43 protein-coding genes, 1 tRNA gene and 2 pseudogenes (2 of these 46 only partly in view) are annotated in these 57,671 nt (G+C 73.2%); 23 read left to right on the forward strand and 23 right to left on the reverse strand.

Annotation, left to right across the window (positions count from 1 at the left end; all coding sequences use genetic code 11):
• The 5 genes and pseudogenes from IFY26_RS18115 to IFY26_RS06480 form a co-directional block, all read left to right on the forward strand.
• A pseudogene (locus IFY26_RS18115) lies at positions 1–7,079 on the forward strand (DUF7507 domain-containing protein) (its annotated part extends 1,654 nt beyond the left edge of the window); the annotation flags it as partial.
• 115 nt (positions 7,080–7,194) lie between these two features.
• Positions 7,195–8,109: pseudogene (locus IFY26_RS18370) on the forward strand (hypothetical protein); the annotation flags it as partial.
• Entirely contained in the window at positions 8,066–15,775 is a 7,710-nt protein-coding gene (locus IFY26_RS06470) for a DUF7507 domain-containing protein (protein ID WP_232548178.1), read from the forward strand. The pseudogene IFY26_RS18370 and the gene IFY26_RS06470, both read left to right, overlap by 44 nt.
• A gap of 4 nt (positions 15,776–15,779) precedes the next feature.
• Positions 15,780–16,331 (forward strand): copper chaperone PCu(A)C domain-containing protein, encoded by a 552-nt coding sequence (locus IFY26_RS06475; protein ID WP_232548179.1) that lies wholly within the window; start codon positions 15,780–15,782, stop codon positions 16,329–16,331.
• A gap of 54 nt (positions 16,332–16,385) precedes the next feature.
• Complete coding sequence (locus IFY26_RS06480; RefSeq protein WP_232548180.1) at positions 16,386–16,613, forward strand: hypothetical protein; 228 nt, start codon at positions 16,386–16,388, stop codon at positions 16,611–16,613.
• A gap of 167 nt (positions 16,614–16,780) precedes the next feature.
• On the opposite strand, the gene IFY26_RS06485 is transcribed toward IFY26_RS06480, so the two are convergent.
• Positions 16,781–17,095, reverse strand: coding sequence for a hypothetical protein (locus IFY26_RS06485; protein WP_232548181.1), 315 nt, complete (start codon positions 17,093–17,095; stop codon positions 16,781–16,783).
• Between the two features lie 192 nt (positions 17,096–17,287).
• Here IFY26_RS06485 and IFY26_RS06490 point away from each other — a divergent pair, with 192 nt between their 5' ends.
• The 3 genes from IFY26_RS06490 (at position 17,288) to IFY26_RS06500 (ending at position 20,325) form a co-directional block, all read left to right on the forward strand.
• Positions 17,288–18,694 carry a DUF222 domain-containing protein gene (locus IFY26_RS06490; RefSeq protein ID WP_232548182.1) on the forward strand — a complete coding sequence of 469 codons (1,407 nt, stop codon included), beginning with the start codon at positions 17,288–17,290 and terminating at the stop codon, positions 18,692–18,694.
• The gene (locus IFY26_RS06495; RefSeq protein ID WP_232548183.1) at positions 18,675–19,265 is read left to right on the forward strand and encodes a TetR/AcrR family transcriptional regulator; all 591 of its coding nucleotides are present in this window, start codon (positions 18,675–18,677) and stop codon (positions 19,263–19,265) included. The genes IFY26_RS06490 and IFY26_RS06495 overlap by 20 nt, the downstream gene beginning before the upstream one ends.
• A gap of 88 nt (positions 19,266–19,353) precedes the next feature.
• Positions 19,354–20,325 (forward strand): SDR family NAD(P)-dependent oxidoreductase, encoded by a 972-nt coding sequence (locus IFY26_RS06500; protein ID WP_232548184.1) that lies wholly within the window; start codon positions 19,354–19,356, stop codon positions 20,323–20,325.
• A 93-nt stretch (positions 20,326–20,418) separates the two neighbouring features.
• Here the strand turns inward: IFY26_RS06500 and IFY26_RS06505 are convergent.
• The 4 genes from IFY26_RS06505 to dnaG form a co-directional block, all read right to left on the reverse strand.
• A tRNA-Asn gene (locus IFY26_RS06505) sits at positions 20,419–20,494 on the reverse strand.
• Positions 20,495–20,530: 36 nt separating this feature from the next.
• Positions 20,531–21,037: a hypothetical protein gene (locus tag IFY26_RS06510; protein WP_232548185.1), complete on the reverse strand. Its 507-nt coding sequence runs from the start codon at positions 21,035–21,037 to the stop codon at positions 20,531–20,533.
• Between the two features lie 44 nt (positions 21,038–21,081).
• Positions 21,082–21,873: a sigma-70 family RNA polymerase sigma factor gene (locus IFY26_RS06515; protein WP_232548186.1), complete on the reverse strand. Its 792-nt coding sequence runs from the start codon at positions 21,871–21,873 to the stop codon at positions 21,082–21,084.
• Positions 21,874–21,991: 118 nt separating this feature from the next.
• On the reverse strand, positions 21,992–23,887 hold the full coding sequence (gene dnaG / locus IFY26_RS06520; RefSeq protein WP_232548187.1) for a DNA primase: 1,896 nt from the start codon (positions 23,885–23,887) through the stop codon (positions 21,992–21,994).
• A 41-nt stretch (positions 23,888–23,928) separates the two neighbouring features.
• Here dnaG and IFY26_RS06525 point away from each other — a divergent pair, with 41 nt between their 5' ends.
• The 3 genes from IFY26_RS06525 to IFY26_RS06535 are packed head-to-tail and all read left to right on the forward strand — an operon-like array spanning position 23,929 to position 26,013.
• A complete protein-coding gene (locus IFY26_RS06525) occupies positions 23,929–24,687 on the forward strand; it encodes an ABC transporter permease (protein WP_232548188.1) in 759 nt (252 codons plus the stop codon).
• Positions 24,688–24,721: 34 nt separating this feature from the next.
• Positions 24,722–25,435, forward strand: coding sequence for a hypothetical protein (locus IFY26_RS06530; protein ID WP_232548189.1), 714 nt, complete (start codon positions 24,722–24,724; stop codon positions 25,433–25,435).
• Entirely contained in the window at positions 25,432–26,013 is a 582-nt protein-coding gene (locus IFY26_RS06535) for a hypothetical protein (RefSeq protein ID WP_232548190.1), read from the forward strand. Before IFY26_RS06530 ends, IFY26_RS06535 begins: the two co-directional genes overlap by 4 nt.
• Here IFY26_RS06535 and IFY26_RS06540 read toward each other — a convergent pair.
• On the reverse strand, positions 25,997–27,073 hold the full coding sequence (locus IFY26_RS06540) for an HD domain-containing protein (RefSeq protein ID WP_416046559.1): 1,077 nt from the start codon (positions 27,071–27,073) through the stop codon (positions 25,997–25,999). The two genes, IFY26_RS06535 and IFY26_RS06540, sit on opposite strands and share 17 nt — an antisense overlap.
• A 135-nt stretch (positions 27,074–27,208) precedes the next feature.
• Between IFY26_RS06540 and IFY26_RS06545 the strand changes: the two genes are divergently transcribed.
• Positions 27,209–27,904 (forward strand): transporter permease, encoded by a 696-nt coding sequence (locus IFY26_RS06545; protein WP_232548192.1) that lies wholly within the window; start codon positions 27,209–27,211, stop codon positions 27,902–27,904.
• A gap of 2 nt (positions 27,905–27,906) precedes the next feature.
• On the opposite strand, the gene dusB is transcribed toward IFY26_RS06545, so the two are convergent.
• Entirely contained in the window at positions 27,907–29,010 is a 1,104-nt protein-coding gene (dusB, locus tag IFY26_RS06550) for a tRNA dihydrouridine synthase DusB (protein ID WP_332836161.1), read from the reverse strand.
• A gap of 86 nt (positions 29,011–29,096) precedes the next feature.
• Here dusB and IFY26_RS06555 point away from each other — a divergent pair, with 86 nt between their 5' ends.
• The gene (locus tag IFY26_RS06555) at positions 29,097–29,954 is read left to right on the forward strand and encodes an SDR family oxidoreductase (protein WP_232548194.1); all 858 of its coding nucleotides are present in this window, start codon (positions 29,097–29,099) and stop codon (positions 29,952–29,954) included.
• Here IFY26_RS06555 and IFY26_RS06560 read toward each other — a convergent pair.
• The 6 genes from IFY26_RS06560 to IFY26_RS06585 all read right to left on the reverse strand — a co-directional run bounded on the left by IFY26_RS06560 (position 29,944) and on the right by IFY26_RS06585 (position 37,194).
• Entirely contained in the window at positions 29,944–32,094 is a 2,151-nt protein-coding gene (locus tag IFY26_RS06560; protein WP_232548195.1) for an alpha-galactosidase, read from the reverse strand. The two genes, IFY26_RS06555 and IFY26_RS06560, sit on opposite strands and share 11 nt — an antisense overlap.
• A 24-nt stretch (positions 32,095–32,118) precedes the next feature.
• Positions 32,119–33,525 (reverse strand): glycine--tRNA ligase, encoded by a 1,407-nt coding sequence (locus IFY26_RS06565; protein WP_232548292.1) that lies wholly within the window; start codon positions 33,523–33,525, stop codon positions 32,119–32,121.
• 321 nt (positions 33,526–33,846) lie between these two features.
• Positions 33,847–34,845 (reverse strand): cation diffusion facilitator family transporter, encoded by a 999-nt coding sequence (locus IFY26_RS06570; RefSeq protein ID WP_232548196.1) that lies wholly within the window; start codon positions 34,843–34,845, stop codon positions 33,847–33,849.
• Entirely contained in the window at positions 34,842–35,312 is a 471-nt protein-coding gene (locus IFY26_RS06575; RefSeq protein WP_232548197.1) for a transporter substrate-binding domain-containing protein, read from the reverse strand. Before IFY26_RS06575 ends, IFY26_RS06570 begins: the two co-directional genes overlap by 4 nt.
• A 54-nt stretch (positions 35,313–35,366) precedes the next feature.
• A complete protein-coding gene (locus IFY26_RS06580) occupies positions 35,367–36,380 on the reverse strand; it encodes a LacI family DNA-binding transcriptional regulator (RefSeq protein ID WP_232548198.1) in 1,014 nt (337 codons plus the stop codon).
• 10 nt (positions 36,381–36,390) lie between these two features.
• The gene (locus IFY26_RS06585) at positions 36,391–37,194 is read right to left on the reverse strand and encodes a Gfo/Idh/MocA family oxidoreductase (protein ID WP_232548199.1); all 804 of its coding nucleotides are present in this window, start codon (positions 37,192–37,194) and stop codon (positions 36,391–36,393) included.
• Between the two features lie 146 nt (positions 37,195–37,340).
• Between IFY26_RS06585 and IFY26_RS06590 the strand changes: the two genes are divergently transcribed.
• The 5 genes from IFY26_RS06590 to IFY26_RS06610 all read left to right on the forward strand — a co-directional run bounded on the left by IFY26_RS06590 (position 37,341) and on the right by IFY26_RS06610 (position 42,549).
• Positions 37,341–38,600: a sugar ABC transporter substrate-binding protein gene (locus tag IFY26_RS06590; protein WP_232548200.1), complete on the forward strand. Its 1,260-nt coding sequence runs from the start codon at positions 37,341–37,343 to the stop codon at positions 38,598–38,600.
• A gap of 97 nt (positions 38,601–38,697) precedes the next feature.
• On the forward strand, positions 38,698–39,645 hold the full coding sequence (locus tag IFY26_RS06595) for a carbohydrate ABC transporter permease (RefSeq protein ID WP_232548201.1): 948 nt from the start codon (positions 38,698–38,700) through the stop codon (positions 39,643–39,645).
• Positions 39,642–40,451, forward strand: a complete 810-nt coding sequence (locus tag IFY26_RS06600; RefSeq protein ID WP_232548202.1) for a carbohydrate ABC transporter permease — start codon at positions 39,642–39,644, stop codon at positions 40,449–40,451. The genes IFY26_RS06595 and IFY26_RS06600 overlap by 4 nt, the downstream gene beginning before the upstream one ends.
• A gap of 20 nt (positions 40,452–40,471) precedes the next feature.
• Entirely contained in the window at positions 40,472–41,491 is a 1,020-nt protein-coding gene (locus IFY26_RS06605; RefSeq protein WP_232548293.1) for an NAD-dependent epimerase/dehydratase family protein, read from the forward strand.
• Positions 41,491–42,549, forward strand: coding sequence for a dihydrodipicolinate synthase family protein (locus tag IFY26_RS06610; protein ID WP_232548203.1), 1,059 nt, complete (start codon positions 41,491–41,493; stop codon positions 42,547–42,549). The genes IFY26_RS06605 and IFY26_RS06610 overlap by 1 nt, the downstream gene beginning before the upstream one ends.
• A gap of 26 nt (positions 42,550–42,575) precedes the next feature.
• Here IFY26_RS06610 and IFY26_RS06615 read toward each other — a convergent pair whose 3' ends face one another.
• The 3 genes from IFY26_RS06615 to IFY26_RS06625 are packed head-to-tail and all read right to left on the reverse strand — an operon-like array spanning position 42,576 to position 45,204.
• On the reverse strand, positions 42,576–43,301 hold the full coding sequence (locus IFY26_RS06615; RefSeq protein ID WP_232548204.1) for an amidohydrolase family protein: 726 nt from the start codon (positions 43,299–43,301) through the stop codon (positions 42,576–42,578).
• Positions 43,298–44,035, reverse strand: a complete 738-nt coding sequence (locus tag IFY26_RS06620; protein ID WP_232548205.1) for an amidohydrolase — start codon at positions 44,033–44,035, stop codon at positions 43,298–43,300. Before IFY26_RS06620 ends, IFY26_RS06615 begins: the two co-directional genes overlap by 4 nt.
• Positions 44,032–45,204: a DegT/DnrJ/EryC1/StrS family aminotransferase gene (locus IFY26_RS06625; protein WP_232548206.1), complete on the reverse strand. Its 1,173-nt coding sequence runs from the start codon at positions 45,202–45,204 to the stop codon at positions 44,032–44,034. The genes IFY26_RS06620 and IFY26_RS06625 overlap by 4 nt, the downstream gene beginning before the upstream one ends.
• Before the next feature lie 196 nt (positions 45,205–45,400).
• Here IFY26_RS06625 and IFY26_RS06630 point away from each other — a divergent pair, with 196 nt between their 5' ends.
• The gene (locus tag IFY26_RS06630) at positions 45,401–47,725 is read left to right on the forward strand and encodes an NHL repeat-containing protein (RefSeq protein ID WP_232548207.1); all 2,325 of its coding nucleotides are present in this window, start codon (positions 45,401–45,403) and stop codon (positions 47,723–47,725) included.
• A 7-nt stretch (positions 47,726–47,732) separates the two neighbouring features.
• Here the strand turns inward: IFY26_RS06630 and IFY26_RS06635 are convergent, their stop codons facing one another.
• The gene (locus tag IFY26_RS06635; protein ID WP_232548208.1) at positions 47,733–48,041 is read right to left on the reverse strand and encodes an antibiotic biosynthesis monooxygenase family protein; all 309 of its coding nucleotides are present in this window, start codon (positions 48,039–48,041) and stop codon (positions 47,733–47,735) included.
• A gap of 68 nt (positions 48,042–48,109) precedes the next feature.
• On the opposite strand from IFY26_RS06635, the gene IFY26_RS06640 reads away from it, so the two are divergent.
• Positions 48,110–48,511 carry a Fur family transcriptional regulator gene (locus tag IFY26_RS06640; RefSeq protein WP_232548209.1) on the forward strand — a complete coding sequence of 134 codons (402 nt, stop codon included), beginning with the start codon at positions 48,110–48,112 and terminating at the stop codon, positions 48,509–48,511.
• 24 nt (positions 48,512–48,535) lie between these two features.
• Here IFY26_RS06640 and araA read toward each other — a convergent pair whose 3' ends face one another.
• From araA to IFY26_RS18120, 3 genes are read right to left on the reverse strand one after another with little or no spacing between them, the layout of a single operon-like run.
• Positions 48,536–50,035 (reverse strand): L-arabinose isomerase, encoded by a 1,500-nt coding sequence (gene araA / locus IFY26_RS06645; protein ID WP_232548210.1) that lies wholly within the window; start codon positions 50,033–50,035, stop codon positions 48,536–48,538.
• 28 nt (positions 50,036–50,063) lie between these two features.
• Complete coding sequence (locus IFY26_RS06650; RefSeq protein ID WP_232548211.1) at positions 50,064–50,744, reverse strand: L-ribulose-5-phosphate 4-epimerase; 681 nt, start codon at positions 50,742–50,744, stop codon at positions 50,064–50,066.
• A 41-nt stretch (positions 50,745–50,785) separates the two neighbouring features.
• Positions 50,786–52,411 (reverse strand): xylulokinase, encoded by a 1,626-nt coding sequence (locus IFY26_RS18120; RefSeq protein ID WP_232548212.1) that lies wholly within the window; start codon positions 52,409–52,411, stop codon positions 50,786–50,788.
• Between the two features lie 112 nt (positions 52,412–52,523).
• On the opposite strand from IFY26_RS18120, the gene IFY26_RS06660 reads away from it, so the two are divergent.
• From IFY26_RS06660 to recO, 3 genes are read left to right on the forward strand one after another with little or no spacing between them, the layout of a single operon-like run.
• Positions 52,524–53,531, forward strand: a complete 1,008-nt coding sequence (locus IFY26_RS06660) for a LacI family DNA-binding transcriptional regulator (RefSeq protein ID WP_232548213.1) — start codon at positions 52,524–52,526, stop codon at positions 53,529–53,531.
• Positions 53,532–53,556: 25 nt separating this feature from the next.
• Positions 53,557–54,537, forward strand: coding sequence for an aldose epimerase family protein (locus IFY26_RS06665; RefSeq protein ID WP_232548214.1), 981 nt, complete (start codon positions 53,557–53,559; stop codon positions 54,535–54,537).
• A 30-nt stretch (positions 54,538–54,567) separates the two neighbouring features.
• Complete coding sequence (recO, locus tag IFY26_RS06670) at positions 54,568–55,308, forward strand: DNA repair protein RecO (protein ID WP_232548215.1); 741 nt, start codon at positions 54,568–54,570, stop codon at positions 55,306–55,308.
• A 24-nt stretch (positions 55,309–55,332) separates the two neighbouring features.
• On the opposite strand, the gene larB is transcribed toward recO, so the two are convergent.
• The 3 genes in view from larB to IFY26_RS06685 are tightly spaced (at most 11 nt apart) and all read right to left on the reverse strand, a layout consistent with a single transcriptional unit that may run on beyond the window.
• Positions 55,333–55,995 (reverse strand): nickel pincer cofactor biosynthesis protein LarB, encoded by a 663-nt coding sequence (larB, locus tag IFY26_RS06675; RefSeq protein ID WP_232548216.1) that lies wholly within the window; start codon positions 55,993–55,995, stop codon positions 55,333–55,335.
• Positions 55,988–56,857 (reverse strand): ATP-dependent sacrificial sulfur transferase LarE, encoded by an 870-nt coding sequence (gene larE, locus IFY26_RS06680; protein WP_232548217.1) that lies wholly within the window; start codon positions 56,855–56,857, stop codon positions 55,988–55,990. The genes larB and larE overlap by 8 nt, the downstream gene beginning before the upstream one ends.
• An 11-nt stretch (positions 56,858–56,868) precedes the next feature.
• Positions 56,869–57,671, reverse strand: the 3' portion of a protein-coding gene (locus tag IFY26_RS06685) for a squalene cyclase (protein ID WP_232548218.1). It continues 178 nt past the right edge of the window; 803 of the gene's 981 nt are visible here — the last part of the coding sequence; its start codon lies off the right edge, out of view; the stop codon is at positions 56,869–56,871.

The raw sequence follows: 57,671 nt of genomic DNA on the forward strand, positions 1-57,671 counted from the left end.
TCACGGACGCCGTGCCCGCGGCCGTCACCGGCATCACCGCCACGGCCCCGAGCGGGTGGACCTGCACGGTCTCGGGCCAGAACGTCAACTGCTCGGCCGCCAGTCTGGCGCCGGGGGCGTCCGCCACCGTGCAACTGTCCGGCACCCTGGCCGCCACGGCCAGCGGAACGCTCACAAACAGCACCAGCGTCGCCTCCGCGACCACCGACCCCACCTCGGCCAACAACACGGCCAGCGCCTCGGTCACCCTCACGCCGAGCGCCGACGTGGCGGTGACGAAGGCCGCCACCAGCACCTCGGTCACGGCCGGCGGCACGGTCACCTGGAACCTGGACGTCGTCAACAACGGCCCGTCGGTGGCGCGGGACATCGTGCTGACCGATGTGGTGCCGGACGCGGTGAGCGGCATCACGATCACGACCGGCCTGCCCCAGGGATTCTGTTCGCTGAGCGGGCAGACGGTGACGTGCACACCCAACACCGACTGGCCCGTCGGGGCGTCCGCCCGCATCACGATCAGCGGCCGCGTGTCGCCCACCGCCACCGGATCCCTGGCCAACACGGCAACCCTGACCACGTCGACGGCCGACCCGGCGCCGGTCAACAATTCCGCCACCACGACGACGCCGATCACCGTGTCGTCGGACCTGCTGGCGGTCAAGTCCCAGGCCGCCCCGAACCCCGCGGTGCCGGGCCAGCCGGTCAGCTGGTCGGTGACGCTCACCAACAACGGCCCCTCGGTGGCCACGGCCCCGGTGTTCTCCGACACGGTGCCGGCCTCGGTCACCGGCGTGGCCGTCACGACGCCCGCGACGGGTTGGGCCTGCACGGTCGGCGCCGGCAACGCCGTGGCGTGCGGCGCCCCCACGCTGGCCGCCGGCACCTCGGTGACGTTCACGGTCACCGGCACGCTCAGCCCGAGCCACACCGGCACGCTCACCAACACCGCCACCGTCAGCTCAGCAACCACCGACCCGCTGACGACGAACAACAGCTCGACCACGTCGACGCCCACGTCCCCCAGCGCCGACCTGGCCGTCACGAAGTCGGCGGCCTCCCCCACCCCGCTCGTGCCCGGGCAGCCGGCCAGCTGGACGATCACCCTCACCAACGCCGGCCCGTCGACGGCCCTGGCCCCGCGCATCACCGACACCCTGCCCTCCGCGCTGACGGGCGCGACCGCCGCGCTGTCCGACGACGCGTCGGCCGCGGGCTGGACGTGCACCGTGAGCGGCACGTCGCTGGGCTGCGGCGACGACGCCCTCGCCCCCGGCACCAGCGTCACCGTGACGGTCACTGGCACGATCGCCGCCGCCACGACCGGCCAGGTCACCAACAGCGTGAGCGCCTCGAGCTCGACCACCGACCCGGTCACCGGCAACAACAGCGCCGCGGTCACCACCGCCACGGCCCCCAGCGCGGATCTCGGCGTCGGCAAGCAACTGCTCACCGCGTCGCCCGCCGTGCCGGGCCAGACCGTGAGCTGGCGCGTCACCGTCACCAACGGCGGGCCCTCGACGGCCACCGGCGTCACGACCACCGACGCCGTCCCCGCCGACGTGACCGGCGTCGCCGTCAGCGGAGTCCCGGCCGGCACCACCTGCTCGGTCCAGGGCAGCACGGTCACCTGCACCACGGCCACGCTGGCGCCCGCCGCGAACACGTCGTTCGTGGTCACGGGCACGCTGGCGGCCTCCCACACCGGCGACCTCACCAACGCTGCCGCAGTCACGGCCAGCACCGCCGACCCGGTGTCGACCAACAACAGCGTCGCCCTCATCACCCCCACCGCCCCGAGCGCCGACCTGGGCATCACCAAGTCGGGCGCGACGCCCAACCCGGGCGTCGCCGGCCAGCCCGTCTCCTGGACGCTGACCGTGACCAACACCGGCCCGTCGGTGGCCACGGCCCCGGTGTTCTCCGACACGGTGCCGGCCTCGGTCACCGGCGTGGCCGTCACGACGCCCGCGCCGGGCTGGTCGTGCACGGTGACCGGGCAGGATGTCGGCTGCGCCGCCGCCTCGCTCGCGCCCGGCACCACGGTCACGGTCACCGTGCGCGGCACCCTGGCCGCCACCCACACCGGCGACCTCGCCAACACGGCCACGGTCGCCAGCACCACCCCCGACCCGACTGCGGCCAACAACACTGCGACGGCCACCACGCCGACCACGGCGCGCGCCGACCTGCTGGCCGTGAAGTCGGCCGCCACGCCCAACCCCGCCGTGCCCGGGCAGGCGGTGAGCTGGACGGTCGCGGTCACCAACAACGGGCCCTCGGTGGCGCTGGATCCGACGTTGACCGACACGCTGCCCGCCACCGTGACCGGCATCGGGGCCACCACCGCCGCGGCGGGCTGGACGTGCTCGGTGACCGGCCAGACCGTCGGCTGTGAGGCCGCGTCATTGGACGCCGGGGCGTCCGTCACCGTGACCATCACCGGAACCCTGGCCGCGTCCCACACCGGCAACCTCGTCAACACCGCCAGCCTCGCCTCGGCCACCACCGACCCGCTCACCACCAACAACTCCTCGACGGCCTCGACGCCCACCGCCCCGAGCGCCGACCTGGGGCTCGCCAAGGAACTCATCGGCGAGGCGGTGCCGGGGAGTTCGGTGACGTGGAGGCTGACCCTCACCAACGCGGGCCCGTCGACGGCCGTTGCGCCCCGGCTGAGCGACACCCTGACGGGCACCGTCACCGGCGTCACGGCCCCTCCCGACGACGCCAGCGCAACCGCGGGCTGGACCTGTTCGGTCGGCACCGGCAACGCGGTCTCCTGTGCTGACGACGCGCTGGCGCCGGGGGCCTCGGCCACCGTCACGGTCACCGGGACGCTGGCGGGGACGGCCACCGGAACGCTGACGAACACGGCGACCGCCACCTCGAGCACGACCGACCCGGTGACCGCCGACAACGCCGCCACCGTCGCGGTGCCCCTCACCCCCCGGGCCGACCTGACGATGGCCAAGACGGTCTCCCCCACGAACCCGGTGCCGGGTCAGCGGGTCGCCTACACCCTCACCGTGGAGAACCTGGGCCCGTCGGTGGCCACGAACATCGTGGGCAGCGACACGCTGCCCGATGCGCTGACCGCCATCACCGTGACGGCATCGTCGTCCGCGATCACCTGCACCACCACCGGCCAGACCATCACCTGCGCGGCGGCCGCCCTCCCGGTCGGCACCGTCGGCACCATCACCGTCAGCGGCACCCTCGACCCCTCGTTCACCGGCACCTTGGCGAACACCGCCCAGGTGGCGGCCGACACCGCCGACCCCGTGCCCGCCAACAACACCGCGGGCGTCACCGCCACCACCGCGCCCAGCGCCGACCTCGCGGTCGCGAAGAGCCCGGCCTCGCCCAACCCGGCGGTGCCCGGCCAGCCGGTCAGCTGGACGGTCACCCTGACCAACGTCGGCCCCTCGACCGCGGTGTCCCCCGCGATCACCGACCAGCTGCCCGCGTCCGTCACCGGCGGCACCGTCACGGGCCCCGCGGGCTGGACCTGTGCCGAGGATGCCGCCACCGCCGGCCTGTGGGGCTGCGGGGCGGCTACGCTCGCCGCGGGCCAGAGCGCCACCTTCACGATCGCAGGGACGCTGGCCTCCGACACCACGGGCACCCTGACCAATGGCGTCACCGCCACCAGCGCGACCTCCGACCCGGTCACCAGCAACAACGCCGCCACGGCCAGCACCCCGACGGCCCCGAGCGCCGACCTGTCGGTCGTCAAGACGCTCGACACACCCGCGGTGCCCGGCGAACGCGTCACGTGGACCCTGAACCTCGGCAACGCCGGCCCCTCGGCGGCGCGGGACAAGGTCGTCACCGACGTCATCCCGGCCACCATCTCCGACATCGAGGTCGTCGCGACGTCCGACCACGCCTTCGGCTGCTCGTTGGCCTCCCAGTCCCTCACCTGCACCGCGGCCTATGTGCCTGCCGGCGGAACGTCGACCGTCACCCTCTCGGGCCTGCTCGACCCGACGGCGACCGGCACCCTGACCAACACGGCGCGCATCAACACCAACACGGCCGACCCCGATCTCACCAACAACGTCGCCACGACCAGCGACCCGATCACCCCGGACGCCGACATGGCGGTCACCAAGACCTTGGTCGGGGACGCGGTGCCCGGCGAACAGGTGACCTGGCAGATCCAGATCATGAACAACGGCCCTTCCGCGGCGCTCGACAAGCGGGTGGTGGACGTGGTGCCCGCCGGCGTCACGATCGTGAGCGCCACGAAGGACTCTGGGGAGGGCCCCTGCGCGGTCGATGGGCAGACGATCACCTGTGCCACCGACCGGCACGAGGTGGGCCACCTTGTCACGGCCACGGTCGTCGGCGAGCTCGACCCGTCGTTCCGCGGTGCCCTGACCAACGCGGCCACCGTCAGTGCTTCGACGCCCGACAGCGTGCCCGGCAACAACACCAGCAGCACCACCGCGGACGTGACCCCGAGCGTCGATCTCGCGCTCAGCAAGAGCCAGGCCAGCCCCAACCCGGCCGTGCCGGGTCAGCCAGCCACGTGGACGCTCGTGGCCACCAACAACGGCTCCTCGACCGCCACCGGCGTGACCCTCACCGACGTGATCCCCGCCGGGGTCACGGGTGCGGCCCTCACCACCACCGCCGCCGGCTGGTCGTGCACCGCCACGACGTGCGCCGACGGCACGATGGCTCCCGAGGCGTCCGTCACATTCACGGTCACCGGAACCCTGGCGCCCGACCGCACCGGCGATCTCATCAACACGGCCACGCTCACCGCCACCGAGACCGACGCCGACCCGTCCGACAACACGGCCACCGCCACGACGCCGAGCACTCCTCGCGCCGACCTGACGGTCAGCAAGAGCCCGGCCTCGCCGAACCCCGCCGTGCCCGGCCAGGCGGTGAGCTGGACGGTGACCGTCACCAACCTCGGTCCGTCCACCGCGACGGGTCTCGCGCTGGCCGACGCCCTGCCAGCCCAGGTGTCCGGCGCCACCGTTTCGGCCCCGGCCGGCTGGACGTGCACCGGCACCGACACCCGCCGCTGCACGGCGGCCGCGCTCGCCCCCGGCGCCTCGGCCACGTTCACCGTGACCGGCACGCTGGCCCCCACGGCCACCGGCTCGCTCACGAACGCGGCCACGATCAGCGCGGCCACCGCCGACCCCGTGACCACCAACAACGCCGCCACGAGCACGACGCCGACGGCGCCGAGCGCCGACCTGCGCCTGAGCAAGGCCCTGGCCTCGCCCGCCCCGGTCACCCCGGGCGCCACCGTGAGCTGGACGCTGACCCTCACCAACGCCGGGCCGTCGACGGCGGCGTCCCCCTCGATCACCGACACGCTGCCCGCCGGCCTGACCGGCGTCGCCACCACCACCCCGACGGCCGGGTGGAGCTGCACCGCGGCCACCGGCAACCTGACGTGCGGCGCAGCCTCCCTGGCCCCGGGCGCCACCGCGAGCATCACCGTCTCCGGCACCCTCGACGCATCCGCCACCGGCACGCTGACCAACACCGCGACGGCCACCGCGGCCACCGCGGACCCGGACACGAGCCAGAACACCGCGTCCGCGACCCACGAGCTCGCCCCCGCGGCCGACCTCGCGGTGGCCAAGCGGCTGACCGGCGACACACCGGTCGCCGGCGGGCCCATCGAGTGGACGGCGCGCGTGACCACTGCTGGCCCGTCCACCGCCGTCGCCCCCACCTTCACCGACGCGGTCCCGGACGACGTCACCGACGTCACGGTCACCCCCTCGGACCCGGCGTGGACGTGCTCGCTCGACGGCCAGCTGGTCACCTGCACCGACCCCGACCTGCTGCCGGGAGCCACGCCCATCGACCTCGTCATCGCCGGCACCCTGTCCCCCACCCACGTCGGTGAGATCACCAACACCGGCGAGATCTCCGCCGCCACCGCCGACCCGGTCACCGCGAACAACACCAACGCCGTCACGACGAACGTCGGGGTCGAGTCCGACGTCTCCCTGGTCAAGAGCCTCGCGACTGGCGGCACCCCCGGTGAGGCCATCGCCTGGACGCTGGTCGTCGCCAACGCCGGGCCGTCGGCGGCCACCAACCCGGAGATGCTGGACCGGGTGCCCCCGGCCGTCACCCGTGTCACCGCCACCCCGGACGAGGACGCCATCGCCGCCGGCTGGACGTGCACGGTGACCGGTCAGACCGTGGACTGCACCGCCCAATCGCTGGCCACCGGGGCCACCGCCACGATCACCGTGGCCGGCGTCCTGGACCCGGCCACGACCGGCACCGTCTCGAACACCGCGTCGGTGGTGTCGGAGTCGACCGACCCGGCACCCGGCAACAACGCCGACACCGACGTGGTCACCACCGTGGCCAGCGCGGACACCGGCATCACCAAGACCAACGGCTCCGCCGACCCCGTCACCCCCGGCGAGCGCGCCAGCTACCGCCTGCAGGTGCACAACGACGGCCCCTCGGTGGCCCGGACGGTGACGGTGACCGACGAGGTCCCCGCCGGTCTGGGGGACATCACGGCCGACGTCAACGTGTCGGGCTGGGAATGCGACGTCACCGACAACACGGTGACCTGTTCCGGCACGGAGCTGCCCGTCGGCGCCGACGTCTTCCTCACCATTTCGGGGCTCCTGGACCCGTCGGTCACCGAGGACTTCAGCAACACCGCCACCGTCACCTCGACCACGCCGCACCCCCACACGGAGAACAACGTCTCGACGGTGGAGACCCAGGTGGCGCCCAGCGCCGACCTCCACCTCACCAAGTCCGTCGGTGCTCCCAACCCGGCGGTGCCGGGTGAGGCGGTGACCTGGACGATCGACGTCGCCAACCTCGGCCCCTCCACCGCGACGGATCTGCAACTCACCGACGCCCTGCCCGCCGGGGTGACCCCGACCGAGGTGACCGGCGACGGCTGGGCCTGCGACACCGGCACCGCCGGTTGCACCCTGCCCAGCCTCGCGCCGGACGCGACCTCGACCGTCACGGTCACCGGCCGCGTGGACGCCGCGCGCACCGGCGTCCTCACCAACACCGCCACCGTGACGGCGGCCACCGACGACCCGGAGGCCGAGGACAACACCGACGCCAGCGACACCCCCGTCGCCGCCGAGGCCGACTTCACGCTCACCAAGGCGCGGACGACGCCCGCACCCGCCGCCGCCCCCGTCGCCGGGGAGACGAATCGCCTGGACCCTGACCGCGACCAACGAGGGTCCGTCGGTGGGCGTCCGCCCGGTCGTGACCGACGTGCTGCCCGCCGCGGTCACCGGTGCGAGCGTCACCGCGCCCGACGGCTGGGCCTGCACGGTCGCCTCCGGTCGTGTGACCTGCACCGGGCCGGACGCCGTGGCCGTCGGCGCGTCCGCCGACATCACCGTGTCGGGAACCGTCGCCGGCTCGGCCACGGGCACGCTCACCAACAACGCGACGCTCGCGGCGTCCACGACCGACCCGGACCTGTCCGACAACGCCGCGTCGGTGAGCGACACCATCACCACCGACGCCCAGGTCAGCCTGACCAAGACCCTGGAGCCCGCCACGGCGACGGTCGTCGCCGGGCAGCGCGTCTCCTTCCGGCTCACCGCGAGCAACGCCGGGCCCTCCGATGCCACCGGACTGGTCCTCACGGACGCGCTGACGCCGGGCCTCTCCGGGGTGCAGCTCGTGTCGTCGGCCACTTGGCTCTGCTCCACGACCAGCACCGATCTCTCCTGCACCCGCCCGACGCTGGCCGCGGAGACGTCCAGCTCCGTGGTCTTCTCCGCCGTCGTGGACGCCGACTGGATCGCCGCGCAGGGGCCCGAGCTGACCAACACCGCGACGCTCACCACCGCGACGCCGGACAGCGGGGGCACGGCGGACGACACGGCCACCCTGACCGCGCCGGTGACCCGCAGCGTGGATCTGCAGGTCGTCAAGAGCGTCGGCTCGCCCAACCCCGCCGTGCCGGGTGAGACCGTGACCTGGACGGTGACGCTCACCAACCGCGGCCCGTCCACCGCCTACGGCGTCTCGCTGGCCGACGCGTTGCCGGCCGGGACGAGCGCCGGCACCATCAGGACCGATGCGGCCGGTTGGACGTGCGACGACACCGCCCTCACCTGCGCCGCGGACGCCCTGGCCCCCGGCGTTCCGGTCACCGCGACGGTCACTGCCACCGTGGACGCCGACCGCCTGGCCCCCCTGGTCAAACTCCGCCACGGCGGCGTCCGACCTTCCCGACGCCCTGCCGGCCGACAACACCGCCTCCAGCTCCACGCCGGTCGCCCCCGCGGCCGACCTGGTCGTGACGAAGGACCTCGAGAACGATCCGCCCGTCCCCGGTACCCGGCAGCGTTGGACGGTCGTCGTCGCCAACGCCGGCCCCTCCACGGCCGTCAACCCCCGCCTGGCGGACACGCTGATCGGCACCCTGAGCGGGGTCACGGCGACGGTCGACCCGACCAGCACGGCCCCCGGTTTCGCGTGCACGGTGGCCGAGCTCGAGGTCGCGTGCACCGCACCGTCGATCGCTCCGGGGACGAGCGCGACGATCACGATCGAGGCCGACCTGGCGCCCAACGTCACGGGCACGCTCAGCAACGTGGCCCGGCTGGGCTCGGACACGGCGGACTCCGACCCGTCGGACAACACGGCCCGCACCGACGACGTGAAGGTTCCCGAGGCCGACCTGCGCGTCGCCAAGGAACTCCTCAGCGACGCTCCGCTGCAGGCCGGCACCGAGGTGACCTGGCTCGTCACGGCCACCAACGACGGCCCTTCGACCGCCGTCGATCCGGTGGTCTCCGACGCCGTGCCCTCCCCCGCCACCGTCACCACCGTGCTGCCCGACACGGCGGGATGGACCTGCACGGTGACCGGCCAGGACGTCGCGTGCTCGGCCCCCACCCTGGCCCCCGGCGCGACGGTGACCTTCGCCGTCTCGGCGCTCCTGCCCCCCGCCACCGCCCCCGGCTCGTCACTGACGAACACCGCGACGGTCTCCACCGCCACCGACGACCCGTCGGACGAGGATGACACCGCCTCGGTCACGACCGAGGTGGCGGCCACCGCCGAGCTGGCCATCGCCAAGACACAGGCAACCCCGAACCCTGCCTCCCCCGGTGAGGCCGTGGCCTGGACGGTGAGCGTCAGCAACCTCGGGCCCGCCGTCGCCACCGGCGTCACGGCCACCGACGAGGTCCCCGATGGGGTCTCGGACGTGACCGTCGACGCGGCGTCGCCGGCGTGGGCGTCCTGCACCGTGGTCGACCAGCGCGTGACGTGCGCCGACGCCACGCTGGCTCCCGGCGAGTCGCTGAGCCTCACGTTGGGCGGCACGCTCGACCCGTCCTTCTCCGGTCCGCTCGCGAACACCGCAACGGTGGCGGCCGACACCCCCGACCCCGGCGTCCAGGCCAACACCGCGACGTCGGTGACGCCCGTGGACGCCGACGTGGCCCTCCGCGTCACCAAGACGCCCGACCGCGCGGCCGTCGTGGCCGGGCAGGCCATGAGCTGGACCGTCGTGCTGACCAACGACGGGCCCGCCACCGCGTTCGCCCCGAGCCTCGTCGACACCCCGGACCCGACGATCACGGTGAGCGGCGTCGTCGTGACCGATGCCCCTGATCCGGCCGCCTGGGCCTGCACCCCCGGCACCACGATCACGTGCACCGGCGACCAACTGCTGCCCGGGGCGTCCGTGACCGTCGTCGTCACCGGCACCGTGGCCCCCGACGCCGTCGGCGCCGTCGGCAACCGCGTCGTGGGCGGCGCCTCGGACGCCGAGGGCGACCCGGTGTCCGTCCGCGCCGAGGCGTCGACGCCCGTCGGCCAGGAGGCCGACCTGCGGGTCGCCAAGACCCCGTCCGCCACGACGTTCACCCCGGGTAACCAGGCGTCCTGGGACGTGGTGGTGACCAACGACGGGCCGTCGGAGGCCACCGACGTGGTCGTGAGTGATGCGCTGCCCAACGCGCTGCTGGACGCCACGGCGACCAGCAGCGACCCCGCGGTGAGCTGCTCGGTCTCCACCACGCAGGTGAGCTGTGCCCGCGGCGCGCTGGCCGCGTCCGCCACGTTCACCGTCACGGTGGCCGGCCGGGTGGACCCCTCGGCCGTCGGAGAGCTGGCCAACACCGCGACGGTGGCGTCCCTCACCACCGAACGGGATCCGGATGACAACTCCGCCACCGCGACCACCCCGCTGACCCCACTGGCCGACCTCGCGATCGGCAAGGCGGAGATCTCCGGCACGGTCGTCCCGGGTGAGTCCGTGACCTGGCAGCTGACCGTCACGAACGCCGGCCCGTCGACCGCGACCGACCTCGTGGTCACCGACACCCCGCCGGCCGTCGTCGGCGACCTCGTCGCCGTGGCGGACGCCGCCGGCTGGGCCTGCGCGATCGCGGACGGCACGATCACGTGCACCGGGGAATCGCTCGTGCCGCGTGCCACCAGCACCATCACCGTCACGGGCACCCTGCTCGACCCCTTCCACGTCGGGGTGCTGACGAACACCGCCGCGGTCACCAGCGCGACGGCCGAGGACGCCCTCGGCGACAACGAGGCGAGCAGCACGTCGGAGACGTTCCCGGCCGCCGAGGTCACGATCGACAAGATCGCCCCCGCCACCGCCGTGCCCGGCGAGCCGGTCACGTGGACCGTCGTCGCGATCAACAACGGCCCGTCGGCCGCGCGCGCCATCGTGGTGACCGACGCGGTGCCGGCCGCCGTGAGCCTGACCGAGGTCAGCGGCGCCGGCTGGGACTGCGCGGCGAGCACCGCGACCGTGGTGGAGTGCGCGGGGCAGGACCTGGCGCCGAACGCGAGCGCGTCCTTCACCCTCACGGGCACCCTGGACGCCGCCGCGACCGGCCAACTCGACAACGCCGCCACGATCAGCACCTCGACCCCGGGTGACGACACGGGCAACAACACCGACGCCACCCGCTCGACGATCACGCCGCTGGCGGACCTGTCGGTGGCCAAGACGAGCCCCCAGGCCTCGGCGGTGCCCGGTGAGCGCGTGAGCTGGACGATCACGGCGACGAACGCCGGGCCGTCGGTCGCCCGGGATGTGTTCGTCCGCGACACCCTGCCACCCGTGCAGTCGGGTTTCACCCTCGACGCGGTGCCCGACGGCTGGACGTGTGACCTCTCCGGCCAGGAGCTGACCTGCGCGGCCGACAGCTTCGCCGTCGGCTCGGCCAGCATCACCGTGAGCGGAGCGCTGGACCCGTCGTTCGCGGAGGAGTCGCTGACCAACTCGGCGACGCTCAGCGCCACCACGACCGACCCCGATGACACCGACCTGTCGGCGGACGCGAGCCTGCCGGTGAGCCCCCAGGTGGACGTGGCGCTCACCAAGAGCGTGGCCTCCCCGTCGCCGGCGGTGCCGGGCCTGCCGGTGCAGTGGACGCTGAGCGTGACCAACATCGGGCCGTCCTTCGCCCGAGACCTGGTCGTGACCGACAGCCTCCCCGCCAGCGTGCTCTCACCGGCCGCCTCCGCCAACGCGGCCGGGTGGGAATGCGCCGTGGCCGGCCAGGGCGTGACCTGCACGGCGGCCGAGTTGGCCGTCGGCGCGGCCGCGACGATCACGGTCTCGGGGGTGCTGGCGGAGTCGACGCTCGGCGCCGTGACCAACACGGCCAGCGTGACCGTCGCCGACGATGTCGATGCCGACAACAACGAGGCCTCGAGCACCACCGCCACGGTGCCGACGGCCGACCTCGCCGTCACCAAGGAGGCGGTGGACGTCGTGTTCGTGCCCGGCCGCGCGGCACAGTGGCGCATCACGGTCACCAACAACGGCCCCTCCACGGCGCTCGGGGCGCGGTTCACCGATGAGCTCGGTGCCGGGCTGACGAACGCCACCGTGGCCCCGGAGGACCCGGACGCCCCGGGTGCGGCGGACTGGGACTGCTCGGCGTCCACCGCCGCCGTCGCCAGCTGCACCGCCGGCGCCCTGGCTGCGGGGGCGGCCATGACTTTCCTCTTGGGCGCCGACCTCGACCCGGCGACGACCGGGGCCGTGGCCAACGCGGTGGTGCTCACCAGTGCGACGTTCGACCCGACGCTCGGCAACAACGCCAGCGCCACGTCGACGGCCACCACCGGGCTGGCCGACCTGGCGCTGGTGAAGTCCGACCCCACCCCCAATCCGCCGGTCGCCGGCGAGGAGGTCTCCTGGACGCTCACCGTGGGCAACGAAGGGCCGTCGGACGCCCGGGAGGCCCACGTGGTCGACACGTTGCCGGCCGGGTTGTCCGACGTGACGGCATCGTCGGACGACGCCGGCTGGTCGTGCTCCGTGGCGGGCGGGCGGGCCGTCTGCGACGGTGAGCGCCTCGCCGCGGGCGCGACGGCCACGGTGACCGTGAGCGGTGTGCTGGCCTCCGACCTCACCGGTGAGATCAGCAACACCGCGAGCGTGTCCTCGCCGGTGGAGGACCCTGATTCGGCCGACGACTCCGACACGGTGACCTCACCGGTGCGCGCCCTGGCCGACCTGGCGGTGGCCAAGGAGCTCACCAGCCCGTCCCCCGCGGTGCCGGGCTCCCCGGTGACGTGGACGCTCACGGTGACCAACAACGGGGCCTCGCTGGCGCGCGCGGTGACGCTGACCGACGTGGTGCCCGACGTCGTCGGCGGCGTCCAGGTCACGACCACGGCCCCGGCCTGGACGTGCGGCGTGGCCGGCCAGAGGGTGGACTGCGCGGCGGACACCCTGGCCGCGGGCGCGTCGGTGACCATCACGGTCGCGGGCGTGCTGGACCCCGCCACGACCGCTGACCTGGTCAACACGGCCTCCGTGGCCGCCTCGACCACCGATGAGGTGCCGGGCAACGACACCGCAACCGCGAGGACGCCCGTGCAGCCCACGACGGCCCTCTCGCTCACGAAGAGCCAGACCATCCCCAACCCCGCCATCGCCGGTGAGGCCGTGGAGTGGGCGCTGACGGTCGTGAATGCGGGTCCGTCGACCGCGACCGGCCTGACTCTCGACGACGCGGTGGTCTCCGACGTCGAGCTGGTCGGCGTCCGCACCGCGGCGCCGGGCTGGGTGTGCGCGGCGTCCGGTCAGGACGTGCACTGCGACGCCGCGACCATGCCGGTCGGCAGCGCCATCACGGTGTTCGTGACGGGCGTCGTGCGGTCCGACCTGGTCGGGACGCTGCCCAACACGGCCCTGCTCGGCCAGGCGACGCTCGACCCGGACGACACCGACAACAGCGCCACCTCGGAGTCCCCGGTGGCCCAGCGCGCCGACCTGTCGGTGACGAAGTCGGCGCCGACCCCGGCCGTGCCGGTGCCCGGCGAGGCGGTGAGCTGGGACGTGACGGTGCGCAATGCCGGGCCGTCCCTGGCGCTCAACGCCTTGCTGGCCGACCGCGTGCCGGACGGCGTGGGCGACCTGACGGTGACACCGGGGGCGGACGCGGCCGGCTGGTCCTGTGCCGTGGACGGCCAGGAGGTGTCCTGCACGGCAGCGACGGTGCCGCTCGGCGCGGAGGCGACGATCACGATCGCCGGCGTCCTCAGCCCGGACTTCTCGGGTGACCTGGTGAACGCCGCCAACGTGACCAGCGACACGGTCGACCTCGACCCGACGGACAACACCGGCGTCGCCCGCGCGGCCACGCAGCCGCGGGCCGACCTCGTCTTGGTGAAGGCAGGGCCGGCCACCGCGCGGGCCGGCGACCCGATCACGTGGACGCTCACCCTCACCAACGCGGGGCCGTCCACGGCGCTCAACCCGCGCGTGGTCGACCTCCCGCCGTTGGAGCAGCTCAACGACGTGGTGGCGAGCGTGGACGACCCCTCCTGGTCGTGTGAAGCCACGAACACGGGGCCGGACTGCTCGGGCGAGCGGCTGGCACCGGGGTCCAGCGTCGTCATGACGGTCAGCGCCGTCATCGACCCGGCCTTCGTGGGGACGTTCCGGCAGAACGCAACCGTGGATGCGGCCACCCCCGACCTCGACGATGCCTCGAACGTGGCGTCCGTGGACACCACGGTGAGCGCGGTGGCCGACCAGGGGGTGACCAAGACGTTGGTCTCCGAGGAGCCGGTGGTGCCGGGCGAGAGCGTGGCGTGGCTGATCCGCGTGGTGAACGTCGGGCCGTCGTTCGCCCGCGACAGCGTGGTGACGGACGCCCTGCCCGCCGGTCTCACCGAGGTGACGGTGACCACCTCGGCGGCCTTCGGGTCGTGCGCGGTGGCGGACGCGACGCTGACCTGCTCGATCCCCGAACAGGGCGTCGGCGAGGCCAACGCCGTGGAGATCGTGGTGGGCGGCACGCTCGCCTCCGACGTGACCGGTGACGTGACGAACACCGCCGAGCTCACGTCGACCACCCCGGACCCGTCGACGGGGAACGACAGCTCAACGGTGGTCGTCCCGGTGACGCCGATGCCGGATCTCGCCGTGACCGTGTCCCAGGGCCAGCCCGACCCGGCGGTGGCCGGCGGCGTGGTGGCGTGGGACCTGGCGGTCACCAACGTCGGACCCTCCGATGCGAGCGATGTGGTGCTCACCGCCGTCCTGCCCGCCGGTGTCGCGGACGTGACCGCGCTCGACCTGCCGGACGGCTGGAGCGTGACGGCCACCCCGGACGCCTCGGGCACGACGACGCTGCGCTTCAGGGCGGCCCGTGTGGCCGCCGGCGCGACCCTGGCGTTCCGGGTGAGCGGCGTGGTGGACGCGGATGCGACCGGCCAGCTGGCCGTCACCGCGTCGGTGGCCACCGGGTTGGATGAACCCGTGCTGGCGAACAACTCCGATGCCACCAGCACCCCCATCGTGAGCAGCGGCGGCCTGGAGGTGGTCAAGACGGCCTCGACCGACGTCGCCGCGGGCGTGGGCGCCGTCGTGGACTACACCGTTCACGTGACCAACCCCGGCCCGAGCACGGTGAATGCCATCACCGTGACGGACGCCCTGGCCACCGGGGTGGAGCTGGCCGTCACGTGCCCGGCCAGGAGCCTGGCGGGGGCGGCGTCCATGACGTGCGCGGTGGCCCCCTACACGCTGACCCAGGCCGACGTGGACGCCGGGGGCGTCCTGAACGGCGCCACGGCGACCGGCACACTGCCCGACGGCGTGGCGGTCACGGGAGCCGGGGCGGCCACGGTCGGCGTCGAACTGGCGCCCGGGTTGGCCCTCACCAAGAGCGGCGTGTACGCCGATCGCGGTGTGGCCGGCGGCACGACCGATGACGTGGTGACCTGGACGTTCACGCTCACCAACACCGGCAACACGACGGTGCGCGATCTGGGCGTCGACGACCCGCTCGTGCCCGGCGTCGTGGTGCCGGTGTCCACGCTGGCGCCGGGGGCGTCGGTGACCGTGACGGCCACGACCGGGGTTGCCGAGGGGTGGATCACGGCGGGGCAGGTGCGCAACATCGCGACGGCCACGGGCCTGGCCCCGGCGCCCTGCCCGACCTCGACGGCGGACCTCGTCGCCCTGGCCGCCGTGCTGGCGTGCCACGCGAGCCTCGAGGCCGTGGCGGCCACGGTGGTGGACGTGCCGGCCGCCCCCATCGTTGCCCCGATCCCGACGCCGACCCCGACCTTGTCGCCTTCGCCAACGGCCACGCCGACGCCGACCGCCGGGCCCACCCCGGCACCCAGCCCGACCCCCACACCGGCACCGGTTCCGCCCCGGTTGCCGCAGACCGGAACCGACACGACCCTCGGCGCCCTCGCGGCGGGCCTGGCCCTGCTGCTGGCCGGCGGGTTGCTGCTCGGGTACCGGCGCCGATCCACCGATGACAAGGAGTGACCCTGTGAAGAAGCCGTTCCCCACCCTCACCGGAACCCGGTGGTGGCGCCTCGCGCTCGCGCCGGCCGTGGCCGCCCTGGTGCTGCTGAGCGGGTGCACCGCCTCCCCCACGGCACCGGACACAACCGACGCGACAACCCCCGCCGCGACGGAGGGCGAGGCCGCGGGTGCCGGCGAGGCTGCTGCCGAGGAGACCGCCGAGCCGGCGCCGGCCGGCGTCGCGGCGAGCGAGGCCACGCTCGTGCGCTCCGGCGACGACGCGACGCTCATCGCGACCTTCACCAACGAGGGGGTCCAAGCGGTGACCCTGCGGGCCGTCGCCTGCCCGTGCGCGGGCATGGTGCAGCTCGGGACGCCCGCCGGTGACGAGCTGACGCCGCTCTCGACGGGCCTCGAAGTGCCGGCCGGCGGCAGCGCCGAGATCGGCAACGACCAGGTCGTGGTACGCCTGACCGGGGTCACCGAAGCGGTCACCGCCGGCCAGGAGGTGGCCCTGCAGGCCTACTTCGGCACCGAGGGCGTCGTGGAGTTCACCGCGGGCGTCGAGGTCGAGTAGCCGGCATTCGAACTTCTGTTCGACAAAGCCGCCCTGTCGTGCCACGCTGGGGCCATGAGCTCCCGGACCGATGCCGCGTTCGGGGCGCTGGCCGACCGCGTGGACGCGACCACCCCCTCCGCCCAGCCCCGGACGCCGTGGTGCTTCGTGGACGGCGTCCTGCCCGGGGTCATCGCGCAATGGACCAACCTGGGCGGCGAGTGGGAGGCCCTGGTGGCCTACGTCAAGGACGGCGAACTCCGTACCGCCACCCTCCCGGCCCGCCGACTGACGCCGCGCTGACTGAACCGCGCTGACCGACTCCGCACCGACTCCCCCGCCACCTCCCGGGCCAGTGGCTGGCCCTGATCGGTGCCGTACCGGTCGCTGTCATCGCATGGGCGTGGAGTGACGTGCACGGCCTGGTGGGCCCGAACGCCACAGCCCTCCGGCGGGCGGCAGTTGAAGTCTCAGCCTGCGCGTTCGTGGGCCGCCTGCGCTGCTTGCGTGACCTGCTCAATCGGCAGCGGTTCAGGCAACTTCTGTTGCGGCGACATCAACTGCAACGACGTGTACCAACCCGCCTCACATATCTGCACGTTCACGGCCAGCGGGTTCTCGTTCGAGGGGACAACCCGGCGCGTCACCTGGCTTCCGGCCGGCTCACCCCCCATCTCCGCAAGGGTCGAGAAGATGGAGCATGCATCAGTGCTGGACAGCGTCTCACCCGACGCGATGAGTTCCCTCACGCGCTCCAGCCGAAGCTCGTCGCTGGTGAGGAGCAAGCCATCATCATCAGAAGACCGGCAGCAGTGACGACCGCCAAGAGCTTGTGACGCATAGTTCCTCCTCGGTTCGGGAGCCTACCGAAGACGTCGCTTCCGGTCGAGCCTTCGGCAAGCATGCGGCATGAGCGGTCATTCCATCTCCTGCTCTGACCTATTGGTACACCTGTTCTAATAGTGTAGTATAGGGGCATGACGTGGGAGGCGCAGACGGAGGGCGGTCCGGACCCGGTGGATGCGGGTCTGGATCGCCTGGCTGCCGCCGCGGCCGCGCAGCGTGCCGCCGAGGTCGACCAGCTTCGGGCCCTGCTCTGGTTGGCCGACCACTGGGAGATCGACGAGCCGGCGGCCCTGGGTGCCCGCGCCCGGGTGGAGGGCATCGAGCGCGCCCTGCCAGCCGGTGCCGACGGAACCGCCGTGGTCGGTGAGTTCCTCGCCCTCGAGGTCGGCCCACTGCTCGGAATTCGGCCGGCGGACGCTGCCGCCCGGATCGCGGACGCGGTCAACCTCCGAGATCGCCACCCCGCCCTGTGGGAGGCCGTCCAGTCCGGCGCGATGCGGGTGCACCAGGCGCGTCGGATCACCACCGAGTGCGCCAACCTCGACCGCGCGGGAGCGCAGTGGGTGGATGAGCAGATGGCCGGCGCGGCCGCTGCGGGGTTGCCGTGGCCCCGAGCCACCCGGTTGCTGAAGGGGCTGGTGGTCAAGGCCGATCCCGCGCAGGCAGCCCGCCGCGCCCAGCAGGAACGCCGCCACACGCACGTGTGGGTGGGCAAGCTGTCCGATGGTCACGTCAGCTTCGGTGGCCGCCTCCGCGCAGCCGACGGCCTGGCCCTCGACGAGGCTCTCGACATCATCGGCCGCGACATGCTCGAATCCACCACCCCGAGCGCCACGATGCCCACCACCGTGGAGCAGGCGCGTGCGGCCGCGGTCGGGGTCCTCGCGCGGATGTTCTTCGGCGAACCCGGAACCACACCCGACGCGCAACCGGCGTCGGCCCCGCAACGGAGGGCGACGCTGGTGGTGCACGTGGCCGCCGAGGCCCTCTCCGAGCCCGACGGCGTCGCCCGTATCGAGGGCTGGGGTCCGTCCCTGGTCACCCACCTGCCCGAGCTGTTCTCGGGAAGTCACCTGACCATCCGGCCCGTGCTCGACCCGGCTGCCCTCGCGCCGGTCGACTCCTACGAGATCCCCGAGCGACTCCGCTTCGCCGCCCGACTGCGCAGCCCGTACGACACGTTCCCCCACGCGAGTGCCCCCGCCCGGGCCTGCGACCTGGACCACACGGTTCCCCACCGTGCGGGCGGGCCGCCCGGTCAGACCAGGCTGGCCAACCTCGCCCCGCTCGGCCGCACCCCCCATCGCGGCAAGACCCATGGCGGCTGGCACGTGGACGCCCTCGTCCCCGGCACGTATCTGTGGACCAGCCCCCACCACCGCCAGTACCTCGTCACGCGGTCCGGCACCCACCGGCTCCCGAACGCGGCCCCCGTCGCACCGCCGGCGCGGTCGCGCGCTCGCCTCGACCTCCGTTATCCGCCGCAGGCCGTGCGCCTGCACCTGCCAGGGCTCGGCCATGCCCCGCCCCCGCGCTGACCAGCAGGGCCCCAGCGCCCAGGAGCGGCTCGAGGCCGCGTTCTGGGGCCTGCTGGCGGAGCGCCCGTGCGCGGATCTCACGGTCGCCGCGTTGTCGGCGCACGCCCGCGTCAATCACAACACCTTCTACTACTACTTCGCCAACATCGACGACATGGCCGAGCAGCTGTTCGAGCGCAACCTGCTCCCCGACCTCCCGCGGCGCGTGCTGGGGACGTTCAGCACACGCTCACCGGGGCAGGAGGACACGACGGACTGGCCGGTCGAGGTGTCCGCGGACGTGCGTGCCCACTTCGCGCGCGCCGTCCTGTTCGCACGCAGCGGTTCGGTCACCCTGACCGACATCCTGAAGCGGTCGCTCACGTCCCTGTGGCTCGAGGCCGCCGGCGTCGATGCGGCGCGGCTCTCCCCGGGGCAGCGCGACCAGCTGGAGTTCGTGTTCGGCGGTCTCGTCGCGGTGCTGGCGGTTCCCGGCGACGAGGTGACCCCGGACCGGCTGGCGGAGCTCATGGGCAGCCCCCTGGGGCACGGCCTGCTCACCTCCCTGAGGGCCATCGCCCAGGGCGCGTAACTGGAACAACTCGGCGGCGTCATCGGTTTTTCGCGTGCCTGGCAAGGCCTAGGTTCGAGAGCACCTCGACTTGTGAAGGAGTCCCACCATGAGCGCCCTGCCGTTCACCATGCCCCAGCCCCTGCCCTTCGACCAGCTCCTCTCCCTGGAAGGCCGCACGGCCATCGTCACGGGCGGCAGCCGCGGGATCGGTGAGGCGATGGTCCGGCGTCTCGCCGAGGCCGGCGCCACCGTGGTCTTCACGGCCCGTCACGCGGACGCGCTGCGTGCCGTGGAGGAGACGACCGCGGACCTGCCCGGCACCTGCGTCGGCGTGGTCGCCGACATCGGCAACCTTGACGACTCCCGCCAGCTGGTGGCCACCACTCGGGAGCGCTTCGGCGGGGTCGACATCCTGATCAACAACGCCGCGACGTTCCCTCCCGGCACCGCCCTGGAGGCCGATGAGGAACTGTGGGACCGGCTGCTCGACACCGACACCAAGGGCGCCTTCTTCCTGGCCCAGTACGTTGCGGCGGACATGGTGGAGCGCGGCCGGGGTGGCCGCATCATCAACCTGCTCTCCACGGCGTTCGTCAACGCGACGCCCATGTTCGCCGTGTACAGCATCGCGAAGGCCGGCCTGTGGGCTGCCACCCGCGTGCTCGCGCAAGAGCTCGCACCCCACCGCATCACGGTCAACGCGCTGACGCCGGGGGCCACCATGACCCAGGAGCGGCTCGAGGCGTTCGCGTCCGGTGACCTGTCGAAGGTGCTGGGCAACGACCTCCCCGTCCACCTGCCGGAAGAAGCCGCCCAGGCGATCGAGAGTGGGCAGTTCGGCGCGCTGATCAAGCAGATGGTTCCGATGGGTCGGCCCGGTTTCCCTGACGACCTCGCGCGCGCCGCCCTGTTCCTGGCCTGCGACCTGGCCGAGTACATCACCGGCCAGAACATCGTGGTCGACGGCGGGCAGAGTGCCAGCGTCAAGACAGGCCCGTCCGCCGCCATGCCCGCCACCCAGCCCGCACCCACCGCCGAGTCTGCACCCCCCACGGCGACACGCTCACCGGAACGGTGAGCGGACCCATGGGCGAGGTGCCCTTCACGGCCACGCGCCTCAGCTGACGAGCACCCCGGGCAAAACAAAGCCGGTGTCCACTGGACACCGGCTTGGCTCCCCCGACTGGACTCGAACCAGTAACCCTCTGATTAACAGTCAGATGCTCTGCCAATTGAGCTACAGGGGATCGCTCTGGCGCGTCGCAACACTAGCAAACCTCGTCTCAGAACGCATATTCGGCCCGCAACCGAGCCAGCTCCTGCTCGGCGAAGGCGAGGGTCTCGGCGTCCATGCGGACGCCGCGCGCCGGGTGGGCGGTCCACAGGATGCGGGCGTCCCCGTCGGCGAGGTTGCGCCGTGCCGTGATCGTGATGGCCTTGCCGGGGCGCGGGTGCACCACCTGGGAGAACAGGAACGTGGCCTCCACCCGCTCGCGGAACACCTCGGGCAGGCTGCCCGGCTCACCGAGCACGACCGCCTGCTGCTCACTGGTCGAGAGCCGCGTCCACCGCAACGCCTTGCCCTCATCGTCCCAACCCCCGTGCAGCACGTCGTGCCACGGCACGTCGTCCCAGCCGCCGTTCGTCCCGGGCACGCACAACCGGTCGGGCAGCGCCACCACCGCGCCCGTCTCCGCGCGGCCCCACGCGAGCACGCGTGGGCGGCCACCGACATGGTCGGCCAAGCGTTGGCGGGTGGCGGCGTCCAGGCGCTCGGGAAACAGCTTCACCGCACCATTGTGCCGTGCTCCACGCCACTCCCCCGCCAGCCGCCTCACGCCGCCCGGCGCAGCACGGCCAGCGCCGCCCGCTCGCGCCGCCGGACGGTGGCCTCGCTCACCCCCAGCAGCTGCGCCACCTCGGCGCACGACCCGGCCGCTTTCCGCCCGATCCCGTAGCGGTGCGCGATCAGCACGCGCTGGTCACGGTCCAGCGCCTGCAGCAACTCCTCGACCAGCGGCCCGCGCTCCTCGGCCGGCTCGCCGAGCGCGATCTCGTCCTCGTCCGTGAGCGGCCGGGTGGTCCGCCACCCCAGCAGCGCCCCGACGCGGGCCGCGTCCAGGCCGCTCTGCCGCGCGATGTCCTCCACTCCCGGCGTCCGCCCGGACGCCTCCAGCGCCGCCCTGCTCGTCTGCACCTGCCACCACGCCCGCGCTCGCTTGGCGGGCAGCCCGAGCGCCCCCAGCCGCGTGGCGGCCGCCTCCCCCACCCGCAACCGCATGCGCACCAGCGCGAAGGTCGCGAAGCAGCCCCGCGCCGGGTCGAAGCGCTCGATCGCCTCCAGCATGCCGAGGCACGCCTCCTGACGCAGTTCGTCGCGATCGAGCCCCGTCCGGTTCGCGACGGGATTCACCACCAGCCACACCAGGCCGCCGTGGGCGGCCACGAGCTCCGCACGGGCCGCGCACCCGTCGGCCACGAGCGCCCGGAGATCGGCCTCGGGCACAGGGTCGGCGGGGGTCATGCGCCCGGCGAGCACCGCACCGGCCACCACCCCTGCTTCGATGCGGCGGGCGAGCCGGGCCTCGTTCGGCCGGCGATCATCACGTCGAGTCTGCTGCGTCATGGGTTCAGCGTCGCCCCCGAACCTGCCCCGGGACAGTCGCCCTTACGCAGATGTGGACGCCCCTGGCCGCCAACACCGATCGGGGAGCACCGCTCACAAATCGGTGCCCCGGGGGGCCTCAGACCTCGCCCACCGCCGCGGCCTGCAGCGAGCGCCGCGTGGCCTCCAACTCGAGCAGGGCGGCGAACCCGCGGTTGTACTCGGCCTGCTGCTCCACCGGATTCGTGCGTTGCAGGCGGGACTTCAGCGTGTTGATCCGCCGCGTCACCGTCGCGAGCCGCAACCGCGAGGCGTACTCACGGGCGTACGCGGCCGTCGGCTCGCCGTACAGCGGCTCCACCGACAGGGCCACGACCAGCTGCTCACCCACCGCGTCGTCAATGCCCGCCACCACCGCCTGGGCGAACCCGGCGGCACGGCGGTCGCCGGCGGCCAGCACCCCGAACACCCGCGCGTAACTCGGGTGGGCGAAGTCGTCGGGCACCACGCCGAACCACGCGTCGTCGAACAACGCCGGTTGTTGGACGGCAAGCTTCAAGAATCCCCGCTCCGTCTCGAGCCGGCGGTCCCGCGGATCGGGCAGCTCCATCAGCGCCTGTTGCGTCGTCTCGGCCGGGGCGTCCGCGCCCCCCGGTGCCCCCGTCGCCCCCGGTGTCTCGGCCGCCCCGCGCACCCGCGCGGGCTCGTCCGGCACCTTCCGGGCGTTCGCGCGGGTCACCTCGGCGCGCACCTCGTCGGGGTTGAGCCCGACCCAGCCGGCCAGCTCCCGCAGGTAGCCGGACACCAGCGCGGCGTCCCGCACGCTCGCCACCAGCGGAGCAGCGGCGCGGACGGCGGCGAGCCGGCCGTCGGCCCGGTCGAGGTCGAACCGTTCGACGGTGTTGCGCATGACATAGCGATACAGCGGCACCCGTCGCGCCACGAGCTCGCGCACCGCCGGGTCGCCGGACTGGATGCGCAGGTCGCACGGATCCAGGCCGCTCGGCTCGATGGCGACGTAGGTCTGCGCGGTGAACGAGGCGTCCGAGCTGAACACCTTGAGGGCCGCCGCCTGGCCGGCCGCGTCGCCGTCGAAGGTGAACACCACCTCCCCGGAGTGGGCATCGGCGGTCATCAGCCGGTCGATCATCCGGGAGTGGTCCGCGCCGAACGCCGTGCCGCACGACGCCACCGCGGTGTCCACGCCGGCGATGTGGCAGGCCATCACGTCGGTGTAACCCTCGACCACGACCGCCTGGTTCTTCTTGCCGATGTGCGTGCGGGCCAGGTCGAGCCCGTAGAGCACGTGGCTCTTCTTGTAGACGAGCGTCTCGGGGGTGTTGAGGTACTTGGCCGGCATGCGGTCGTCGTCGAACAGCCGCCGCGCGCCGAAGCCCAGCGTCGAGCGCCCCGAGTCCCGGATCGGCCAGACCAGGCGTCCCTGGAAGAAGTCCCACCCGTTCTCGCGCACCAGCCCGGCCTTCACCAGGTCGTCGCGGGAGAACTTCTTGCCGAGCAGGTGTTCGCGCAATGCCGTCCCCGAGCGCGGCGCGAAACCGATGCCGAAATGGTCCGCGTGCTCGCGGGTGAACCCCCGGCCGTGCAGGAAGCGGCGCCCCTCGACGGCATCCGGGCTGGTCAGCTGGGCGGCGAAGAACTCGGCGGCGGCCGCATTGGCCTCCAGGACGCGCATGCGCAGGCCCGGCTCGTGCTTCGGGCCGCCGTCGCCCTCGGTGTAGCGAATCTGGACGCCGCAGCGGTCGGCCAAATACTCCACGGCGTCGGTGAACCCCATGTTGTTGATCTTCTGGACGAAGCCGATGACGTCCCCGCCCTCGCCACAGCCGAAGCAGTAGTAGAAGCCTTTGGCGGGCGTCACCCGGAAGCTCGGCGTCTTCTCGTTATGGAAGGGGCACAGGCCCGTCAGCGAGCCCCCACCGGCCGGCCGCAGCGCGACGAACGCCGAGACCACCTCGTCGATCCGGGACCGTTCCCGGACCGTCTCGAGGTCCTCGGGATGGATCCGGCCAGCCATGAGCCGCAGTGTAGCCGCGCCGGCGGGCTACCCTGCAGGGCGTGACCGTCGATCTGGGCCCCGGCCTCGTCCTCGCCCTCGCGCTGCTGCTGGCCCTCGCGGTCGCCGCCTCCCTCGTCGGACGCCTCGGCATCGCGCGCGAGCAGGTCGTCGCGGCCGTCCGTGCCGTCGCGCAGCTGGCGGCAGTCTCGCTCGTGGTCGCGGCGGCCGTCCAGACCCTCGTGGGCGGCATTGCCTTCGCGGCGCTGATGTTCACCATCGCGGTGTGGACGACCACCGGACGCGTCGGCGTCCGCGACTGCTGGCCGTTCACCGCGCTGGCCCTGCTCGCCGGCGTCCTGCCCGTGCTCGGGCTCGTGCTCGTCTCGGGGGCCACCCCCGTCAACGGCACGACCGTCGTCGCCCTCGGCGGCATCGTCATCGGCAACATGATGACCGCCCACACCCTCACCGGACGCCGCCTCTTCGCCGAGCTCCGCGACCAGCGCGGCATCTACGAGGCCGGCCTGGCGCTCGGCCTGCAACGGCACGAGGCGATCGGCGAGGTCATCGATCCGGTCACTGCGGAGGGGCTGGTGCCGAATCTGGACCAGACCAAGACCGTCGGCCTGGTGACCCTCCCGGGCGCCTTCATCGGCGTGCTGCTCGGCGGCGGATCGCCCCTGCAGGCAGGTGCCGCCCAGGTGCTGGTGCTCGTCGCGATCATGGCCGGGCAGGCCTGCACCGTCACCACACTGACGTGGCTCATCGCCCGCGGCCGCGTCGTGCCGGCAGACCTGCGCTCCACCCTCCACGCCTGAGGTCCCCTCGCCGGACGGGGGTTACAGTGACCCCATGGCGCGCCAGCGGTGGACGGTCGTCGCCGCGGCCCTGGCCACGGTGACCCTCAGCGGCTGCGCCTTGACCGGCACCGTCCACGTCGACGCGGAGCGGCTGGATGTGGACGTCACCTTCGCGCAGTTCCCCGGCCCCTCCTGCGTCGGCGGTCCTGAGGCGCTGGTGTTCGAGCGGGTCGGGTCCGAGCCCGGCACCGGCACGAGCACCTGCCGCCTCCACGGCACGATTGACCGGGCAGGCGCCGCCGAGGACGAGGCCCAATTCCTCAGCATCCTGGCGCCGGTCACCGAGCGCGCCCTGCTGTTCCTCATTCCCTCCACCTACATCGGCCTGCCGGGCAACGACAACCTGACCGCGATCGACCTCACCGTCACGTTCGCCGGGGACGTCGAGACGGTGAGCGCGGGGGGTACGGCGTCCGGCCCGGTGGCCCACATCACGGACGCCGCCGCCGTCCGCGCCCAGGGGGTCACGGTGGTCGCCGCCCGTCAGCCGCGCCTGCCGATCACGCTGATGGCGGGCGGGATCGGGCTGGCCGCCGGCCTGCTGATCGCGTGGGCGTCCCTGGTCGTCCATCGTCGGCGCGTCGCGCGTCCCGACCCCCCGGATGCCGACGGGGGCCCGCTCGCGCCGCTGCCCGGTCCGGTCCAGGACCGGCCGGTGGACGCACCGCCGCCCGAGGACCCCGACGTGTGGCGGCCCGGGCCGTGAGACGACCGGGGTTGGTCGCCGTCGCGGCCGGGGTCGCGGCCCTGACGCTTGGTGGCTGCGACGTCAGTGGCCGAATCGACGTGGAACCGGCCGGCGCGCGGGTGGACCTGACGATCTCCGGCGAGACCCTCGGCTGGTGCACCGACCAGGCCCTCGGTGAGCCCGAGCTGTCCGCCGAACTCAGCCCTGACCTCACGTCGTGCCACCTCACCGGCCTCGTCCCCGCCACCCAAGGCACGCTGAACCGAACCTACGGCTGGCTGTCGGTGGCCGACGACCTCGCCGTGCTCGCCGCGCCCACGCGGCGCGGCCCGGCCGTCAGCGAGTTGGAGGAGGTGACGAGCCTGGACGTCGCCGTCCACTTCCCCGGCACCGTGGTCGCCGCCGGCCCGGACATCATCGCCCGGGGCCGCTCCGCCCGGATCACCGACGTGGCCGTGGTGCGCGACCAGGGCGCCGTCGTGGTGGGCCGCATGACCCCGCCGGATCCGGCGCCGTGGCTGTGGGGCATCGGTGGGCTGCTCCTGGGCCTGTCGCTCGGCTGGGGCGTCCTTCCCCTGCTCAGGTCACGCGTCTGATGCCCCGGGGCAGGCGGGTGGCATCCCACCCCAGCAGCGCCACGGCGGTGTCGAAGGCGAACTGGTCGGTCATGCCGCCCACGTACGTGACGGCCGTGCGCACGGGGTCGGCCTCCGCGGCCGGGCGGTGGTCGGCCGGCAGGGCGTCCGGCCGCTCGGCGTAGAACTCGACCAGCGCCCGCAGCACACCGATGACCGCGTCGGATTGGGCCACCGACTCGGCGCGGGTGTAGATGCGCTCGTAGTTGAAGCGCCGCAGGGACGCGAGCGCCCCCGCCACGTCGGCGTCCATCCCCACCTCCCCGGTGTGCGCGACCGTGGTGATGACCGAGCGGATGAACGTGGCCAGGTGCTCACGCCGGGTCCGGCCCGCGAGGGCGACGACGTCGGCCGGCAGCTCGGCGAGCGAGACGATGCCCGCGGCCACCGCGTCCTCCAGGTCGTGGGCGCAGTAGGCGATGCGATCGGCCCAACTCACGATCTCGCCCTCGACGGTGGCCGGCGCCGGCCGCGACCACGAGTGGTTCCGGATGCCGTCGAGCGTCTCGGCGCACAGGTTGAGCCCAGTCAGCACCACGTCGGCGCCCCACGGGCCATGGTCGTACCCCTCGCCGAGGAAGGCGTCGAAGGCCTCCTCGGACGCGTGCCCACCCGGCCCGTGCCCGCAGTCGTGGCCGAGCGCGATGGCGTCCGCGAGCGCGACGTTGACGCCGACGCCGCGCGCGATCGACGTCGCGACCTGGGCCACCTCGAGCGCATGGGTCAGCCGGGTGCGCTCGTGGTCGTTGGGGTGGACCACCACCTGCGTCTTGCCGGCCAGCCGCCGGAACGCGGTCGAGTGGACGATGCGGTCCCGGTCGCGTTCGAAGCAGGTCCGCTCCACGTCCGGCTCCTCGGGCACCACCCGATTCCCAGCGCCGTCGCTGAACGTCGCCCCCGGTCGCAGCAGCAGCCGTTCGCGCTCCTCACGCGCCTCCCGACCGATCGGCGCCGCGAGGTCGACCGTCGCCGACGAGTCGCCGTGCGCCCGCACCACCCCGTGGCCCTCGTGGCCGCGCATCGTCGCCGCCCAGGCGCGCGTGCGCGGGTTCAACGCGTCCGACATGCCCCCATCCTCCCGGACGCCTCCGCCGTCCACCAAGCGGGCCGCCCTATGATGGGCGCGACGTCGGACCCACTGACCTGAGGAGCTCCCATGAGCAGCACCCCGCCGGCACCCGAGCCCCGCGACGGCGAGGCCCCGCAGTATCCCCAGCAGGAGTACGGGCAGCAGGGGTACGGCCAGCAGGGCTACCCCCAACAGGGCTACGACCAGCAGGGGTACCCCCAACAGGGCTACGACCCGCAGGGGTACCCCCAGCAGGGCCATGGCCAGCCGGGGTACCCCCAGCAGGGCTACGGCCAGCAGGGCTACCCACAGCACGGCTACCCGCAGCAGTACGCCCAGCAGGGCTACGGCTACCCGCAGCAGGGCTACGCCCAGGGGGGCTGGCCCGAGGAGCCCGCACCGAGCACGTCGAGCCCGATGCTGGGCCGCATCGCGCTGGGGATCGTGGCGGCCATGACGGTGCTGATCGCCGTGGTCGGGTGGCAGTTCGGCGCCGCCTTCGGCAACCTGATCCTCGACATCGGCGTGGATGCGGCATCCACCATGTCCCCCAACGACCCCGCCGTCGAGCAGTTCGCGGTCGACATGAGCGGCTGGACGCTGGCCGGCATGGTCGCGTCCTTCGGCGGGCTCGCCGGCTGGATCATGGCCATCGTCGCGTTCGTGCGCCGCTCGGCCCGCCCGCTGGCGCTGTTCGGCATCATCCTGGGCGTGCTCGCGCCGATCGTGGCGTTCATCCTCATGGTGCTCGGCATGATGCCGGCCATGTCGGCGGTCAGCTGACGCTAGCCGCCCGAGACGTCGGACTCGGCGGCGGAGAGGTCCTCGTCGCCGAGCGTCCGGGAGTCGAGCCAGCCCTGGGGCAGCGTCACCTTGTCGCGCGGCGTCCCCTGCCGCCCCCGCGGCGCCCCCAGCTCGGAGGTCGGGAACGGCGCGTCCGCGTCCAGCTGGGCCAGCAACGCGTCCAGCTCGGCGAATGAGGAGATCGACGCCAGCCCCCGCCGGAGGTCACCGCCCACCGGGAAACCCTTGAAGTACCAGGCCATGTGCTTGCGCAGGTCGGTGCAGCCGTGGCGCTCGCCGTGGATCTCCGCGAGCAGCTCGGCGTGCCGACGCACCATGGCGGCCACCTCGCCCAGCGTCGGGAGGTGCCGGGTGTCCCGGCCGGCGAACGCGTCGGCCAGGTCACGGAACAACCACGGGCGGCCCAGACAGCCGCGTCCGATCACGACGCCGGCACAGCCGGTCTGCTCGACCATGCGGAGCGCGTCGGACGCCTCCCAGACGTCGCCGTTGCCCAGCACCGGGATGTCGAGCGCGTCGGCCAGGGTGCCGATGGCGTCCCAGTCGGCCTGCCCGGCGTAGGCCTGCTGCACCGTGCGCCCGTGGAGCGCGACCGCCGCGATGCCGGCATCCTGCGCGATGCGGCCGGCGTCGAGGTACGTGAGGTGGTCGGCGTCGATGCCCAGCCGCGTCTTCATGGTGACCGGGACGCCGTGGGCGTCCGCGGCCGCGACGGTCTGCTGCAGCAGGGCGGCCAGCCGGTCCCGCTTCCAGGGCAGGACGCCGCCGCCCCCGCGCCGCGTGACCTTGGGCACCGGGCAGCCGAGATTGATGTCGATGTGGTGGACGCCGAAATCCGTGGCGAGGATCGCGGCGGCCCGCGCCATCGTCGCCGGGTCGACGCCGTAGAGCTGCACCGACCGGGTCGTCTCCCCCGGCGCGAACCGGAGCATCGCGTGGGTTCGCGGGTTGCGTTCGACGATGCCGCGGCTGGTGATCATCTCGCACACGTACAGCCCGGCGCCCTGCTCGAGGCAGAGCTGGCGGTAGGCCGGATTCGTGATGCCGGCCATCGGAGCCAGGACGACGGGGGTCGCGACCTCCACCGTCCCCCCGGACGGGGCGGTCAGACGCAGCGGCAGATGAACGGGCACGAGGGACAATCCTACCCGCGGCCCGGTAGGGTCGAAGAATGAGTGCAGACCTGAGCAAGATTCCCAGTCAGACCCAGGATTGGCCTGGCACCGTCGCCGACCTGAAGCCCTCCCCCGACCACGGTGAGACCTCGTGGGTCGGTCGCGACCGGTTGAAGGGCAAGCGCGCCCTCATCACCGGTGGGGACTCCGGCATCGGCCGGGCCATCGCGATCGCCTTCGCGAAGGAGGGTGCCGATGTCGTCATCGCCCACCTCCCCCAGGAGCAGGCCGACGCCGACGAGACCGTGCGGCTCGCATCGCAGGCCGGCGGCAAGGTCACGGCCATCGCCGGCGATCTGCGCACCGCCGAGGAGAACCGTCGCCTGGCCGCGGAGGCCGTGGAGTTCCTCGGGGGCCTCGACGTGCTGATCCCCAACGCCGCGTACCAGATGACCCACCCCGCGCTCGAGGAGTTCCCCGAGGACCAGATCGTCCGCACCTACGAGACCAACGTGTTCAGCCCGTTCTGGCTGGTGCGCGCCCTCTCGGACGAGCTCGCCGACGGCGGAGCGGTGATCATCACGACCTCGGTGCAGGCCTACTCCCCCTCGGAGCACCTGCTCGACTACGCGTCCACCAAGGCGGCGTTGAACAACCTGACGGTGAACCTGGCCGCCGAGCTGGGCGGTGACGGCATCCGCGTGAACGCCGTGGCGCCGGGCCCGATCTGGACGCCGCTGATTCCCGCCACCATGGCCAAGGAGAAGGTGAAGGGCTTCGGCTCCGACACCCCGCTCGGCCGCGCCGGCCAGCCCATCGAGGTGGCCGCCGCGTTCGTGTTCCTGGCCTCCGACGAGGCGAGCTACGTCTCCGGCGCCGTCCTCGGCGTGACGGGCGGCAAGCCTACGTTCTGACGGCGTCCACCAGGACGGTGTGGTCTGGCGCCATCGCCGGGAATCGGACGCCCACGCTCGCCAGCGCGCGCCCCGACAGCCGGACGCCGCCGAACCACGCCGGCGCGCCCCACACCGGTGGCTCGGCCCCGACGCGCACGACGCTCACGTCGTAGTCCGCGTCCGGGTCGAGCCCCGGCAGCACCACGTCCCCGAGGTTGGTGACGGCGTCGATCCGCCCCGGGGTCACCGCGAACACCCCGCGCTTCGGCGTCACCACGCCGTGGATCCACACGTCGGCGTCCGGGGTGTCGACGCGCACCAGGTCGCCGCCGAGCAGGTGCTCGCGGTTCGCCTTCCACCAGCTGATCCAGGCTCCGAGCTCGGCGATCTCGTCGTCGGACGCCTGCGCGAGGTCCCACTCGACGCCGAGGTGGCCGAACACCGCCGTCGCCGCCCGGAACGACAGGTCGTGGACCCGTCCCGTGGTGTGCGAGCGGCCCGAGGCGATGTGGGAGCCCAGCAGCTCGGGCGGGAGCAGCTGGCCGGTCCAGCGGAGCATCGTCTGGCGCTCCAGCGGGTCGATGCAGTCGGACACCCAGACGCGGTCGCAGCGTTGCAGCACCTCGAGATCGACGCGGGCGCCACCCGAGGAGCACGCCTCGATCTCCAGGCCGGGGTGCGCCGCCTTCAGCTCGTCCATCAGCCGGTAGGCGGCCAGCGTCTGGGCGCGGACGCCCGGAGCGCCGCCCGGCGCGGTGCCGGCCTCGACGAGGTCACGGTTGTGGTCCCACTTGAGATACGCGATGGCGTACTCCCCCAGCAGCGCCATCAGCTGATCGCGCACGTGGGCGTACGCGGCGGGAATGCCGAGGTTGAGCACCTGCTGGTGGCGCGCCTCGACCGGCAACCGGCCGTGGCCCGGCTGGAGCAACCACTCCGGATGGGCGCGAGCGACGTCGGAGTCGGGGTTGACCATCTCCGGCTCCACCCACAACCCGAACTGCAGGCCGAGGCCCGTCACGTGGTCGACCAGCGGGCCGAGGCCGTCCGGCCACACCTGTGCGCTGACCACCCAGTCGCCCAGCCCGGACGTGTCGTCGCGCCGCGAACCGAACCAGCCGTCGTCCAGCACGAAGCGTTCGATGCCCAGGGCGGCGGCGCGGTCGGCGAGGTCGCGGAGTCGGTCGAGATCGTGGTCGAAGTACACCGCCTCCCACACGTTGAGGGTGACGGGGCGGGCGCGATCGGGGTGCTGGGGCCGCGCCCGCAGCCAGCGGTGGAAGCGGCGGGCGACGGCGTCCAGCCCCACGCCGTGGCTGAAGTAGACCCACGGCCCCCGGTGGGACGCCCCGGGCCCCAGCCGACCCTCACCGGGCAGCAGCAGTGCGCCTCCGCCGATGAGCTGGTGGCCCGAGGCGTCGCGTTCGGCGTAGTGGACGTGGTTGCCGCTCCACGCGGTGTGGACGCCCCACACCTCGCCGCGGGCGAAACCGAACCCGGGCTCGCCGACGTGCAGGATGGTCGCGGCGTCCGCGCCGGTTCGGCCGTGTCGTCCCTCGCGGAGATGGACGCCGACGGTGAGCGCCCGCCGCTGCGGATGCCGCTCGGCGCCCCAGGAGCCGGCCAGGTCGAGGATCTCGCGGGCCCGCCGCGGCACCGGGAAGGTCACGAGGAGCTCGCCCACGTGGTAGTCGGTGGCCGCGTCGTTCGCCACCGAGGCCCGGGCGCGCGCCAGGCCCTGCGGGGTCAGCTCGACCTCGAGGGTCAAGATCAGCCCCGCCTCGGCGTCGGACGCGGTGACCGTGACGGCCGCCGCGCCGAGGTCGGCGCCGTCGCGGATCGGCGTGCCTTCGCTGGCGACGTCCGTGACCCTCCAGCGAGGCGACCAGTCGACGCCACCGTCGCGCCAGCCCGTCAGACCCGGACGCCCCACCCACCCGCTGGCCTGCTCGGGCACCAACGCCACGCGCACCGGGGCGTCCGGACCGTTCGGCAGCGGCGTGGGCGCCACGGCCGCCGCGAGCTGGGCCAGGGCGTCGGCGTCCTGGGCGCCGAGGTCGGCACCCCAGTGCAGGACCGTGGGCAGGTGGCCGTCGGAGGCGTCCAGCACGAGGCTGACGCCGGCGGCCCGCAGGGTGAAGCGCAGCGGTGAGGTCACGGCTCCACCCTACGGGCGGGCGGCTCAGCAGCCGATGAGGCGTCCCGCGAGGTAGCCGGCGACCTGCTCGAGCGAGACCCGCTCCTGGGCCATCGTGTCGCGCTCGCGGATCGTCACCGCGTTGTCCTCCAGGGTGTCGAAGTCGACCGTCACGCAGTACGGGGTGCCGATCTCGTCCTGGCGGCGGTAGCGGCGTCCGATCGCCTGGGCGTCGTCGAACTCGACGTTCCAGTGCTTGCGGAGCTCGGCGGCCAGGTCGCGCGCCTTGGGTGACAGCTTCTCGTTGCGCGAGAGCGGCAGGACGGCCACCTTGACCGGCGCGAGGCGCGGGTCGAGGCGCAGGACCGTACGGGTGTCGGTGCCGCCCTTGGCGTTGGGGGCCTCCTCCTCGGTGTAGGCCTCGACGAGGAAGGCCATGAGCGAGCGCGTCAGCCCGGCCGCCGGCTCGATGACGTAGGGCAGGTAGCGCTCGTTCTTGGCCTGGTCGAAGTAGGAGAGGTCCTGCCCCGAGTGCTCGCTGTGCGTGCCGAGGTCGAAGTCGGTGCGGTTCGCGATGCCCTCGAGTTCGCCCCAGCCGTCGCCGCCGGTGAACCCGAAGTCGTACTCGATGTCGACCGTGCGCTTGCTGTAGTGGCTGAGCTTCTCGGCGGGGTGCTCGTAGAGGCGGAGGTGCTCGGGGTCGATGCCGAGGTCGACGTACCAGTCGCGGCGGGCGTCGATCCAGTGTTGGTGCCACTCCTCATCCGTGCCCGGCTCGACGAAGAACTCCATCTCCATCTGCTCGAACTCGCGGGTGCGGAAGATGAAGTTGCCGGGCGTGATCTCGTTGCGGAAGCTCTTGCCGACCTGGCCGATGCCGAAGGGCACCTTCATGCGGCTGGTCTGCTGCACGTTGGCGAAGTTCACGAAGATGCCCTGCGCGGTCTCGGGGCGCAGGTAGTGCAGCCCCGACTCGTCCTCGATGACGCCGAGGTACGTCTTGAGCATCATGTTGAAGTCACGCGGCTCGGTGAACTGGCCGAGGGTGCCGCACTCGGGGCAGTTGATCTCGGCCAGCGACTCCGGCGCACGGCCCTTCTTGAACGCGAAGGCGTCCTCGAGCTGGTCGGAGCGGCAGCGCTTGTGGCAGCTCTGGCATTCGGTCAGCGGGTCGGAGAAGACCCCGACGTGGCCCGAGGCGACCCACACCTGGCGGGGCAGGATGATCGAGGAGTCGAGCCCGACCACGTCCGGCCGGTTCTGCACCACGGCCTTCCACCACTGCCGCTTGATGTTCTCCTTGAGCTCGACGCCATAGGGCCCGTAGTCCCACGCCGCGCGCGTCCCGCCGTAGATCTCACCGCACGGGTACACGAAGCCGCGGCGCTTCGTGAGGCTGATGACGTTGTCGAGCTTGCTGGCCACTGCTGTGCCTCCTGGTCGGCCGGGGATGCCCGGCTGGCACCCACCCCGGCGCGCAAGCCTACCGGTGCGCCGCGTCCGGGCCACCATCGTGGACGCCCCGCGATCGCGCTCGAAGCCGCCGACCCCGGGCGCCGCCACCCTGTCGGTGGTGCCACCTCCCTGCCGTTGGTGCCGCGTCCCTGCCGTTGGTGCCGCCACCCTGTCGGCGTCCCACTTCCCCAGCGTTGCAGCAGCAGGGTGGTGGGTTGCGGGCAGGGTGGTGATCGGAGGGGCAGGGTGGTGTTCGGAAGGGCAGGGTGGCGGCACCCATGGCAGGGTGGCGCCGCCAACGGCAGGGACGCCGCGAGCTCAGGACTCCGTTGCCGCCCGGGGACGCGTCCGCACGCCGGGGGGCAACGCGCCGACGGGGGCGACGACCACGTCGTCGAGCTTCCAGTCCAGGCGGCCGATGGCCTCGGCCAGCTCGTCGCACTGCTCGGCGCCAAGCGGCCCGACCGGCACCACGAACACCTCGGTGTGGAACACGTGGCCCTGGTCGCGGACGCGGCAGCCCGCCCGATCCACCCACGCCCGGGAGTGGGCCGCCTCGAGGATGTCGTCGACCACCGGGTGGACGTCGGAGTCGTCGAAGGTGCGGGCCTCGCCGTCCAGCAGGTCGCGGACCGCCCCGCGCAGCTGGGAGACCCCGTCGTGCAGGATGCTGCCGGCGATCACGAGCGCGGCCACGGCGTCCAGCCACCAGACGCCGTAGGCGATGCCCAGCACGCCCACGATGGCGGCCGCCGCGGTCATCCAGTCGGCCTTGTTCATGTCGGCGTCGGCGTAGAGCACCTTGTCGTGCAGGTCCCGCGCCAGCGGCAACTTCCGACGGCCCAGGATCACCGGGAAGACGCCGGTGTAGACCATCGCGGCGATCATCAGCCACCCGGTCCACACCGTCTGCCCGAACAGCTGCACCGTGCCGATCGGCGGGTGCTCGCCGGCGAGCAGCCCCGAGCCCGAGTCGAACACCAGGAACAGCCCCATGCTGAGCAGGGCGACCGCCGCCGTCAGGTGCGCCGAACCCACGACCCGGTGGTGACCGTACGGATGGCTGACGCTCGGACGCCGCCCCGCCCGTCTCGTCGCGAGCAGGAAGGCGAGGGGCGGGATCAGGGAGAGCAGGTCCTCGATCCAGGCCACCTTCATCGCCTGGCTGTTGCCCATGACGAGGTAGACCACCACGACGCCGCTGGTCAGGAACGCCAGGCTCACCCACTCCAGCCGCCGGGCGCGCCGCAGCGCCGCCTCCTGCTCCGGTGGCAGCTCGGTGTTGCCGAAGCGGGCGACCCTCGACGGCCCGCTCACGGCGTGGCCCGGTCGAGGTAGGTCTCCAGCGCGACGAGCAGGGCGTTCTCCCCCAGGGGAACGGCCAACACGCGCCCGACGTCGTCTCCGCCCACCTTCCCGGCACCGTAGACCCGGGTCACCGCCACCGTGTCGGCCCACGGCGTGTCGTCGGCGAACCCGGCGGCCAGGACGTCCAGCTCGCCGTCCTCCATCGCCGCCACGAGTTCCTGCTCCCCGCCCGGGCGCCACTCGACGCGCACGCCCAGAGAGTCGGCGAAACCCTCGACCAGGTCGGCCTCCGGGCCGGACACCCGGCCGTCCTTCACGACCACCGCGCCCTCGCTCCCGGACGCCCCCGCCCGCAGCACGCCGGTGGAGCGCACGCGCTCCAACGTGCCGTCCGGGTCACGGGGCAGGTCGGAGCACCCGGCCAGCAGGAACACCCCCACGACCACGGCGAACACCCGCACGATCCAGCGCTTCACGGCCGCACACTACACCCGGCTCGTCAGCCCGCCCGCCCACCAGGGGGCGGCTGCTCAGGCGTCCGGGGAGGGCCCCGTCGACTCGCGCACGACGAGCTGGACGGGGAAGAACTGGCGCTTCAACCCGCCGTTCTCCTCCGCGAGAGCCAGGCGCAGGGCGGCGCCGCCCATCTCCTCCAACGGGATGTGCACGGTCGTGAGCGACGGGGTGAGGTCACGGGCCACCCAGATGTCGTTGCAGCCCGCCACCGACATGTCGGTGGGCACCGCGAGGCCGTGGTCGCGACAGTAGGCGAGGGCGCCGATGGCCATCTGATCCGCGGTGGCGACCACCGCGGTGAGGTCGGCGTCCAGGGCGAGCAGCTGGGACATGCCGGCGTACCCCCCGTCACGCGTCTGCGGCACCTGCACCACGGTCGGTGCCCGCCCCAGCCCGTCGGCGACCCCGCGCACGCGGTCCACCGTGGACGTCACCACCCCCGAGCCCGAGAGCACACCGACGCGGGTGTGCCCGAGGCGGCGCAGGTGGGCGCCCAGGGCGTGGCCGGCACCGTGGTTGTCCGCCTCGACGCGCACCGCGGGCACGCCCGCGTCCAGCTCGTGACGCCCGAGCAGCACCACCCGACCGGTCTGGGAGAACGACGCCACCCGCGCCGCCAGGCCCACGCGGTACTCCTCGTCGTCGAGGCCGGACCCGGCCACGATGATGATGCTCGCTCCGTGGGACTGCAGCTGGCGAAAGCTGGCCAGCTCCCGCTCCGGGTCACGATCGGTGCTCACGACGGTGACCAGGCACGACTCCTCGGCCGCGACACGGCGGACGCCGTCGACCAGCGCGTCGAAGTAGTGGTCGCCGACCTGGCCCACCAGCACCCCGACGGTGCGCGCGTTGCCGGTGATCAGGGCGCGCGCCTGCGCGTTGGGCACGTAGTCGAGCCGTGCGGCGACCTCGACGACGCGCTCGCGCAGCTCGGCGCTCACGGGGTAGCTGCTGCCCGACAGCACGCGTGAGGCCGTCGCCAGCGAGACTCCCGCCTCGCGGGCGACCTGCTTGAGGTTGCCACCCATGGCCCGGACTCTAACGCCCCGGGCAGGCCTCGGCCCGCAGCGCGGCCTCCAGCAGCCGGACGCCGTCGAGCACCTCGGCGTGGGCCACGGGCGACGGTCCCCCGGCCAGGAAGCGCATGATCGCCGCCGCGGCGGGGTCGAAATAGTCCGGGCCCAGGGGCAGCTCCGCCTGCCGGGCCCCCGACGGTGTGGTGACGCGGGCGCGAAACGGCGCTTCTTGCCCGAGCAGTCGAATCTCGATGGGGCAGGAGGTACGGCAGCGCAGCACCACCCCCTCCCGCGTGGGGTGGGCGCTGAGATCGCGCACGGGGCCTGGGGCGAGCGCCAGGGCCAGCTCGATGGCGTGCGGGGCGTAGAAGGCGCGGCCACCGTGGGGGGACGCCGGGTCCGTCGGTCCGCTCACCCGGACGACGCGCACGTCATCTGGGCGGGCCGGCGACACGCCGGCCACCCCCCGGTGCCACCGCAGGGCGGAGAAGCTCGTCACCCGCCCGCCCGCCGCCCGAGCTTGGGCGATCAGCGCGGCGGCGTCCCGGCTCGTCAGCGCGAAGGGCTTGTCGACGAACACGCTCAAACCGGCACGCAGGAGCGGTTCGGCGGCGCCGCGGTGGTGCGATCCGTCGCGGCCCAGGACGACGGCGGCGTCCACCAGCCCCACGAGATCGGGCGGCTCGGCGACAACGTCGAGGCCCTCCCAGCCCCGCGTGGGGGCGACCACGGCGGTGAGACGGGCCCCGGCATCCGGATGCCGGGCCAGCCACCCCGCCAGCGCGTCGGCGTGGCTGCTCTCGTCACCCACCAGGCCGATCCGCACGCCGCACCTCCCTTCCGAAACGCGCCGAGACCGCTTCCCACCGGGCCTGGGCAGCGCTATTGTCACCGCCATAGTAAACGTTTCCTGCCGCAGGAGGCGTCGGAGCCGGATTGTCACCCGGGCAGTCCCACGTCAGGAGGTTCCCCATGAAGTCACGACTCGTGGCCAGTGCCACGCTCCTCACCCTCGCGTTCGCCGGCTGCTCGGGGAACGCCGCAACACCCGGCACCACGGCCGGCACGGACACCGCCGGCGGTGAGCCCAGCGGCGACGTCACGGTGTGGATGTACCCGGTCATCGCCGACGACGCGGCCTCCCAGACCTTCTGGGCGGACGCCGAGAGCGCCTTCGAGGCGGACCACCCGTCCATCGACCTCACGATCGAGCTGCAGCCGTGGGCCGGCCGCGACGAGCAGGTGGCGACGGCGATCGCGTCCAACACCGGGCCCGACCTGGTGCTCCTCACGCCCGACTCGCTGCCCGGCTTCGTCGACAACGGCGGCCTGAAGTCGCTGGCGGACGCCCAGGATCCCGCGTTCCTGGAATCCGCCGTCACGGCCGCCACGGTCGACGGCGAGATCTACGCGGTGCCGCTCTACCACACGGTGATCGCGCCGGTGTACAACCAGCCGCTCTTCGAGGCGGCGGGCATCACGGAGCTGCCCGAGACCTGGGACGACCTCACCGCGGCCGCGCCGGCCCTGGCCGCCAACGGCATCACCCTCATGGACTACTCCGGCGTCGCCACCCTGAACATGACGTACTACCCGTTCCTGTGGCAGGCCGGGGGCTCGGTGTTCGCCGACGACGGGGAATCCGTGGCCTTCAACTCCGACGAGGGCCGCGCCGCGCTGCAACTGCTCGTCGACCTCAAGAACGCCAACGCCCTCCCGGCCGACGCCGCCACCAAGGAGAACACCGTCGAGGGGTCGGGCCTCACCAACGGCACGATCGCGATGACCCCGATGGCCGTCAAGGCGGACGCCGTGACCCTGCAGACCGCCCTCGGCGAGGACGCCGTCGCCGTCGGCGCACCCCTCACGGGTGAGGAGCAGGTCACGTTCGGCCTGCCCGGCCTGCTGGCGCGGACGTCCATCAGCGATGATGACGGCACCGCCGAGGTGGTGGCGCGCTACCTCTCCTCCGCGGAGTTCCAGACCAGCCTGTCGGAGGCGTCCGGCTACTTCCCGGCCCGCACCGACGCCACGGCGGACAGCTCCGACCCGCTCAACGAGCCGTTCCAGGCGGCGCTGCAGTACGCCCGCCCCGGTGAGGTCAACCCGCACTCGCGCCAGGTGATGGCTGCGCTGTCCGCGCACATCCAGGCGGCGCTCCAGGGCACCAAGACGGTGGAGCAGGCGCTCGCCGACGCCGAGACCGAGTGCAACGCCATCCTGCAGAGCTGACCCGTCCCTGCAGAGGACCCGGCCCGTCGCCAGGCCGGCCGGGTCCTCCCCCCGCCACGGATCCCCACCCGAGGATCCCCACCCAGGAGGGAGCACCATGGCGTCCGTCATCGCGGCCGACGTGCCGGCTGACCCCCGTCGAACACGCACCGGCTCCGCCCCGCGCGTCCCCGGCCGTGCCGCGCGTCGCCGGGACATGACCGCCGGGCTGTTGTTCGTGCTGCCCATGCTGGTGCTGTTCGTCATGTTCCGCGCCTTCCCGGCGCTGGGGGCCATCGGGCTGAGCTTCACCAACTACAAGCTCTCCGGGGACTTCGACGTCGTGGGCCTCAAGAACTACGCCGACTTCTTCACCAGCGAGGTGGCCCGCAACGCCCTGGCCACGACCCTGCTCTACGCGGTGATCTACGTGCCGCTCGTGCTCGCCGTGGCGCTGGGCATCGCGCTGCTGCTCAACCACATCGTGTGGGGCTCCGGTCTGTTCCGCTCCATGATGTTCCTGCCGTACGTCACCTCCTTCGTCCTCGCCGGCATCATCTGGACGTGGCTGCTCTCCCTGGAGGGGCCGATCAACGCGGTCGTGGGCGCCCTCGGCCAGGCACCCATCCCGTTCCTGTCCGGAGCCCAGCCGCTGATCCTGACCTCCATCGCGTCGGCGTCGGTGTGGCACGGCTACGGCTACTCGATGCTGATCCTGCTCGCCGGCCTCAAGACGATTCCCGAGGAGCTCTACGAGTCGGCCCGCATCGACGGCGCCACCGCGTGGCGCCAGTTCCGCCACATCACCCTGCCCCTCCTGCGCCCCAGCCTGTTCTTCGTTCTCGTCATCGAGACCATCGCCGCGTTCCAGGTGTTCGACACCGCCTACGTCATGACCGGCGGCGGCCCGGCGCGGGCGTCCTACTCGCTCGTGTACTTCCTCTACGACTCGGCGTTCCGGTACTTCAACTTCGGTCAGGCCGCGGCCGTCGGCGTCGTGCTGTTCGCGATCGTGCTGGTTCTCTCGCTGGTGCAGCGCCTCGTGCTCGACCGGGAGACGGCATGACCAAGCGACGCCTCACCCCCGCGCACCTGCTCGCCGGCCTCCTGGCGCTCGGCACCGTCACACCGTTCCTCATGGTCGTCGTCCTCGCCCTGAGCCCGCCCTATGCACCGACGATCCCGCAGACGTGGCCGGCGTCCCTCACCCTGGACAACCTTCGCGCCACGCTGGCGTCCGGCAACTTCGTGCGCTGGACGTGGAACAGCCTGGTCTACTCCGTCGTGAGCGTCGTGATCGTGCTGCTCACCGCCGCCATGGCGGGGTACGCCTTCGCGAAGAAGCGGTTCCCGGGGCGGGAGATCCTGTTCTGGTCGTTCCTCGCCACGCTCATGGTGCCCTTCCAGGCCATGCTGATCCCGCTCTTCATCCTGATGGCCCGGCTCGAGGGCGTGAACACGTTCTGGGGTCTTATCGTGCCGACGCTGGCCAACAGCCAGGCGGTGTTCCTCATGCGCCAGTTCATCCGCGACCTGCCCGACGAGCTCTTCGACGCCGCCCGCGTCGACGGTGCCGGCGAGTGGCGCACCTTCTGGCAGATCGTGCTGCCGCTCACCAAGCCGATCCTGGCGACGCTGGGCATCTTCGTCTTCCTGTGGCACTGGAACGACTTCCTCTGGCCGCTCGTCATGGCGCAGTCCAACGCCATGCGGACGCTGACCGTCGGCCTCGCGACGTTGCAGAGCGAGCAGGTTGCCCGCTCGGAGGTGATGGCCGGGGCGCTGATCACGGTCATCCCCTGCCTCGTCATCTTCTTCCTGCTGCAGCGGCACCTCGTCAACTCGATCGCGTCCACCGGAATCAAGGGCTGAGGAGGCCACCCGTGACCGACATGCCCACCACCGAGGCGGCCCTCGAGGAGCAGCTCTCGGCGCCGTCGGACGCCGTGGCCGCGGCGTTGGCGTCCACCACCGGCGACATCGTGGTGCTCGGGGCGGGCGGCAAGGTGGGCCCCACCCTGTGCCGCATGCTCCGGCGGGCGCTGGACGCCGCGGGCTCGCCGCGGCGGGTGCTGGCGATCAGCCGGTGGTCCGACGCCGACGTGCGCGACCGGCTGATCCGCTGGGGCGTCGAGCCGGTGACCGCCGACCTCGCCGATCCCGATGCCTGGGCCGGGCTGCCCGACGCCGGGGCGGTCTTCTTCCTGGCCGGGAACAAGTTCGGCTCGACGGGCAACCAGCACCTCACGTGGTGGATGAACGCCGTGGTGCCCGGGTTGGCCGCGTCGCGCTACCGGGGCGTCCCGACGGTGGTCTACAGCTCCGGGAACGTCTACCCGTTCGTGCCACCGCACTCGGGGGGCTGTTCCGAGACCGATCCGGTCGGACCCGTCGGCACCTACGCCCAGAGCTGCCTGGCCCGGGAGCAGGCCTTCGCCCACGCCGCCGCGCAGTGGGGCACGCCGGTCGCGATCTACCGCCTCAACTATGCCGTCGAGCTGCGCTACGGCGTGCTCGCCGACATCGCGGGCAAGGTGGCCTCCGGTGCCGAGGTCGACGTGACCATGGGGGCGGTGAACGTCGTGTGGCAGCGCGACTCCACCGACTGGAGCATCCGGCTCCTGGAGCACGCCGCACCGGAACCCTTCGTCCTCAACGGGACCGGCCCGGAGAAGGCCTCCACCCGCCGCCTCGCCGAGCAGTTCGCCGCCCTGCTCGGGCGCGAGGCGCACATCGTCGGGGCGGAGGCGCCCGAGGCGCTGCTCTCGGACGCGTCGCGCTGCCACGCCTTGTTCGGCTACCCCACCGTGGGGCTGGCCCAGGCCCGGGCGTGGACGGCCGCGTGGATCGCCGCCGGGGGGCGCCAGCTCGGCAAGGCGACCAAGTTCCAGACCCGAGACGGGAGATTCTGATGACCTCCGCCACCTCGAGCGGGCCCGGCGCGCTGGCGACGGCGCGGCCACCCGCGCTCGGCGGTGCGATCCCCGCCATGCCGCTGCTGCTCGGAGCCGACGGGCGCATCGACTGGCGCGCCCAGCGCGCGGTGGTCCGCTACCACCTGGCCGCCGGTGTCGCCGGGCTGGCGGTCGGAGTCCACACCACGCAGTTCGAGCTGCACGACGACCGCGCGCTGCTGTGCGACGTCTGGGAGCTCGTCCACGACGAGCTGGCGGCCTCCGGTCTGGATGCGACGCTGGTCGCCGGGGTGAGCGGGGACACCGACCAGGCGGTGGCCGAGGCCGAGGCGGCGGCGTCCCTGGGCTACCGGGCCGTGCTGCTGAGCAGCCGTGGCGCCCCCGACGCGGGCGAGGACGCGATCCTGGACCGGGCCGCGGCCGTCGGTGCCGCGCTGCCGACCATCGGGTTCTACCTGCAGGAGTCGGTGGGCGGACGCTACCTTTCACCGCGGTTCTGGCAGCGGCTGGTCGAGCAGCCGACGTGCATCGGGGTCAAGGCCGCGCCGTTCGACCGCTACCGGACGCGGGACGTCGCGTCGGCGATCCTCACGTCCGACCGGTGGCGCGACGTGGCGCTCCTGACCGGCAACGACGACGCCATCGTCGCCGACCTCGTCACCCCGCACCGCCGCGTCGTGGGCGGTGTCGAGCGCGAGCTGCGCTGCGCCGGCGGTCTCCTCGGGCAGTTCGCCGTCGGCACCCGGGCGGCCGCGCAGCTGACGCAACGTTGCCTGGCGGCCAGCGACGCGTCGCCCGATCTGCTCGCCCTGGGCCAGGACCTCACTGAGGTCAACGCCGCGGTCTTCGACGTGGTCCACCAGTTCGCCGGCTGCGTGGCCGGCGTCAACGAGGTGCTGCGCCAGCAGGGCCTGGCCCCCTCGGCGCGCTGTCTGGCGCCGACCGAGCGGGTCTCACCGGGGCAGGCCGACCTCATCGCGGCGGCCCGCCGCCGGTTCCCCGACCTGCTCGATGAGGACTTCATCGCCGAGCACCGGGACGCCTGGCTGTCCTGACCGCAGGCGCCGGTTGGGGGGCGGGGTCAGAGCCCGAGGAGGTCGGCGGCGTTGCCGGCCATCACCGCGGCGCGCTCACTGTCGGAGAGCCTCGCAGCGTGGACCGCCCCGAAGGTGACCGACGGATCGATCAGCGTGGCGTCGGTGCCGAACACCAGCCGGTCGGCGCCGATGGCGTCCAAGACCCAGCGGATGCGGTGCGCCTCGGGCTGGGACCAGCACGGCTCGAACCAGATCCGGTCGGAGCGGCGCCGCGCGTCGGGCACCAGCCGCCACGCGTTGGCCCCCATGTGGCCGGCGATGAGGCGCGCCCCGTCGATGGCCGCCGCCTGGTCGGCGAGGTCGACCACGTCCCCACCCCACGTGTGCACGAGGACCGGCAGGCCGGCGTCCGTGGCGAGCCGCAGCGCGTCCCGCATCGCGCCCGACGCGATGGGGGTGGCCGTGTAGTGCGTGTGGATCTTGACCCCCACCCAGCGCGGCCGGGTGAGCCGACCCAGATCCCGTTCGGCGGCCGCCAGGTCGCGGGGGTCGATGGTGACGTAGCCCCGCAGGCGGGGGTCGTCGGCGTTCGCGAACTCCCGCTCCAGCGCCGCGTTGCCGCTGACGGGGTCGTAGGTGATCGCCTCGATGGCGCTCACCACCTGCACGTCGATGCCGAATCGGTCGAGCAGCGCGCGGTTGAGCGCCAGCGAGCCGGTCTCCATCGAGAAGAACCAAGGGCCCCAGTGGGCGTGGGCGTCGACGATCATGCGCGCCCCACCAGACGGGCGAGATTCCCGGACGCCGCGGCGCGCCGCGCCTCGTCGTCCAAGGTGGACGTCAACAGCCGCTCGACCGCGGAGCGCCCCTCGTGGAAGCCGGCGCGGGAACCGAACACCAACCGGTCCGATCCGAGCTCGTCGACCACGATCTCGAGGGAGTCCGGCCCGTTCAGCAGCCGCGTCGACACGTGGAACCCCGGCTCGTCGGCGGCCAGCGCCACGAGGTCGCCCAGATGGTAGAAGTGGGCGTCGAGGAACACCACGCGCAACCCCCGGCCGGCGTAGGCGGGCCCCCACACCCGGACGTCACCCTCGGCGAACACGACGAGATCACGCTCCGCGCAGGCCCGGACGATCGCGGCGAACCCCGGATGGGTGGGCAGACAGTCCTGCCGCTGCGGCGCCAACCGAACCACCGTGCCGTCCGGGGCCGCCGCCAGCGCCGCCCTCGCCCCCAGCCAGTCGCGCGTCTCCAGGGTGAGGGAGGGCACCAGGCCGAGCGTGCGTGCGGCCTCGACCGCCTCCGCGTTGCCGGACGCGGCGTCGAACGTCATCGCCCGCAGGGAGCCCAGCACGCCGCCGACGATCGGGACGCCGGCCCCCGCCGCCAGCCAGGCGGCCAGATCCGGCACCGCGGTGCGCACGGCGGTCACCGGGTCGCGCCCCACCAGCAGGTCGGCGTCCCACACCTGCAGGGCCGCAGCGTTTGTGCCGGCGCTCACGCCGCACCCCTGTTGCAGGCCTCGGTGATGGCCGCCGCGATGGCGTCGGTGTCGGCGTCGGTGAGGTGCTCGTGAATCCACACCACCACCACCCGGTCCAACGCCGCTCGGGCGTGAGGCACCGCCACGTCGGCATACGAGAAGCCCTCGCCGGCCAGGGGGAAGGGGTGGCCCGAGGAACCGAACGTGCGCTGCTCGTGGGTCGCGGCCAGGCACTCGAAGATCGGCGCGCCGATGTAGCCACCCGTGACGGGCACCCCCGCCTCGCGCAGCGCCGCGGCCACGGCGTCGCGGCGTTCTGGGGCCACGTAGAACGGGTAGCACCAGTACGACGCCGGCCCGCCGGGAGGTGGCTGCCAGACCGTCGCGCCGGGCGCCTGCGCGACGGCCTCGTCCAGCCGGGCCGCGATCGCTCGGCGCCGCGCGACGACGGCCGGCAGCGTCGCGAGCTGGGGCAGGGCGACGGCGGACTGCAGCTCGGTGATGCGGTAGTTGAGCCCGAGGTGGGGGTAGGCGCGGGCGTGCGGGGAGGACCGGTCCCAGCCCTTGTCGCGGAACAGCCGCATGCGCGCGGCGAGCTCGTCGTCATCGGTGATCACCACGCCGCCGTCGCCGCTGGTCATGTGCTTGGTCTGCTGCATGCTGAACGCGCCGAGGTGCCCGAAGGTGCCGACGAAACGGTCACCCAGGCGCGTGGCGTGCGCCTGGGAACAGTCCTCGATGAGGAACAGGCCCCGCTCGTCGGCGAGCCGGCGGAGCGCCGCCGCGTCCGACACGCCCCCGAACAGATGAACGAGCATGATGGCGCCGGTGCGTTCGGTCAACGCCGCCTCGACGCCCTCGACCGTCATGGCGAGGTGCTCGTCCACGTCACAGAACGTCGGGATGAGACCCTCGTACAGCAGGGGCACCACCGAACCGGCGTCGGTGATCGGCGCCACGACCACCTCGGTGCCGGGTTCGAGACGCAGGGACGCGACGGCGGTGTGGAGCGCCGCGGTGCCGGAGGAGGCCGCCACCGCGTGGGCCGCGCCGTAGAAGGACGCGAACCCCTCCTCCAACCGCGCGGTGAACGGCCCGTTCACGCTGGACAGGCTGCCGGACGCCAGCGCGGCGGCGCAGTTCTCGAGCGCCTCGGCGCCGAACGGTTGTCGCTGGGTGAGTTCCACCGGTCGCTCCTGCCCCCTGCGTCTTGAGACGAGGCCGCCCGGCCCCGGTGCTCCACGCTAGCGCCCGGGCCGCACAGGGAGCAAAGCTTTTCTGCGCCTCGGAACAGGCCCGCGCGACCCCTTGTCGGACGCCGTAGAATACGTTTACCGTGGTGTCCAGACCAAGTCACCGGTGACCACATCCCCTGGAGGAACCATGGCCCTGCGTTCTGCTCGACGGCCCCTGTTCGGCGTCCTCGCCGCCGCCCTCGCGGCGTCCGTCTGTCTCGTGGCACCCGCCCACGCCGCGGAGAATCCCCTGCCCGCCAGCTACACCGCTCCCCCGGCGCCCGGGGGTGCCCTCACCGACCTCGGCTCGCCGATCAGCTCCCTCACGGTCGTGGAGGGCGACTTCGGGCACCTCCCGGACGGCACCTTCGTCGCCTACGCGGCCCCCATGGGTGAGGACGCCGCGCTCAACGTGTCCACCGCGACCTCGGGCACGAACACCCTGCTGGGCCAGTACCCCATGGTGGGCGCATCCGGCGCCCCCATGGTGCAGGTGGCCCCGGACGGCCGCGTGTACGCCGCCACCTACACCGACGGCCACCTCTACCGATGGGATCCGGCGACCGCCGAGATGACCGACCTGGGTCAGGCCCCGGGCGGGGCGACCTACCTCTACGGCCTCTCGTTCGCCCCCGACGGCACGGTCTACGGCGGCTCCTACCCCCAGGCGACCGTGTGGTCGTACGCCGACGGCGTCGGTTTCACCGACCTGCAGGTGCCCATTCCGGACGCCTCCGTCCAGTACACACGCACGGTCTATGACCCCGACCGCCACGCCCTGTGGATCGGCACGCAGGCCACCGCCCACCTCTACCGGTTCGACCTCACCACCGGTGCGCTGGCCGAGGTCACCCTGGCCGCCGCCCCCAAGGCCGTCAGCTCCGTCTCTGACCTCGACTACGCCGAGGGAAGGGTGTTCGTGAACTGGGGCGGGTACGTCCGGGTCGTCGACGCCGAGTCATTCACCGAGGTCGCCTTCACCGACGTGTCCGCCAGCCTCCCCTTCACCGCTTACCCGCTCAGCGCCCGCGGCGTCTCCGAGGCCAAGCAGGGTGGCGTCTACTTCTCCAGCACCCAGGTGGTGAACGGCCGCAACAGCGTCGAGGTGGTCCGCTATGACCTCGCCACCGACACCGTCGCGCGCACCGGGGCCAACACCACCGTGCGCGGGGCCCTGATCGGGTACGGCTGGACGGTGGAGAACGGCCAGGACGTCCTCTACGCCCTCGCCGGCAACTACTCCGGCGGCGGCTTCATGCTCAACATCGACAGCGGTCGTTGGCAGCGGCTGCAGTACGACATCCCCCGCGTGCCGTCCCCGCTGCAGCACGTCCTCCCCAACGCCGACGGCAGCCAAGTGCTGGTCAACGCGTTCCTCAATGGGGACACGAGCCGCTGGGACGTGGCGCGCGGAACCGCCACGCCGTTCACCCGCTTCGGGCAGGTGGAGGACTGGACGCTGGTCGACGGCGTCATCCACGCCGGGGTCTACCCCAACGGCACGCTGGTCAGCGCACCCTTCTCGTCCTCCTCCTCGCCCACCCTGACGACCCACGCGACGCTGAAGGACTCCCACCAGCAGATTCGCCCCATCGAGGCGAAGGAACACGAGGGCCGGATCTGGTACGGCACCAACCCCGACTACGGGCTGCACGGCGGGGCCATCGCCGTCCTCGACCCCACCACCGGGGCCGTCGACGTCACCGTCGACGTGGTGCCCGACCACACGATCGCCGCGCTCGCGTTCGTCGGCTCGCGGGTGTTCGCCGGGTCGTCCACCGTGGGCGGCACCGGAACGCAACCCGTGCCCGGCTCCGGCACCCTCATCGCGTGGGACGCCGCAACGAAGTCCGTCGTCGCGTCGGTCACCCCGGTGGAGGGCGCCCGCAGCGTCAACGCGCTCGTGGAGCACCACGGACTGCTCTACGGCCTGGCCGACCACACGCTGTTCGAGGCCGACCCGGACACGCTCGCGGTGACCCGGACGCTGCACCTCGGCACCTCCGGGCCCGTCCAGCCCGGTGAGGGCGAGCTCGTCTTCCACCCCAACGGCTACCTGTACGCCAGCGTCGACGACGCCGTCGTCGTGGTCGATCCGTTGGTCTTCGTCGCCACCACCCTGCTCAGCGAGGGGACGCAGCGGTGGGAGCTCTCCCCCGACGGCTCGTTGTGGACGACCGTGCGCCCCGAGGGTGCCCGGAGCTTCACGCACCTGGGTCAGTACGGGCCGGCCGCCACCGACTGCGCCGCGCCGGACACGCGGCCGTACGTGACGCTGCTCGGCCGCACGACCACCGTGCGCAACCGGTTCCTCACCACCGGCTGCACGCTGCAGGATCTCATCCCCACCCAGGGCGTCCCCCCACGCCGATACGAGGCGGTGCTCCAACCGTGGTTGAGCGCTCGGGTCGCGGCCGGGCAGCTGAGCCCGATCGAGCGACGGCTGCTGTGGGACGCGGCCCGTGGGCGCTAGGGCCGGCTCAGCTGCCCCGGGGGACGTTGAACCCGACGTCGGCGGGGTCGGCGTAGGCGCTCGGCTCGTCGATGGCCTCGCCGAGCAGCGGCATGAGGGCCATCTTGGCCTCGTAGCCGTTGAAGGAGCGGCGGTAGGAGCCGACGTCGGCCCAGCGCGTCACGATCGCCCACAGCTCGGGGTCGTCCAGGTTGCGCACCACCTCGGCGCCCTCACAGCCCGGGCACGACCCGAAGAACGCGGCCACCGCGTCCGCCCGCCCCGAGAAGGAGGCGGCGGCGTCCTGCGCCACGCGGAACCGGTTGACCACGACCATGGCCGTCACCCTAGCTGCCACGCCGCCCGCAAGGACGTCCGGGTAGGCTCCCCCGCGAGGAGGTTGCCATGACGCAGACACCGCAACGCCGCACCCGGCAGCGGACGGCCGTCGCCGAGGCCCTCGACGGTCTGGCGGAGTTCCGCACCGCCCAGGACATCCACGACCTGCTCCGCCACGCCGGTGAGAGCATCGGGCTGGCGACGGTGTACCGGAGCCTCCAGTCGATGGCCGAGGCCGGCGAGGCCGATGTCATCCGGACGCCCGACGGCCAGGCCGCCTACCGTTCCTGCGGGCAGGGCACCGGCCACCACCACCACCTGATCTGCCGCTCCTGCGGCAGAACCGTGGAGTTCGAGCTCGATGACTTCGAGTCCCTCGTCGGCACGATCGCCGCGCGGCACGCGTTCATCGACGTCGACCACGAGCTCGAACTGTTCGGCACCTGCGCGGCCTGCGCCGCGTCGTGAGAGCCCCGCGCTGACGCTGCCCCCTCAGAACCCCATGGCCAGGCGGTGGTAGGCGTTGTTCCACCGCAGTTCCTTGGCGAACTGTTCGGTCTCGGTCCGGCCCGTGATGGAGACGAGCTCCACGTCCAGCATCGTCGCCAGGTTCGCGAGGTGCTCGCGCCGCAACGAGGTCGACAACACCGTGTGGTGTGGCCCACCCGCGAGCAGCCAGCACTCCGTCGAGGTGCTGAAGTCGGCGTCCGCCCGCCACACCGCACGCGCGACCGGCAGGTTCGGCAGGTCCTCCAGCGGCTCGACCAGCTCGACGTCGTTGCTCACCATGCGGAACCGGTCGCCCAGGTCGCACAGGCCGAGCACCACGGCCGGCCCGGTCGCGGCGGTGAACACCATGCGCACCGGGTCCTCCCGGTCGCCGATGCCCAGCGGGTGCACCTCGATGCGCGGCTTCTCGCCGGTGATGGAGGGATCCACCTCGAGCATGTGCGCCCCCAGCGAGAGCTCGCGTCCGGGTTCGAGGTGGTAGGTGTAGTCCTCCATGAACGAGCTGCCGCCCGGCAGGCCGACCTCCATCGTCTTCAGGACGCGGCCCAGCACCGCGGTCTTCCAGTCGCCCTCGCCGGCGAACCCGATGCCGTCGGCCATGAGCCGCTGCACCGCCAGGCCGGGGAGCTGCTTCAGCCCGCCGAGGTCCTCGAACGTCGTCGTGAACGCCCCGAAGCCGCCGTCGACGACGAAGCGCCGCAGCGCCACCTCCTGGCGGGCGCCGTAGCGCAGCGACTCCGCTCGGTCCCCACCGGGGCGCAGCTCGGGGGCCACGTCGTACAGGTCGAGGTACTCCTCGACGACCGCGTCCACGTCGGCGTCCGCCACCGCGTCCACGACCGCCACGAGGTCGTTGACGCCCCACGTGTTCACGCTGACGCCGAACGTCAGCTCGGCGGCGACCTTGTCGCCCTCGGTGACGGCCACCGAGCGCATGTTGTCGCCGAAGCGGCAGACGCGGAGCTGCGCCAGCTCGGCCGCACCCAGGCAGGCGCGGGCCCAGGTGGCCACGCGCTCCACCACCAACGGGTTCGAGACGTGCCCGGCCACCGTCGTCCGGTTCTTGCCCAGCCGCGTCTGGATGTAGCCGAACTCGCGGTCGCCGTGGGCGGCCTGGTTCAGGTTCATGAAGTCCATGTCGATGGTGGCCCACGGCAGGTCGCGATTGGCCTGCGTGTGCAGGTGCAGCAGCGGCTTGGCCAACAGGTCGAGCCCCGTGATCCACATCTTCGCCGGGCTGAACGTGTGCATCCAGGCGATGACGCCCACGCAGGCGTCGTCGGAGTTCGCGTCGATCATCACGCGCCGGATGCCGGCCGTGTCGGTCAGCACCGGCTTGGCGACCACCTCGACCGGCATCTGCTCGGCGGACGCCAGCGCGTCCGACACCGTCCTACTCTGGTCGGCCACCTGCGTCAGGACGTCCTCGCCGTACAACCCCTGGCTGCCGGTCAGGAACCACACCTGCTTGCGCTCACTCATCTTGTTCTCCCTTGGTTGGTGGGCCGCGTCACTGCCCGTAGACGTTCTGGTACCGGTCCCACAACCGGTCGATGTCGGCCTGGTCGATCCGCTGCGGCTCCCCGAGCAGCCGCGCGGTGTGGACGGTCCGCGCCACCTCCTCGAGCATCACCGCCGCCTTCACCGCGTCCAGCCCCGAGGAGCCGATGGTGAAGGGGCCGTGGTTGGCCATGAGGACGGCCCGCGAGCGCGAGTCGCGCAGCGTCTCGACGATGCCGCGGCCGATCGAGTCGTCGCCGATCAGCGCGAACGGGCCGACGGGGATGTCGCCGCCGAACTCGTCGGCCATCATCGTCAGCACGCACGGGATCGGCTCGCGCCGGGCCGACCAGGCGGTCGCGTAGGTCGAGTGGGTGTGCACCACGCCCTGCACCTGCGGCATCGCCCGGTACACGTAGGCGTGGGCCGCAGTGTCGGAGGACGGCTTGCGCTCCCCCTCCACGCGGTTGCCGTCGAGGTCGCACACCACCATGTCGTCGCTCGTCAGGGTGTGGTACCGGGCCCCCGACGCCTTGATGACGAACAGGTCGACCCCCGGCACGCGCTCGGACACGTTGCCGGCGGTCCACGTCACGAGGTCGTTGGCGGGCAGCTCGGCGTGCAGGTCGGTCACCACCTGCTTCACGCGGTCAATCTCGGCGCGAAACTCGGCCAGGCGCGGGTCGGTCATCGGGGTCCTCTCAGGTGGTGGCAGACGGGAAACGAACGTGCTCAGGACGGCAGGGCGTCGACGGCCGCACGCTCGATGGCGAGCCCGGCGCGGTAGCGCGCCATGAAGGTGTCAAAACCGGCGACGTCGGCCGCATCCGGGGTCACGGTCTCGACCGCGGCGTCGCCGAACACCTCGGACGCCAGCCACGCGGCCAGGTCGCCGCCACCGGCGCGCAGGAACGACACGAGCAACGCCATGCCCCAGGCGCCGCCCTCCGCGGCCGTGGCACCGACCGACACCGGCGTCCGCATCGCCGCCGCGAGGAAGCGCTGCGCCACCTGCTTGGTGGCGAACACCCCGCCGTGGGCGATCATCTCGTCCACCTCGACGCCCTCGGCGTCGAGCACGTCCATGCCGATCCGCAGCGCGCCGAAGGCCGCGTACAGGTGCGTCCGCATGACGTTGGCCAGGCTGAACGAGCTCCCCGGCGTCCGGACGAGGAGCGGACGCCCCTCCTCCAGCTCGGTCACGTGCTCCCCGGCGACGTAGTTGTAGGCGAGCAGGCCGCCGCCGTCGGCGTCCGCCCCCAGCGCGGCGGTGTAGAGCAGCTCGAACGCCCGGGTCTCGTCCACCTCGGCCCCCAGGAGCCCGGCCGCCTCGCGGAACAGCGCCACCCAGGCGTTCAGGTCGAGCGTGCCGTTGATGCAGTGGACCATCGCCACGGGGTCGCCGGCCGGCGTCGTGACGAGGTCGACCTCGGCGTGGGCCTGCGACAGCGGCCCCTCCAGCACGACCATCGCGAAGACCGAGGTGCCTGCGGACACGTTGGCGGTGCGCGGGGCGACCGCGTTCGTCGCGACCATGCCCGTGCCCGCGTCGCCCTCCGGTGGGGCGACGGGACAACCGGGCGCCAGGGCGCCGCTCGGGTCGAGCAGCCGGGCGCCCGCCTCGGTCAGCGTGCCGGCCTGTTCACCGGCGGGCAGGACGCGGGGAAGGAGGTCCGCGAGCCGCCACGGCACGTCACGCTCGGCCACGAGCGCATCGAACTGCTCGATCATGCGGGCGTCCCACGTGCCGGTGGCCGGGTCGATGGCGAGGATGCCGGAGGCGTCCCCCACCCCCAGGACGCGCTCCCCGGTGAGCAGCGTGTGGACGTGCCCGGCGAGCGTGGTCAGGGCGGCGACGCGGCTGACGTGTTCCTCCCCGTCGAGCACGGCCTGGTAGAGGTGCGCGACGCTCCAGCGCTGCGGGATGGGGTGTCCGAAGAGCGCGGTGAGCTCCTCCGAGGCCTGCCCCGTCGTGGTGTTCTGCCAGGTGCGGAAGGGCACGAGCAGCTCGCGGTCGGCGTCGAAGGCGAGGTAGCCGTGCATCATCGCCGAGACGCCGACGCCGCCGACGCGCTCCCAGCGGACGCCGTGGGTGCGCTCGACCGCGGCTGCCAGGTCGGCGCAGGCGGCCTGCAGTCCGGCGACGACGGCGGCCAGGTCGTAGGTCCAGTGCCCGCCGTCGCGGGTGGACGCCCACGCGTGCGATCCGCTGGCAAGAGGCTGGTGATCGGGCCCGATGAGGACGGCCTTGATGCGCGTCGAGCCGAACTCGATGCCGAGGCTGGTCTCGCCGTCGACGATGGCCTGCCGGCCCCGCTCCTGGTCCGCGCCCACCGCGGGCTGCTCCGTCTGCGTCACCTCTGCTCCCTCCGCCCGATTGGATCCCACCCATCTCCGTCGCCGGGATGTTAGCGTTCACACGGGCTGGCTCTAGACTAGCAGCCAAAACTGACCCGAGGGGGTGGCGGCGATGACCACGACGACCGGGGGCGGCCGGTCCCGGCCCGCCGGCATGGGCGATGTGGCGGCCCTGGCCGGCGTCTCCCACCAGACCGTCTCCCGCGTGCTGAACGGCTCCCCCCACGTGCGCGAGGCGACCCGCGACCGCGTCCGGGCCGCCATGGCCACCCTGGACTACCGCCCCAACCTCGCCGCCCGCGCCCTCGTCACCCGCCGCTCGGGCCTGCTCGGCGTGCTGGCCACCGGGCTGCCCCACCTCGGCCCGTCCGCGGTGCTCGCCGGCATCGAGACCGCCGCGCGCGCGGCCGGCTTCACCGCGCTGGTCGGGGTGCTGGACGACGACGCGTCGCAGGTCGACCCCATCCTCACCTCGTTCGCCGCGCATCGCGTGGACGGGATCGCCGTCATCGCCCCCTACCCCTGGCTCGTGGACGCGGCCCGCGCCGCCGGGGACGCCGGCCCGGTCCTCGTGGTGGCGGATGCCGCCACCGGCGCGGTGGGCAGCGTCGGCGTCGACCAGGCGGCCGGCGCCCGCGCCGCCGTCTCCCACCTCGTGGCGCGCGGGCTGACCGACATCGCCCACCTCAGCGGGCCGCCGGGGTGGATCGACGCCGAGCGCCGCATCGCCGGGTGGGCGGACGCCCTCGGCGCCGCCGGCCTGCCCCGCGGCCGGCTGGCCGAGGGTGACTGGAGCGCCGAGTGCGGGCACGCCGTGGGCCGGGCGTGGATCGCCGACGGGGTGCCGCAGGCGATCTTCTGCGCCAACGACGTCATGGCGCTCGGGTTGTTGGCCGCGCTGCGGGAGGCCGGCGTCCGGGTGCCCGAGGACGTCAGCGTCGTTGGTTTCGACGACATGGTGGGTGCCGCCCACCTCGCCCCCGCCCTCACCACGGTGCGCCAGCCGTTCGCGGTCGTGGGCTCGCGGGCCGTCGCCGCGCTGCTGGCCGCCGTCGACGGGGGCCCCGCCGAGCACCACACCGTCACCGCAGAACTCGTCGTCCGCGCCAGCACCCGCTGACGCGTCCCCCACCAGGAAGGCCATCATGGACCACCACACCCTCAGCAACGATCTGTTCACCGTCGAGGTGCGTGCGCTCGGCGCGGCGCTCAACCGGGTCGTCGCGCACACCGACGACGGCGACGTCGATCTCGTGCTCGGCCACGCCGAGGACGCCGCCCGCGCCGAGGGAGAGTTCTACCTCGGCGAACTCGTCGGGCCGACCGCCAACCGCATCGAAGGCGGCCGGTTCACCCTCGACGGCACCGATCACGCGATGGCCGTGAACGACCGCGGCAACACCCTCCACGGCGGGCCGAACGGCTTCTCGACCAAGACGTGGGACATCACCGAGGCCACCGACGACCGCGTCACCCTGGCGCTTGAGTGGTCGGACGCCCCCGGCGGCCTGCCCGGCGTGCTCACCACCACGGTGACCTACACCCTGGACGGCGCCGAGCTCACCCACGTCATCACCGTCACCACCACCGAGGTCACGCTCGCCTCGCCGTGTTCGCACCCCTACGTCAACCTCGCCGGCTCCGGCACGATTCTCGACCAGGTGCTCACCGTGCGTGCCGGCCGCGTCCTGTTCACCGACGAGACGGGCATCCCCACCGGCGACCCCCAGGACGTGACTGGCACCCCGTTCGACCTGCGCGGCGGCGTCCGCCTGGGTGACGCGATGGCCGCGGACCACCCGCAGGTGCGGGCCGTCGACGGCCTCGACCACGCGTTCGTGCTGGACGCCCCGGGCCTCGACGGCGAGCCCGTCGCCGAGCTGGCGGATCCGGCGTCCGGCCGCAGCCTGGCGATCTGGACCGACCAGCCGAGCCTGCAGGTGTTCACCGGCGCCGGGCTGCAGCGGTGCACCGCCGGGTTGCACCGGCCCTACCCCGACCACGCCGGCGTCGCCCTGGAGACCCAGCAGTTCCCCAACGCCGCCAACCGGCCGGACTACCCGTCGATCCGGCTGGAGCCCGGGCAGTCGTACACCTCGACGACGCGCTGGCGCCTGTCGCTCTGAGTCCTTTCCCCGCCCTGCGACAATGGGCGGGTGCCGACCTACCGTGACGAGGCGGTCGTCCTCCGCACCCACAAGCTGGGCGAGGCCGACCGCATCATCACCGTGCTGTCACGCCGCCACGGCAAGGTGCGCGCCGTCGCGCGCGGCGTCCGGCGGACGTCGAGCAAGTTCGGCGCCCGGCTCGAGCCGTTCAGCCACGTCGACCTGCAGTTCGCCACCGGGCGCACCCTCGACGTCATCACCGAGGCCGTCACACTGCACCCCTGGTCGCAGCCGCTCGGCGCGGACTACCCCCGCTACACCGTCGGCCAGGTGCTCCTCGAGACCGCCGACCGCCTGGTGGGCGTGGAGGGCGAGCCTGCGCTGGCGCAGTTCCGGCTGCTGGCCGGCGGGCTGCACGCGCTGACCGCGGGCACGTCCGACGGCGAGCGGCCGCCGACCATGGTCATGGACTCCTACCTCCTGCGCGCGGTCGCCACCGCCGGCTTCGCGCCCAGCCTGGGCGACTGCGCGTCCTGCGGGGACGCCGGCCCCCACGAGGCCTTCTCCCCCGCCGCCGGTGGCACGGTCTGCCCGCGGTGCCGGCCGCCGGGGACGCCGCTGCTGCGGCCGGGCGCCCTGGCCTACCTGCAGGCCCTCATCAGCGGCTCGTGGGAGGCGACACGGACGGTGGACGCCGGCGTCCAGCGCCAGGCGTCCGGGCTGATCGCCGCCTTCGTGGGCTGGCACACCGAGCGCGGCCTGCGCACGCTGGGCCTGGTCGAGCGCTGAGCCTGGTCGAACGCTGAGCCGGGCTCACCCGCGCGGTGCCGCGATCTGCGCGGCGAGGTGGCCGGCGCCGTAGCCGTTGTCGATGTTGACCACGCCGACCCCGGGCGCGCAGGCGTTGAGCATGGTGAGCAGCGGGGCGATCCCGCCGAACGCGGCGCCGTAGCCCACCGACGTCGGCACCGCGACGACCGGGCACGCGACGAGCCCGGCGATCAGCCCCGGCAGGGCGCCGTCCATGCCCGCGACGACCACGACCACGCCGGCCGAGCGGAACAGCTCCAGGCGGCTGAGCGTGCGGTGCAACCCCGCGATGCCGACGTCGACCACCAGCTCGGCGCGCCGGCCGAGGTGGCGGGCGGTGAGGAGGGCCTCGCGGGCCACCGGCAGGTCGGACGTGCCGGCGCACGCCACGACCACGAGCTCGCCGGACGCCTCGGGCTGCCGCGCCGGCCACACCAGCAGCCGGGCCACCGGGTCGTGGAAGGCGTCGGGCAGCACGGTGAGGATGGCGGCGGCGCGGTCGGCGTCCGCGCGGGTGAAGATCGTGACCACGTCGGCCCGCGCACCCACCCGGCGGGCGATCTCGGCGCACGCCTCGACCGACTTGCCCTCGCAGTAGACGGCCTCGGGGTAGCCGCGGCGCTCGCCGCGGCCGAGATCGAGGTCGGCGACGTCGTCGTCAGCCACGCGAGCGCACCACCTGCAGCGTGAACGCGCCGGACTGGATGCCCGCGAGATCGACCGTCACGTGCCGGAACCCCGCCGCGCGGATGCCCCCGAGCGCTTGCTCGCGCACGCCGGCGTCCGCCAGGCGCGCCAGCTCGGCGACCGGCACCTCGATGCGGGCGATGTCGCCGTGGTGGCGCAGCCGCGCGTCGGTGAAGCCCAGCGCGCGCAGCACCTCCTCGCCGGCCTCGATCTGGCGCAGCTTCGCCGGCGTGACCTCCTGGCCGTGCGGGATGCGGCTGGCCAGGCAGGGCGCGGCCGGCTTGTCGGCCACCCCCAGCCCCAGCGCGCGGGCAAGCGCGCGGACGCGCTCCTTCGTCAGCCCGGCGGTGGCGAGCGGACGCAGCACCGCGTGGTTCGTCGCCGCCTGGGCACCCGGCCGGTCGGGCCGCACCGCGTCGTCGGCGTTCTCGCCGTAGGCCACCGCGCCCAGCGCGTGCTCGGCGACGAGCGTCGCGTCGATGACGGTGAACATCTCGTCCTTGCAGTGGAAGCACCGGTCGACGCCGTTGGCGCGATAGGCGGGGTTGGCGTCCTCGTGGGTGGCGAACTCGGCCAGGCGGGCGCCCATCTCGGACGCCGTCGCCCGCGCCCGCGCCAGCTCGTCGCGGGCCAGCGACGGCGACACCGCCAGCAGGCCCAGCACGGCGTCCGGCCCCAGCGCGCGGACGCCCACCGCGAGCAGCACCGCGGAGTCGACCCCACCGGAGAACGCCACCCCGACGCGACCGTGGCCGGCCAGCAGCGCGGCGACGGCGTCGGCGTCGGCCCGTGGCCCCTCCGGCAGGGCGGCGAACGGGGCGGTGGCTGGGGCAGATGTCATCGGGCGGCAGTCTAGCCGCGGGGCGCGCCGGCCGGCGCGGCGGCGTCCCACCACTGCAGGACGCGCTCGGCATGGAAGGTGAGCCAGCGGGACGGCTCGCCCGCATCGGCGTCCACGAGGAACCAGACGGCACCGGGGTCGCGGCGGCCCTGCAGCCACCGGCCGTCGCCGGTGCGCTGCGCGCGCAGCGCGTCGATGGCGGGGGCCAGCCGGGGGTCGGGTGGGGTGCCGTCGAGCAGGGCCGCCGCGCGGACGTGGTCGAGCGCGCGGAGCACCGAGTAGCGCCAGCGGAAGGGGTACTCCAGGGCGTCCACCCAGTCCCCCACCGGCTCACCGGTGGAGGCGCGCAACCGCAGGCCGCGCGAGAGCTGGTACTCCTCGGCGGGGGCGCGCAGCTCCCGCGTGGAACCGCCGCCCAGCTCCTCGAACTGGCGCAGGCCGATCAGCGCGTTGAGCGTCGAGTGGAACGAGCTGCGCGTGTCACCGCTGACCCACTCGCAGTTCCAGCCGCCGTCGGCCATGCGGTGCTCGGCGAACCAGGCGAGCAGACCACCGACGTCCGCGCCGAGCCACTGGCCGTTCGCGAGGGTCCAGGCGTTGATGCAGGCGTCCACCTCCCCGCCCCAGTAGGGCAGGTCGTCGTACTCCCAGCGGGAGTTCGCCGCCAGCTGGTCGGCCGTGCCCGCCAGGACGCCGGCGTCCACCCCCCACTCGCGCAGGCTGTTCAGCGCCCAGGTGGTGGCGAGCCACGGCTGGGACTCCCGATCCCCCCACTCCACGGGGTGGGTGATCGTCGTCGGGAAGTAGGCGCCGC

Source organism: Propioniciclava soli, from assembly GCF_014858005.1.
Taxonomy (GTDB): domain Bacteria; phylum Actinomycetota; class Actinomycetes; order Propionibacteriales; family Propionibacteriaceae; genus Propioniciclava; species Propioniciclava soli.

Coding starts and splice junctions, on each gene's coding strand:
- IFY26_RS06495 (WP_232548183.1), top strand. CDS start 18,675: ATGCCCCGCCCCCGCGCTGACCAGCAGGGCCCCAGCGCCCAGGAGCGG.
- IFY26_RS06555 (WP_232548194.1), top strand. CDS start 29,097: ATGAGTGCAGACCTGAGCAAGATTCCCAGTCAGACCCAGGATTGGCCT.
- IFY26_RS06500 (WP_232548184.1), top strand. CDS start 19,354: ATGAGCGCCCTGCCGTTCACCATGCCCCAGCCCCTGCCCTTCGACCAG.
- IFY26_RS06600 (WP_232548202.1), top strand. CDS start 39,642: ATGACCAAGCGACGCCTCACCCCCGCGCACCTGCTCGCCGGCCTCCTG.
- IFY26_RS06540 (WP_416046559.1), bottom strand. CDS start 27,073: ATGCGCGGCCACGAGGGCCACGGGGTGGTGCGGGCGCACGGCGACTCG.
- IFY26_RS06650 (WP_232548211.1), bottom strand. CDS start 50,744: ATGACCGACCCGCGCCTGGCCGAGTTTCGCGCCGAGATTGACCGCGTG.
- IFY26_RS06635 (WP_232548208.1), bottom strand. CDS start 48,041: ATGGTCGTGGTCAACCGGTTCCGCGTGGCGCAGGACGCCGCCGCCTCC.
- IFY26_RS06640 (WP_232548209.1), top strand. CDS start 48,110: ATGACGCAGACACCGCAACGCCGCACCCGGCAGCGGACGGCCGTCGCC.
- IFY26_RS06515 (WP_232548186.1), bottom strand. CDS start 21,873: ATGACGCAGCAGACTCGACGTGATGATCGCCGGCCGAACGAGGCCCGG.
- IFY26_RS06530 (WP_232548189.1), top strand. CDS start 24,722: ATGGCGCGCCAGCGGTGGACGGTCGTCGCCGCGGCCCTGGCCACGGTG.
- IFY26_RS06545 (WP_232548192.1), top strand. CDS start 27,209: ATGAGCAGCACCCCGCCGGCACCCGAGCCCCGCGACGGCGAGGCCCCG.
- araA (WP_232548210.1), bottom strand. CDS start 50,035: ATGAGTGAGCGCAAGCAGGTGTGGTTCCTGACCGGCAGCCAGGGGTTG.
- IFY26_RS06490 (WP_232548182.1), top strand. CDS start 17,288: ATGACGTGGGAGGCGCAGACGGAGGGCGGTCCGGACCCGGTGGATGCG.
- IFY26_RS06480 (WP_232548180.1), top strand. CDS start 16,386: ATGAGCTCCCGGACCGATGCCGCGTTCGGGGCGCTGGCCGACCGCGTG.
- IFY26_RS06580 (WP_232548198.1), bottom strand. CDS start 36,380: ATGGGTGGCAACCTCAAGCAGGTCGCCCGCGAGGCGGGAGTCTCGCTG.
- dnaG (WP_232548187.1), bottom strand. CDS start 23,887: ATGGCTGGCCGGATCCATCCCGAGGACCTCGAGACGGTCCGGGAACGG.
- IFY26_RS06610 (WP_232548203.1), top strand. CDS start 41,491: ATGACCTCCGCCACCTCGAGCGGGCCCGGCGCGCTGGCGACGGCGCGG.
- IFY26_RS06630 (WP_232548207.1), top strand. CDS start 45,401: ATGGCCCTGCGTTCTGCTCGACGGCCCCTGTTCGGCGTCCTCGCCGCC.
- IFY26_RS06590 (WP_232548200.1), top strand. CDS start 37,341: ATGAAGTCACGACTCGTGGCCAGTGCCACGCTCCTCACCCTCGCGTTC.
- IFY26_RS06595 (WP_232548201.1), top strand. CDS start 38,698: ATGGCGTCCGTCATCGCGGCCGACGTGCCGGCTGACCCCCGTCGAACA.
- IFY26_RS06665 (WP_232548214.1), top strand. CDS start 53,557: ATGGACCACCACACCCTCAGCAACGATCTGTTCACCGTCGAGGTGCGT.
- IFY26_RS06605 (WP_232548293.1), top strand. CDS start 40,472: ATGCCCACCACCGAGGCGGCCCTCGAGGAGCAGCTCTCGGCGCCGTCG.
- IFY26_RS06615 (WP_232548204.1), bottom strand. CDS start 43,301: ATGATCGTCGACGCCCACGCCCACTGGGGCCCTTGGTTCTTCTCGATG.
- IFY26_RS06470 (WP_232548178.1), top strand. CDS start 8,066: ATGCGGCCGGTTGGACGTGCGACGACACCGCCCTCACCTGCGCCGCGG.
- IFY26_RS06660 (WP_232548213.1), top strand. CDS start 52,524: ATGACCACGACGACCGGGGGCGGCCGGTCCCGGCCCGCCGGCATGGGC.
- larE (WP_232548217.1), bottom strand. CDS start 56,857: ATGACATCTGCCCCAGCCACCGCCCCGTTCGCCGCCCTGCCGGAGGGG.